Genomic DNA, 57,671 nt, shown 5'->3' on the forward strand with positions numbered 1-57,671 from the left:
TTGGCCGATAAAGCCGGCAGGAAAAAACGGGACGGAAATGGCCCCATGCGAACCGAAAGTCCCCGGGTAAAGACGAAAAAATGAAAATGGGAGGAAATGCACAGTGAAACAGTGCCGCCCCCCAAAAAAAGCGAAAAAGGAAATGCTCCAATAAGCCCTGGCCGGGTATAGTTCTTCCAATCCATTGAATTTTCATATAAAATAAATCGTGAACTTTCCAATCCTGATTAAGATTTGACAGGTGTAAAAAATCATATGGATCCGGGTAAAGCATAGCAGCCGAAAGCGGATAAAATGAGTTTGAAAAAAACAATGAATCTTGCATGTTCCTTGCCAAAATACGGAAAAACTGAAACAATAAGCCTCATGTAAATAAATTTCCAAGGTTGGGTGAATAGCAGCAGAAAACGCTGTTCTCAACTTAACGCAAAGCGGACTTGAAGAATGCGCCTGTCCTGGGGAAGAAAGCTGGTTTTAAAACTGAATGATTCCCTGCGAAGTGCCCATCATAAAAATGGGGTAAATACCAAATCTCAATCTTTTTGGCAAGCCCCCGCCCTATGCCCGAAAAATGGCAGTATCTAGGGTGAACTTTTTGCAAACAAAAGCGGTCGTTTTCATTGACGCCGTTTAAGAGAGGGATACAAATGTCGGTGACATCCTACGTCGATCAATATGGATATATTGTGCTGCTTTTGGCACTTCTGCTTGAAATGATTGCAGTTCCGCTTCCAGGCGAAGTGTTGATGAGCTACGCCGGTTATATGGTGCACCAGGGGCAGCTGAACTGGATTTTGAGCATCCTCATTGCCGCCACCGGGACATCTGCCGGCATGACAACGGCTTATTTTATCGGGCAGCGGCTCGGCGGCCCGTTTTTACATAAATACGGCCATTTTATCCATCTCGGCCCGGCACAGCTTGAAAAACAATCGCGCTGGTTTAATAAATACGGGAATAAATTGCTTCTCGTCGCGTATTTTATACCAGGTGTCCGCCACATCACCGGCTATTTTTCCGGAATTACGAAACTGCCATTCCGGTCATTTGCCATTTTTGCCTATTCCGGCGCTTTGATTTGGACAAGCACGTTTATCTCCCTCGGGAAGCTGCTTGGCCCGCAGTGGGAGCAGTTCCACGAAGCTGTGAAAAAATATCTCGTCATTGGAGGCATTGTAAGCGCCGGTTTAATCATCGCGTATTATGTGTTCCGCTATTTCCATAAGCAGATTTTCTGGGTAATGATGGCGGTGCTCCGGCGTCTTTTCCTGATTTTCCGCAGCCGGGTGCGCGCCGAGTTTGTGATCATCGGCACCACGCTGGCGACATTGTTTTTGATTGTGTTAATGATCACAATGATTCAAAACCTTTTTAGCGAAGATTTCAGCGATTTCAACGAGGTGACCACTTTAATCGTATCGCTTTTGTTCAAACACCATTGGACAGGCGTCATGCAAGGAATGCTGGCGCTCAGCTCGCGGCAAGCGCTCATTCTCGTCATGGTGTTGTCGGTACTTTGGATCACTTGGAAAGGCAAAGACCGCACGCACGAATTTTTGATTATGCTGCTTGTTACAATCGGCGGGGAACTCTATCAAAACGTGCTGCATGAAGTGTTCCACCGTATGACGGAAACGGAAATTCCGACGTTTTCCCACTTTGTCTTCTCTTTTCCGAGCGACCAGGCGATGATGATTCTGATCATTTACGGCTATTTTACATATCTCGTCGTCCGGCACGCTGAGATGTTTTGGGTCCATACGTTTATGGATGTGCTTCTTTTAGCTGTTTTGTTGTTCGCAGCTGTCAGCCATATTTATTTTGGCCTTGAAGTACCGAGCAACATTGCGGGCGGTTACGTTTTCGGCGGCGTCTGGCTTGGCTTAAATATTTTATTGCTGGAAATTTTCCGTATGATATGATGGATAAGAAAGCAAATGTTGGAGGGGAAACATGTTCTCAGACTTTGTCACACAAATTTTAACAGCACTCGCTGATCTGGGTTACTTTGGTGTTGCGATCGGGCTTGCGATTGAGATTATCCCGAGCGAGATTGTCCTTGCCTATGCCGGCTATTTAATTTCCCGGGGAGAGATCAATTATTTCGGCGCCATTGCAGCAGGCACGCTTGGCATTTTGATTGCCCAACTGATTTTATACTGGATCGGTGCATACGGCGGGCGCCCGTTCTTGCTAAAGTACGGCAAATATTTGCTGATTCACGAAAGGCATCTCGATCTCGCGGAAGAATGGTTCAACAAGTACGGCGCCGGCGTTATTTTTACGGGCCGATTCATCCCGGTCATCCGCCAGGCCATATCGATCCCGGCCGGCATTGCCAAAATGTCGTATTTCAAATTTATTTTTTTCACGCTGCTTGCGACCATTCCGTGGGCGGTGCTGTTTATCTTTCTCGGTGAACGTCTCGCATCAAACTGGGCACAAATTGATGACGTCGCGGCTCCTTATGTCAAGCCGGTTACCATTATCGCAATCATCATCATTGTGCTTTATATCGCTTACTCGATGTACCGCAAGAAAAAAAGAGCCTGACCCTCTGATTAGGGGGGCAGGCTTTTTCCATAGATGAGGGAAGAGTGGAAACGGTGGGGTTCGGATCCCAAGAACGGCTAACTCCCACTAAATCAAAGATACAGAGGGGATTAGCTGCTATAATTGTTCAAAATCCTTAACCAAAAAAACCGCCTGCACAAAGCAGACGGCCAAAAAAGGGGGTTAACATTGATGAAAAAGCAAGCCGGATTTGCATCTTGCCTGATCACAAGAAAAAGGATAACGCCGGAAGCTTAAAACAATCTTAACAGGCCGAAATTCCGAAAAGAGGCAGGCTTGCCCACTATGCCCAGAAAAAAACCGCCTGCACAAGGGCGGCGGCCTAAAAAGGGGGGCATATAAAAAAAGTAGGTTGTAAGCTCTCTTGCAAAGAAAAGGATACCTGCCGAAACTTAAAAAATGCTTAAAACCTCCGAATCTCTGGCCATAAAAAAACGCCTGCACAAAGCAGACGAACCAACAAAAGCTCTTACCTGATGACAAACATCAATATACCGCTGGAAAATAAAAAACACCTTAACTTTACATAAAGATTATGTGAAATTCCCCACAACTAATTATCTCGACAAAAATAACAAAATTTCATCAAAATCTTCGTGACAAATTGCCGCTTTTAGATAATAATAATGAAGACAGACTACTAAAACGAGGGATTCTATGGAGTCAAGAGTAGCGAAAAAAAAGAAAAAACGGTCGAGAGTCCGCTGGCGCAGAGTGTTCCTTATGCTCTTTTTACTGCTCATCGTCGCCGGCGCGGGGTACACAGCTTATCAATACTATGCCGGTATTCACCAGACAGACCCGGACGATGCATTAAATATGGACAATCTGGAATTTAACGGTAAAAAGGATGCAAATGGCCGCACCAATATTCTCCTTCTCGGAATTGATCGGCGCGGGCAAGAAGATTCAAGAACCGATACCATCATGATTGCCCAATATGACCCGAAGAATAACCAGGTGAAGCTCATTTCGATTATGCGTGACATTTATGCCGAAATTCCGGGGTATAGAAACTATAAAATTAACACAGCCTACTATCTTGGCAATCTGAAGAATCAAAAAAAGGGTGTTGAATTGCTGCGTCAAACACTCAAAACCAATTTTGACATTGATGTGCAATATTATGCACTTGTCGATTTCCAAGGTTTTGTTAAAATTGTCGATACCCTGGCGCCTCAAGGCATTGAAATGAACGTGGAACATAAAATGTCGGAAAACATCGGCTTGACGCTTTATCCTGGAAAACAGCTGATGCATGGGAAACAATTGCTCGCCTACGCACGATTCAGACATGACGCGCAAGGCGACTTTGGCCGGGTTGCCCGCCAGCAAAAAGTGCTTAAAGCGCTCCAATCTGAAGTTTTCAGCGTGAACGGTATCGCCAAAGCGCCGAAACTGCTTGGAACCATTCAGCCGTATATTGCCACCAATATGAGCAAAATGAACATTCTTGCGCTCGCCAAAGACGCCGTCGGAGGCAACCTCAAGGTAAAAACAATGACCGTACCGGTTGCCGGCACCTATACCAATGTCAGCTATCCGGGCGTCGGCGCCGCACTCGAAGTGGACAAAGAAAAAAATATAGAAGCCATCAAACAGTTTTTGGATGAATAACAGGGGCCGGTTCCGGCTCTTTTTTTTTGTAGCAGACAGAAAGCCGTACCAGGAGCAAATTGTCTTTTTGGAGGGTTCAAAAAGACAAAAGAGAGCCGGACCAAGAGCAAATTGTCCTTTTGAAAGGCTCAAAAAGACAAAAGAGAGTCGGACCAAGAGCAAATTGTCCTTTTGAAAGGCTCAAAAAGACAAAAGAGAGTCGGACCGGGAGCAAATTGTCCTTTTGGAGAGCTCAAAAAGACAAAAGAAAGCCGTACCGGGAGCAAATTGTCTTTTTGGAGAGCTCAAAAAGACAAAAGAAAGCCGTACCGGGAGCAAATTGTCTTTTTGGAGAGCTCAAAAAGACAAAAGAGAGCCGGACCAAGAGCAAATTGTCCTTTTGGAGAGCTCAAAAAGACAAAAGAGAGCCGTACCGGGAGCAAATTGTCCTTTTGGAGGGTTCAAAAAGACAAAAGAAAGCCGGACCAAGAGCAAATTGTCTTTTTGAATGGCTCAAAAAGACAAAAGAGAGTCGGATCAGGGGCGAATTGTCCTTTTGGAGGGCTCAAAAAGACAAAAGAGAGCCGGACCAAGAGCAAATTGTCCTTTTGGAGAGCTCAAAAAGACAAAAGAGAGCCGTACCAGGAGCAAATTGTCTTTTTGGAGGGTTCAAAAAGACAAAAGAGAGCCGGACCAAGAGCAAATTGTCTTTTTGGAGAGCTCAAAAAGACAAAAGAGAGCCGGACCAAGAGCAAATTGTCTTTTTGGAGAGCTCAAAAAGACAAAAGAGATCTGGACCAGGAGCAAATTGTCTTTTTGGAGAGCTCAAAAAGACAAAAGAGAGTCGGATCAGGGGCGAATTGTCCTTTTGGAGGGCTCAAAAAGACAAAAGAAAGCCGGACCAAGAGCAAATTGTCCTTTTGAAAGGCTCAAAAAGACAAAAGAGAGCCGTACCGGGAGCAAATTGTCCTTTTGGAGAGCTCAAAAAGACAAAAGAGAGCCGTACCGGGAGCAAATTGTCCTTTTGAAGGGTTCAAAAAGACAAAAGAAAGCCGTACCGGGAGCAAATTGTCCTTTTGGAGAGCTCAAAAAGACAAAAGAAAGCCAATTAGACAAAAGGGACGAAACCGCATCCAATATGAATTTCAATTTCCCCCTTGTCATGTCACCCGGCAAAGTGTAAAGTATAAATAAGTCAAAATTTTAAGTACGTTCAATCGAATAGCCTTATCAAGAGAGGCGGAGGGACTTGGCCCGATGAAACCTCAGCAACCAGCCATACGGCACGGTGCTAAATCCAACAGGTATACCTGAAAAGATAAGGAGCCATGTTATCATCTTGCCTCCTTTTCCGGGAGGCTTTTTTCATATCATGCAAAAGGAGTGTAAAAAGTTGGACTTTCTCGAAACGTTAAAAAACCGCATCCTTGTTGCGGACGGGGCAATGGGGACGCTGCTGTATGCATACGGCGCCGACACATGTTATGAGTCATTCAATCTGAGCCACCCGGAAGACATCCACGCGATCCACCGCGCCTATATCGAAGCAGGCGCATCGGTCATTCAAACCAACACGTACAGTGCCAACTATATCAAGCTTGCACAGTATGGACTGGAAGAAAAAGTAAAAGACATCAACAAAGCGGCCGTCCGGATTGCAAAAGAGGCGGCAAACCGCGATACATTCATACTCGGCACGGTCGGCGGCATCCGCGGCCAGCGCAAAACTGAGGCAACACTTGCCGAAATTAAGCGTACGTTCCGCGAGCAGATTTTTCACCTCCTGAACGAAGGAGTCGATGCCCTGCTTCTGGAAACGTATTTTGACGCTGAAGAACTGTATACGGTTGTTGACATTGCAAAAAAAGAAGCGGATGTCCCGGTCATCGCCCAGTTCTCGCTTATTGAGCCGGGCGTGCTCCAAAACGGAACCCCGGTCCGTGATGCATTCAAGGAACTTGAAAACCGCGGCGCCGATGTGACCGGCCTGAACTGCCGGCTCGGCCCGCACCACATGATCCAGGCGTTCGAAGAAATCCCGATACCGAAGCGTGCCTTTTTGTCCGCATACCCGAATGCAAGTCTTTTAGATTACGAGGAAGGCCGGTTCACATTTACGAATAACGCCGATTATTTTAAAACATGTGCCGAAAAACTTGTCGAACAGGGTGTGCGCCTGATCGGCGGCTGCTGCGGCACAACGCCGGCCCACATCAAAGCAATCGCAGAAGGGATCCAGGGGCTTGTGCCTGTCACAGAAAAAACGGTCCGCCCGCCGAAAATCGAAATCGCAGCCGCCCCGGCGCAGTACGAACCGCCGTTGCATGAAATTGTAAAAAAACGCCATTCCGTCATTGTCGAATTGGACACACCGAAAACGCTGAACACAGCCCGCTTTTTCGAAGGAGCAAAAGCGCTGCACGACGCCGGCATCGATGCCTTGACAATGGCCGACAACTCGCTTGCAAGCCCGCGCATCAGCAACACAGCGATTGCCGCGATTTTAAAAGAGAAACAGGGCATCCGGCCGCTCGTTCATATTACATGCCGTGATCGCAATTTGATCGGGCTGCAGTCGCACTTAATGGGCCTTGCCGCGCTCGGGATTGACCAGGTGCTTGCCGTCACGGGGGATCCGTCGAAAATCGGCGACTTCCCGGGGGCCACGAGCGTATACGATTTGTCGTCAATGGAACTGATCGCAATGATCAAGCAATTTAACGATGGCATTTCCCATTCCGGCAAATCGCTTCAGCGGAAAACAAATTTTTCCGTCGCAGCTGCATTTAACCCGAACGTCCGCAATCTCGATAAAACGGTCGGGAGGTTGGAACGCAAAATCCGCCACGGTGCTGATTATTTTATCACCCAGCCTGTCTTCAGCACGGAAAAAATCGAGCAAATCCATGAAGCCACGAAGCATTTGGACGCGCCGATCTATCTTGGCATTATGCCGCTTACCAGCTACCGGAACGCGGTCTTTCTGCACAATGAAGTGCCGGGCATCACACTGACGGATGATATTTTGCAAGCGATGGAAAAAACAAACGGCGACCCTGTGAAAGCGCGCGAAGAAAGCCTTGCGATCAGCCGTAACTTGATCGATGCGGCCCTCGCCTATTTCAACGGCATTTACCTGATTACGCCGCTCGAACGCTATGAACTCACAGTGGAATGCACGCGCTACATCCACGAAAAAACAGCAGTGCGCAGCGCGGGCATTTTCTAAAAGTATAGGAGATTCTTTGGCTACCCGGCAACCTGAATTTAACCGATCAAACGCACAACCAAAGGGGGCATTTTTCATGGGGAAAACGATATTTGAACAGCAGCTTGCGAACCGCATTCTCATTCTCGACGGGGCGATGGGCACGATGATCCAGCAGCAACACCTCACCGCGGCAGACTTTGGCGGCGAAGCATACGAAGGCTGCAATGAATACTTGAATCTCACAGCGCCCGATCTAATCCGCTCGATCCATGAAGCATATCTCGAAGCGGGGGCCGACATCATCGAAACGAACACATTTGGCGCAACGTCCATCGTCCTTAACGAGTACGGCCTTGGGCACTTTGCCGAAAAAATCAACATCGAAGCTGCGCGCATCGCCAAGCAGGCTGCCGGAAAATTTTCCACACCCGGCCGGCCGCGGTTTGTCGCCGGTTCAATGGGCCCGACAACAAAGACGCTCTCCGTCACAGGCGGCACCACTTTTGGCGCGCTCAAAACCGCCTACCAGGAACAGGCTTGCGGGCTCATAAAAGGCGGGGCCGACGTGCTCCTCCTCGAAACATCGCAGGACTTGCTGAACGTCAAAGCCGCTTTTCTTGGCATTACGGACGCATTCAACGAAACCGGAAAAAAACTGCCGCTTCTCATCTCCGGCACCATCGAACCGATGGGCACAACGCTTGCCGGCCAGAACATCGAAGCATTTTACATTTCCGTCGCGCATATGCAGCCGGCCGCCGTCGGGCTCAACTGCGCGACTGGCCCGGAGTTCATGGCCGACTCGATCCGCACACTCGCGGGGCTCGCCAAAACGGCAGTGAGCTGCTACCCGAACGCCGGGCTTCCCGACGAAGAAGGGCATTACCACGAAACACCGGAATCGCTCGCTGTAAAAATGAAAGGCTTCGCCGAAAAAGGCTGGCTTAACATCGCAGGCGGCTGCTGCGGCACAACACCTGCCCATATCAAAGCGCTGAATGAAGCACTAGCCGGGCTCCCGCCGCGCCAGCCTGCAAAAGAAGAGCACCACGCCGTCTCCGGCATCGAACCTTTTATTTACGATGACCCGTCCACCCGCCCGATTTTTGTCGGCGAACGCACAAACGTCATCGGTTCGCGCAAGTTCCGGCGCCTGATCGCAGAAGGCAAATGGGAAGAAGCAAGCGAAATTGCCCGCACCCAGGTCAAAAACGGCGCACAGATCATCGACATCTGCCTCGCCGACCCGGACCGCGATGAAATCAGCGACATGGAAAACTTTATTTCAATCGCCGTGAAAAAAGTGAAAGTGCCGTTTATGATCGATTCCACGGATGAAAACGTGATCGAAAAAGCTTTTACATACTGCCAAGGAAAAAGCATTGTCAATTCCATTAATCTTGAAAACGGGACGGAACGGTTTGAAAAAGTCGTGCCGCTCCTCAAAAAATACGGGGGTGCCGTTGTCGTCGGCACGATCGATGAAGAGGGGATGGCTGTCACTGCCGAACGGAAACTTGAGATTGCGCGCCGCTCTTATGACCTGCTCGTCCATACGTACGGGCTCAACCCGCGTGATCTCATTTTTGACCCGCTCGTGTTCCCTGCCGGCACCGGCGACAAGCAGTATTTTGGCGCAGCAAAAGAAACAGTCGAAGGCATCCGGCTCATTAAAGAAGCGATGCCGGAATGCCAGACGATCCTCGGCGTCAGCAATGTTTCATTCGGGCTGCCGCCTGCCGGGCGTGAAGTGCTCAACTCAGTGTTTCTCTACCACTGTACGAAAGCCGGGCTGGATTACGCCATCGTAAATACAGAAAAGCTTGAACGCTTTGCGTCCATCCCGGAAGAGAACGTGAAAATGGCCGAAAAACTGTTGTTTGAAACGAGTGACGAAGCCCTCGCCGCGTTCACCGAATATTACCGCGGCAAAGTGCAGGAGAAAAAAGCGCCAAAGAGCACGATGACGCTTGCCGAACGGCTTGCGAATGATGTTGTCGAAGGGACGAAAGAAGGACTCATCCCGGATTTAGAACAGGCCATGAAAGAATACCCGGATCCGCTCGCCATTATCAACGGCCCGCTTATGGACGGGATGGCGGAAGTCGGCCGCCTGTTTAATGACAACCAGCTCATCGTCGCAGAAGTCTTGCAAAGTGCGGAAGTTATGAAAGCATCTGTCGCATTCCTTGAGCCTTTTATGGAAAAAAATGAAACAAGCACAAAGGGGAAAGTGCTGCTCGCAACCGTGAAAGGCGACGTCCATGACATCGGCAAAAATCTGGTCGACATCATTTTGTCGAATAATGGCTATAAAGTGGTGGACCTTGGCATCAAAGTGGCACCGGCTGATCTTATCCACGCTGTGCGCAAAGAGAAACCGGATGTGATCGGGCTATCCGGCCTCCTTGTCAAATCCGCCCAGCAAATGGTTGTCACTGCCCAGGATTTGCGGGAAGCGGGCATCCGCCAGCCGATACTGGTCGGCGGTGCAGCCTTGTCGCGGAAATTCACGTTAAATAAAATCGCTCCGCAATATGAAGGGCTTGTGCTGTATGCAAAAGACGCAATGGAGGGCCTTACGCTTGCAAACAAATTACAGGATGAATCGGAACGCAGCTCGCTCGAAACGGAACTTGCCAACCAGCGCAGCGGCGGGACAAGGGTGGCGGCGGCGAATGCCGGCGGGGCGCCGGTTGCGACTTTACCGCGCCGCTCTTCGGTATCCCCGGATGCGCTCGTTTACCAGCCGGCGGATTTGAAGCGGCATGTGCTGCGCAATTATCCGCTTTCCCATATTGAGCCCTACGTGAACATGCAAATGCTCCTCGGCCACCATTTAGGATTGAAAGGCCGCGTCAAAAAGCTGCTTGCGGAGGGAGACGAACGCGCCATTAAGCTGAAGCAGCAGGTGGATGAACTGCGCGAGTGGGTGATGAAAGAAAAACTGCTTCAGCCATCCGCTGTATACCAATTTTTCCCGGCCCAGTCGGATGGTAATGATCTGATTGTTTACGAACCGGCTGGAGAGCCTGGAGCATTAAATCCGAAATCTTTATCCATTTTAGAGCGGTTCACATTCCCGCGCCAGGCAAAGCCGCCGTATTTGTGCCTTGCCGATTATGTCCGGAGCGTAGACAGCGGGGTCGTTGACTATGTCGGCATGTTCGCGGTCGTCGCCGGCAAAAACATCCGCCACCACGCACGCTATTTGAAAGAAGCAGGCGAATATTTCAAAAGCCATGCCCTCCAGGCACTTGCCCTCGAAACGGCAGAAGGCTTCGCCGAGCGGCTGCACGAACTGATGCGCGGCCAATGGGGCTTCCCGGACCCGGCCGGTTTCACAATGCAGCAACGCTTTGCCGCCAAATACCAGGGCCAGCGCTACTCTTTCGGCTACCCGGCCTGCCCGAACCTCGAAGACCAGGCCAAACTGTTTAAATTGCTGCAACCGCAAAAAATCGGTCTCCACTTGACCGAAGGCTACATGATGGAACCCGAAGCCGCCGTCACCGCGCTCGTGTTCTCCCATCCGGAGGCAAGATACTTTGCGGTATGACCCCCTAAAGCGGGCCCCGGCCCGCTTTGGGTTTTTTAAAGCAAGGAACGGCCATACATCAAGAAAACATGGACGTTTTCTACGTGAACAAGCGGCTGAAAATTCCATCGCTTTCCTAATCGTGTAACTGACAGGCAAAAATCTTACCGTAGAGCAGTCCATGTTAACAATCAGTCGAAAATTTTGTAGCTTAATACCCGCCACTTTCTTACCATAGGCGCCATGCTGCATTTTTGCGGCTTCGACAGAAGAATGCGGAACCCGGACCCATATACCATTCTGCAAAAAACCGTATTAATCGACAAAATTTGCACTGGCTTTTCTGTTCCGCCCCCAATGTTCCACGGGAAACATTCCAATGAAAATTGTGCAACCGTGCATGTTGAACAGGTTTTTTTGAACAAATACCACTTGCCAGCAAGCCCGAAAATGCTTGACCCCGTTTTCCTTCTATAAAATTACTCACCTGCCACGTTCCCTGTGGCATGAACGCCTACATTAAATCAGCTCCGGGTGCAACCTTTACATCTAAAATTCAGCCAGTGCTGTTACAACCCTTGCCAAGGCCAAGACATATGTTTCCTCATCCAGCCTAACATTCTCAAACGCTGCGAATATTGGCTTTTTTGCTGCCCTAACAAGATGACATGATAGGCTTAATTTCGACAAAACCAGCAATATTTCCACGGAAATACCCACATGAAAAAGCCCGGATATCGGAATCCGAGCTTAAAAATCTATCTGAAAATGTGCGGCAACTGTACCGGATTTTCATCCTTCCGCCCCTGCCGTATCCTTTGTGGCACGGGCGTCAAATCCCCATTGAACTGTTTTGTCCTGTTCTGATATTAGCCAATGGGAGTCCAAAAGCTCCATTACCTTTCAGTGTCTTATCAAAAGCAAAGTGCTTACTTACGGGAGAGGCGGTCTTTTGCATCGCCGACCGAGTCCTGGGCTTCGCCTTTCAATTTGTCCATTTTGCCTTCAGCTTTTTTCTTCGCATCGCCGGTAATGTCACCCCATGTATCTTTTGCTTCGCCTTTCAATTTGTTCCCTTTTCCTTTAAGCTTGTCCTTCATGGCGTCTTGATCCATTTTCATTCCTCCCATTCATATTGTTCATCTTTCCTATTCCCTGATCACAGGCCGATAAACGAAAAATGCAAAAGAAATCGATGGAGAGGATCAACATCCAAAATGGCGCAAATTGAGGAAAAACCAAACCAAAGCCGTGCACAAAATTTGGACAGCCGCGCCAAAATACAGGATCGGCACTTCACAATCCTGGCCAAATCAGATAGGAAAAACTGCCATAACCCAAAATATGTAGATTCGCAACAAGAGTAGGGGACAGGTAAATTCAAAATTCATAGAGTGGAACATGGGTAAAGGGAACGCATGCGCATCATTTCTCCGTCCGGCAAAATTGGAAGGAAACGCATGCGTACATTGGTTGGATGGTTTTGCAGAGTGGATGAATGTTCGTTTCGTTTATTCCTGTATCGCCCAACTTCAGGAATTGCACGCCCGTTCTCAAAACCCCCGGAATGCCCCTAGATCATTTTCTTCCATGGTATGTATTTGCCGAGGCCATGGTAATAGCCGGCACAAATCATTGTGCGGCTGAATTGCTTTTGAAATGTATGCATGGAGCAGTTCAGCTTTAGCTTTTGCTGGTTGGAAAAAGTCACATAAAGGCCGTCCGCTGTGGCGTTAAAGTCTACCACATTCGCAAGGAAAATGAACTGGCAGTCATACGATTTCGGGGATTTTGTCGGCGTTGCAATCAAACCATCCCCCAACACAACCGGTGCCTTATTAAAGTTAAAAATTTGTTTTGTGCCTTTGAGAACGCCTTCAAAATCGCACATCCGGTAATGAATGCAAGCTTCCCGCAACAATTCAAGCTTGCTCTTCCGTGAGTGAAAAACGCCGTCCTGATCATAAATGATTGTCTGATATTCCGGGTCAAATGCGGTATCCAGCGCCATCGTTTCTTCTCTAATGAGGTAATCTGTTTTATTCATCTAAAAAACTCCCCCCTGTTGTCAATTGTGCATTCCCTCTCTTCTGTATGAAGGGCAGGAGGCCAGGGGTGCCGTGTCTTGCTGCTGCCAAAATATCCTTCCCCTGAAAGAGAGGGATATCATTTGTTCCCTGGTCCTATTATACTATAAATCCCAAAAAAATAAAGTATGAATTTACAATTTTGTTATTATTTATAATCCGTGTAAATTTTGGGCAAAATTTCACGTTTCCCCTTAAAAAAACATTAAATTTTCGCGCGGAAAACTGGATGTTTTGGAAACGAAAAGATGCACATTGCCGGTTCGCCCTCTCCCTTTGAACCTGTTATTTTACAATCAACCCGGGAATTCAAGGAAAGCGCGCTTTCCAAAAGGGGAAGCAAAATGGAAAGTTTTGAAGAAGTGCTCCGGCAATACCGGCCGATGATTTTTCATATGATCCGCAAACTCCGCATTTACAAAAACATCGATGAATTTGAGCAGATCGGCATGATTGCACTGTGGGAAGCGTATCAAAACAGGCAGGATGACAAAGGGTCATTCACAAGTTACGCATACAACACGATCCGCGGGAAAATGCTGACCGAACTTACGAAAAAGCGGAGGGAGGAAGAAATGTTTGCGTGCCCGAAAGAGGAATTTTGGAATGTGAAAGTGGACGAGTCGCTTCGTCCCCCGCTTGAGCTTGAAACATTGCTGTCGTATTGCGACGGCCTTACGGAAAAAGAGAAAAAATGGGTAGTGGCTACTTTTTATGAACAATTGAAACAAGGTGAAATCGCATTTCGCGAAGGCAAATCCGTCGAGGCGGTAAAAAAATGGCGGAGACAAGCCCTTGAGAAAATCAGAAAGAATATGGAACAAAAAGAGAGGAAGCGTTGATGCTTCCTCACTCTGCGATGAAAAACTTGCGCAAGTAGTCATACCATGCTTTTGTGCCTTTGTTGCTTGGGGCGGTTTGTTCGCCATTTTGAAAGGTGACATACGATTTGAATGCGTCACTGTCCGGGTCTGGCCAGTTTTTCCAATGATCCAGGTATGTGTAACCTTCTTTTTTTGCGTACGACGCAAGCTCTTTCACCTGTGCCGGATAATTCGCTGCCTTATAGAGCGGGTATGAAGGCTGAATCATCAGCACGGCATCATCCCAAGCAGCAGCGGCCGTTTTGATATCATCAAGCTGATTGTCCATCGCCACAGCCCCGTTGTTGATTAAAATAAACGGCTCAAACAAAATGAGATCCGGTTTGAAATGGGCGACGTCTTTATACTTGCCTTCACGGATAAACTCGTCGGAATTTAAATGATAGGAAAAAAGGGAAACCGTCACATGGCTACCGTACGTATCATTCAACGCTTGCTTCAACTGCGGCCCCCAGCCGTTCGTATCCGCCCCCATCGCATCCGAACCGACAATCGCAATTTTGTAGGCACGCTCTTTGGAAAGCGCGGTTTTAAAATCCGACCGGGCTTTTTTCGGCCAGTTTTTCGTATAATCAGCCAGGGAAGAAGCCGGCTTGTCTGTTTTGTTTGCCTCATGCTTTTTCCCGGCAGCCGGCTCCGCCTTTGCCTTTACCGCTTTCACTTCCCGAGAAGCCGGCTTGAAACGGCTTGGATCCGTTTTATACTCCCAGTACAGGTGCCCGGCTACAAATACGGCAATGGCGGCAATAACCGACAAAATCGCCGTAAACATTTTCATCTCTCATACCTCCGCTCATTCTCATGTGTAACGTCCCTACGAACCTACAAAAATTATGACAAAAAAAGACAAATTGCACAACCAAAATTGAAAGGAAATCCGCCAAAGGTAAATACAGGAAGATTTTTTAACCAGTTTCTTTTTGCAAAATATTGTGGTTTAATACAAAGTGTATCAAATTGTTTAAATTTATTTCAGTTTCCCGCACATTTCGGGAGGATCTATGATATAATGTATGATAGTTTTCTATCTATTTCGCATTTGTGCTGCAGATCTAAAGGGAGGAACTTATGGAAGAGACAATTAGTTTAAAAGAATTGATGCAGGTGCTGCGCAAACGGCTTTCCATGATCGCGCTGATTACACTGGGGGCGATGATTGTGACGGCCATTGTGACCTATTTTGTGATGACGCCTGTCTATGAATCTTCGACACAAATCCTTGTCAATAAAGCAAGCGATGACCAAACGATGTATACCACTAATGCCGTGCAAACAAATGTTCAGCTGGTCAATACATATAATGTGATTATTAAAAGCCCATCCATTCTCGATAAAGTGATTGACGAACTGAAACTCAACATGACAACAGACGAACTGAACAGCAAAATTGAAGTCAGCACGGAGCAAAATTCACAAGTCTTTACCTTGACAGTAAAAGATACAAACCCGTATATGGCAACCAAAATTGCCAACAAAATCGGGGAAGTGTTCAAAAAAGAAGTCAAAAACATTATGAAAGTCGACAATGTGACTGTCATTTCAAAAGCACAAGTGCCCGGGGGACCTGTCAGCCCGAAACCGCTTTTAAATATTACAATTGCGCTTGTGGTCGGCCTGATGGTGGGTGTCGGGATTGCCTTTCTGCTTGAATACCTCGACAATACGATTAAAGATGAGCAAGATGTTGAACAAATTTTGCAATTGCCTGTCCTCGGCGTGATCGGGCAGGTTGATGATCAGGAACTGAATGGTTTGCACCGTGCAGGAAAAAAAACAAAAGGAAAGGTTGAGACGGTTGGCGCCTAAAAAAACAAAGCTGTTGAACACGAGAAGAAAATTAATCGCAAAGCTAAATCCAAAGTCACCGATTTCCGAACAGTTCCGGACAATCCGTACAAATATCAGTTTTTCTTCCGTTGACAATGACCTGCAGATTCTGATGGTTACCTCAAGCGGGCCTGGAGAAGGGAAATCGACGATTGTCAGCAACCTCGCTGTCGTTTTTGCCCAGCAAGGAAAAAAGGTGCTGCTCGCCGATGCCGATTTGCGGCGTCCGACCGTCCATTATACGTTCGGCATGACCAATACATTCGGACTGACAACGGTTTTGACCAAGCAGGGGACATTGCTGGAGACTGTTTCAAAATGTGATGTGAAAAATCTGCATCTCCTGCCGAGCGGCTCAATTCCGCCAAACCCGGCAGAACTGTTAAGCTCACGGGCAATGAAGGAATTTTTAAAAGAAGCAAAAGAACAGTACGACATTATTTTACTGGATACCCCGCCGGTTTTGGCTGTGACCGATGCGCAGGTGCTGGCCAACCAGTGTGATGGCACGATTCTTGTCGTCTCAAGCGGGAAAGCGGAAGTGGAAGCTGTCAAAAAGGCAAAAGAATTGCTGGAATCTGCCAATGCCAATCTGCTTGGCGTTGTCCTGAACAACAAGAAAACCCAAAACACGCATTATTATTACTATTACGGAAAAGATTGACACCATTTGCACATAAATTTTCCGATAACTATTGAAAAATGGTAAAAATGCACTATAATTTTGTATAGGGTTTCATTTTAATTGAAACGAAATTTCATTTCTTGACAGGTTTGGAGGGGTTCGGGATGATGGATATCCATTGCCATATTTTACCAGGCATTGACGACGGTGCGCAAACGATATACGACAGCCTTGATATGGCAAAACAAGCCGTCTCCCAGGGGATCAAGCAGATTATTGCTACCCCTCATCATATGAATGGAAAATATGAAAACCGCAAAACTGGAATCATTCAAAAAGTAAATGAGTTAAATAAAAGATTGAAAGAAGAACAGATTGATCTGGAAATTCTGCCGGGGCAGGAAAACCGGATTTACGGCGAAATTTTGCAAGACTATGAAAAAGGCGAAATCCAAACGTTGGCCGGCACTTCTTACCTCTTTATCGAGTTCCCTTCAAGCCATGTGCCACGTTATGCGGAAACGCTTTTATATGAAATACAAGTGAAGGGCTTAATGCCGATTATCGTGCATCCGGAGCGGAACGCAGAGCTGATCCAGCATCCGGAACGGCTGTATGAAATGGTGAATAATGGTGTGGCGACCCAAATTACGGCTGCAAGCTTAACAGGCGCTTTCGGGAAAAAGATTAAAAAATTCACCGAACAGCTGATTGAAGCAAATCTCGCCCATTTTCTTGCATCAGACGCCCATAATGTGAAAACCCGTGCTTTTAAAATGGATGAAGCAGCGGACGAAATTGAAAAGAAATACGGTGCGGATATGCTCTATTTCTTTACGGAAAACGCCGAACTGCTTGCCAAAGACCAAGCCATCTACAGAGAAATTCCGCAGCCGGTAAAACAAAAGAAATTGTTTGGTTTGTTTTAATTGGCCTTCTTCCTTAGTATTTTTGGAGAAGCATCAAGCGTATAGGTTTGAAACGATGGAGTTGCTCTGCTTTTTTTAGCTAGCAATTTTGTCCAGCGTTGCTTGATTTTGGAATAGCTATTTGGGTATGTCTCTCATCCGTTATCGTGCGAGGCACTCGGCCATGCTGTGGGTGTGTGTGCACCTTAGACGCCTGTCGTCAAGAGTGTGGTGTGAGGGCGGGTTAGATGCCCGACATTTACTTTTATACCCGAATGCTGGAAGAACAAACATCGATTGTTTTTATCGTACTGCGCAAATCTTAAAAATGAATTAAAATAAGGGGGAATTTACGTGAAAAAAGTGAGAAAGGCGATCATCCCGGCAGCCGGCCTCGGAACACGGTTTTTGCCTGCAACAAAAGCGATGCCGAAAGAAATGTTGCCAATTGTGGACAAGCCTACGATCCAATACATAGTAGAAGAAGCCGTTGAATCCGGCATCGAAGACATCATCATTGTAACCGGAAAAGGAAAACGCGCGATCGAAGACCATTTCGATAACGCTTGGGAACTCGAACAAAACCTTGCTGAAAAAGGAAAATTCGACCTCTTAGATAAAGTCCGCTATTCTTCAAATTTAGCCAACATCCACTATATCCGACAGAAAGAGCCTCTTGGGCTGGGACATGCCGTCTGGTGCGCGCGCAACTTTATCGGCGACGAACCATTTGCGGTCCTTTTGGGTGACGACATCGTCCAAAACGACCCGCCATGCTTAAAACAACTCATTGATCAGTACGAAGAAACCCATTCTTCCGTAATCGGCGTCCAGCAAGTCCCGGAAGAAGAAACACATCGGTATGGCATTATCGCACCCGCTTCCAAAGAAGGCCGCCGATATCAAGTTGACAAATTTGTCGAAAAGCCAAAACAAGGCACTGCACCATCCAATCTGGCCATCATCGGACGCTATTTACTGACACCAGAAATCTTTATGTTCCTGGACAAACAGGAAAAAGGGGCCGGTGGCGAGATCCAATTAACAGATGCCATCCAGCAGCTGAATCAGATTCAAAGAGTATTTGCTTACCAGTTTGAGGGCAAGCGGTATGATGTAGGGGAAAAATTGGGGTTTGTGAAATCAACGATTGAATTTGCTCTGCAGGATGAAAATTTGAAAGAAGAATTGCAGGCATTTTTAAAAGAAGTTATGACCGAATCGCTCATTAAGTAGAGCTATACGTTTAAAACAGGGGGATGACAATAGATGTCATTAAAAAAACGGCTGCCGATCTTGATGCTGCTGGACTCAGCAATTGTACTTTGTGCTGTTTTTGCTGGGTACTTTATTTTAAATCCTTATATGAATGTTTATACACACCCAATGCTTTGGGTTAGTTCTCTAACATTATTAATCAGCTATCATATTTTTGCTTTTAGATATCGTTTATATCAAAAGGCCTGGGAATACGCAAGCATAGGTGAATTAACTGCAATTATAAAAGCAGTTACCTTTGCCGCAGTAATTACAGCGGTTGTCCAATTCATTGCTATTCATAATATTTATTTGCGAGTACTGGCCATAACATGGATGATCCATATTTTGTTAATTGGAAGCTCACGGTTTTCATGGAGAGTGTACAGGGATCGCTTTATGGATAGCAAAGTTCAAAAAAAGAGGACACTAATTATCGGAGCTGGTTCTGCTGGCACAATGGTTGCTCATCAGTTATTAAAAAGCAAGGATGCAGATTTAGAGCCGATTGCCTTTGTAGATGATGATCCGAACAAATGGAAGCTTGAAATTTACGGTGTTCCAGTAGTCGGAATGGTTAGTGAAATTCCTTGGGCTGTTGAGCAATATAATATTGACAATATTGTCATTGCTATTCCTTCCTTAAAAAGAGCGGAAATGCAACGAATTTACGAAGAATGTGTAAAAACGAAAGCAAAGACAAAAGTATTACCAATGCTTGAAGATTTGATAACCGGCAAGGTCTCTGTTAACCAAATCCGGGATGTACAGGTTGAAGACTTACTTGGAAGGGAACCAATTGAACTTGACATGTCCATGATTTCAGAAAAATTAACGGGAAAGACAGTATTGGTAACCGGTGCGGGCGGTTCCATTGGTTCTGAAATTTGCCGCCAGGTAGCACAATTCTTGCCTAAAAAACTGTTGCTTTTAGGGCATGGAGAAAATAGTATTTACACCATTGATATGGAATTAAAAAATAAATACAATAATGATATTGAAATTGTCCCCCTTATTGCAGATGTACAAGACCGTGTTCGCATCTTTGACATTATGAATGAATATAAACCAGATGTCGTTTACCACGCTGCTGCCCATAAGCATGTGCCATTAATGGAATATAATCCAACAGAAGCAGTAAAAAATAATATTTTTGGAACAAGAAATGTAGCAGAAGCCGCCGATACTTTTGGCGTGAAGAGTTTTGTAATGATCTCAACAGATAAGGCGGTCAACCCACCAAACGTAATGGGGGCGACAAAGCGATTTGCTGAGATGATTATTCAAAACTTAGCCAAGGAAAGCAAGACCAATTTTGTTGCGGTACGGTTTGGTAATGTTTTAGGAAGTAGAGGGAGCGTTATTCCATTATTTAAAAAGCAAATTCAGGCTGGTGGGCCGGTTACGGTCACACATCCTGATATGACGAGGTATTTTATGACGATACCGGAAGCTTCTCGGCTTGTGATCCAAGCAGGTGCGCTTGCACGGGGAGGAGAAGTATTTGTGTTAGACATGGGAGAACCAGTAAAAATTGTTGATTTGGCCAAAAATCTTATCACGTTATCCGGCTTTTCAGTTGACGAGATTGGAATAAAATTTACTGGAAAACGACCGGGAGAAAAGTTGTATGAAGAACTGTTAAACGAAAATGAAGTTCAGAAAGAGTCTATTTATCCCAAAATTCATATTGGCAAAGCAGAGCCTATGCAAAAGGAAAATCTATACGCTGTTATTGACACACTATTACAAAAGAATCCAATTGAATTGAAAAAAACACTTTTAGAGATTGCAAACACAAAATTTAGTAAGGGCAATTTAGTAGCAAAATAAAATATCAAAGATCTAAATATGTGAGGCTAAATATAATGAAGATACAATTTTCACCACCAGACATAAGTGAAGTTGAGATTAACGAAGTTGTTGATACATTAAGGTCAGGATGGATAACAACTGGTCCAAAAACAAAGCTTTTAGAAAAAAAAATAGAGGAGTTTACAAATGCTGCCAGAGCGGTTTGTTTGAATTCTGCAACAGCAGCATTAGAGTTGACACTAAGAATATTAGGAATAGGTAAAGGCGATGAAGTTATAACCACAGCATACACTTATACTGCCTCAGCCAGTGTAATTAATCATGTGGGTGCAAAAATAGTGCTTGTTGACACCGCAAAAGATTCCTTTCAAATGGATTATAATCAGTTGCAAAAAGCAATAACTTCAAAAACAAAAGCGATAATACCCGTTGACCTGGCCGGTGTAATGTGTGATTACGACCGGATATTTGAAATTGTAAAAAATAATCGTCATTTGTTTCGGCCGTCAAATACTATTCAGGAAGCAATTGGCCATGTTATTGTTTTAGCTGACGCTGCTCATTCATTTGGTGCTACATATAAGGGGAAGAAAAGTGGAGAAGTTGCCGACTTTTCTTTCTTTTCTTTTCATGCTGTAAAAAACTTTACAACGGCAGAAGGTGGGGCAGTTACATGGAGAGATATTCCAGGTATAGATAATGAAAAATTGTACAATCAGTTTATGCTTCTCTCTTTACATGGACAATCAAAAGATGCTTTAGCAAAGACTCAACTTGGTTCTTGGGAATATGATATAGTATATCCTGCATATAAGTGCAATATGACGGATATTATGGCTGCAATTGGTTTGGGACAATTTCAAAGGTATACAAATCTTTTAGATAAAAGAAAACAAATTATAAAGTTATATAACAAAAATTTGGATAGTAATCTTTTTGAAGTTTTAAGCCACTATGGTGAAAATTTCTCATCAAGCGGTCATCTATATCTTGTTAGAATAAAAGGGAAAGACGAAGCATATCGGAATAATATTATATTAAAAATGGCAGAAAAGGGTATTGCAACAAATGTACACTATAAGCCACTACCAATGCATACAGCTTACAAAAAATTAGGATTTGACATTAATAATTTTCCTAATGCATTTAATATGTATAAAAATGAGATAACTCTACCACTTCATACATTATTAAGTGATGAACAAGTAGAGTATGTCTGCAATACTTTAATGGAAATGGTGAAATAAAATGAAAAATAACAGAGTATTAATACTAGGTGTGGCTTCAGTGCAAATGGATGCAATTTTAGAACTTAAAAAAATGGGGTTTGAAACTTATGCATGCGCAATGGCAAAAGATGGACCAGGTGCAGAAGCAGCAGATCATTTTGCAGAAATAAATATTCTAGACATTGATAAAATAATTAGGTTTATTAAGGATAATGATATATCATTAGTATATTCGGTAGGCTCCGATATCGCTATGCCAATAGTAAACTTAATTAGTGAGCGTCTTCATCTGCCTCATTTTGTAACGAACGATACTGCTAGAATATGTAATAATAAAGACTCAATGAGAAAAATACTGGGAAATGATTTCAGAGGAAATGTTAAATTTCAAGTGGTAAAAAGTAGGAAGGATAAACTTGAACTTGATTTTCCATTTATTTTAAAACCAACTGATTCCCAAGGACAAAGAGGCGTTAAGTTAGTAAATAACTATGAAGAATATTTAGAAGGATATGAGATTGCCAAAAGTTATTCGAGATCTGGTTTAGTAATAATAGAACAGTATATTTCAGGCCCGGAAATTTCAGTTAATGGATACCTTGTAAATGGAGAAATACAATTCATGGTAGCTTCTGATAGAGATACATGGCCGCAATTTACAGGACTGATTCATAAACACATTGTGCCTTCTAAAAATCTAAGTTCTAGTCAAGAACGTGATTTGAAGACGATGTTGGAGTTAGCGTGTAAAAAGCTAAAAATAAATAATGGGCCAGTATATGCACAAATGAAGTTAGAAAAAGGTGTCCCATATATTATTGAAATTACACCACGATTAGATGGGTGTCATATGTGGAATATCTTGAAACTGTACACAGGAGTTAATTTAATAAAATTAACGTTCCAACATTTAATTAATAACAACATATCCGAATTAAATAATGGTATAGAGGAATTCAAAGATAATTATGTGTTAGAATTTATATGTCAAGAACCAAATTCACGAGCGGATTATTCTAAATATGATGGTGAGCTGTTAAATTGCTTGTATAGCTTCAAATACTATAATCAAGATGACCTTATAAGGCCTGTAAATGGCAAATATGAAAAAATTGGTTATTTCATAATGAAAATATAAAATACGTTGTATTATAAAATTTATTTATAAGAGGAGTATGTTATGAAAATTGCTATAACAGGAGGCACTGGATTTCTTGGAAGGTATTTAGTAGATAAACTTTTGAAATATAAACATGAACCGGTTATTTTAACCAGAAAAGTTATAATAGATGGTAACGTAGAATACCGTTTTACAGACTATTCAATTACTGATTTAATAGATAACCTATCTGACATTGATGCAGTTGTTCACCTTGCTGCAAAACGAGGAAGTCAGGGGAGAATATCAGAGTTTCATGATAATGAGGTCCTTACCCAAAATTTATACGAAGCATGTTTAAAGAATGAAATTAGAAATATTATATATGCATCTTCTATCTCTGTGTATTCTGATGAAACTTTATTACCATGGACAGAGGAACACCCGCCTATGCCTAAACTAATGTACGGGGTAAGTAAAATGGCATGTGAGTATATAGGGAATATTTATTCACAAAGATATGAACTTGATATTAAAAACCTGAGATTTGCTCACATATACGGATTTAACGAGAAGAACAATTATATGATAAACAAGTTTTTTAGACAGGCTTTTAATAAAAAAACTTTAGTTCTAGATTCAAAAAGCATATCTAAAAGAGAGTTCTTATATGCAAAAGATGCAGCTAAGGCCATATTATGTGCTTTAAATACATCCGAAGCATCAGGAAATTATAATATTGGTAGTGGAGAATCCTTGACTAATCTGGAGGTAGCTGAAAAAATTAATTTAGCATTTAAAAATGAAGGCAATTTACTTATAAAAGATCCAAGCGCAAGCGAAAATATTGAATCTTCTTATATGAAAAGTAGCAAAGCACTGGATGTTTTGAACTTTAAAGCGGATTATAGTTTTTTTAGTTCTCTACAAGAAATCTATGATTTAATGAAGGAGTTAGATCATGTACCAATACTTTATTAAGCGTTTTTTAGATATTTTGTTATCATTAATAGTTCTTCCATTTTTTTTAATTATAACAGTTCCGGTTTCTATTTTAATTAAGTTAGAAGATAGGGGGCCTATCTTCTACAATGCTTCTAGATTAGGGAAAAATATGAAAGAATTTAAAATGTATAAATTTAGATCTATGAAAGTTGATGCACCAGACATTCGTAATGAAGATGGTAGTACATTTAATTCCAATAATGATCCTAGGGTTACAAGAATAGGAAAAATTTTAAGAAAGACTAGTATAGATGAATTGCCGCAAATTTTAAATGTGCTGAAAGGAAATATGAGTTTTATTGGGCCTAGGCCGAGTCCATTAGGGAATAAAGACCACTACCCAAAGGAATATTTTAAAAAATTTGATGTCTTGCCTGGAATAACTGGTTATAATCAGGCAACGCTTAGGAATAAGTCAACAATGGAACAACGAATTCAAAATGATTTATTTTATGTTGAAAATGTCTCATTTATATTAGATATGAAGATAATTTTCAAAACAGTCATTTCTGTAATTACTTCAAAAAACATTAACAGAAATAATTCAACATATATGTCTGAAAGCAGTAAAAGGGAGAGCCATATTTAATGAATAACTGTCTAATTTTATTGACAAATTATTATCCTTATTATAAAGGGGAAGAATATTTAGAAACGGAAATTAAATATTTATCAAAAAAATTTAAGGAAATTTATATTATAGCTACCATGGTGTCCAAAGAGATGGTACAAACAAGGCCATTACCAGAGAATGTTTATCCATTAGTAGTAGGATTAAAACATTCGGTATTTGGAAAATTAAAGATGCTCCTCCATCAATTTAATTCAATTTCTAGAAAGAAAAACATAACATTTTTAGAAACAAAAAAAACACTTAATAAGCTTTACAGTTATTATTTTGAGAGTAGAGCTATGGAGATATATAACGTTACTAAAAGTTTATTGGATGAGAATTGTAATTTTAAAAACTATAATTCTATTACCATATATAGTTATTGGTTGTATGTTACAGCAAGAGTTGCCGTTGAGTTAAAAAATAATTATTTTAATGGCAGGAAGGTATACGCAATTTCTAGAGCACATAGATATGATTTATATGTAAACGAGTCACCTTTAAAGTTTTTACCCGAAAGAAAATTTTTAATTAATAATTTGGATTTTGTTTTTCCATGCTCCCAAGATGGAGTAGACTATTTAATAAATAACTTTCCTGAACAGAAAAACAAAATAAAATTATCCAGATTAGGTACATTAGCTCCAGCTATGACAGGAAAAACTACTAATGAAAAATTGTATATTGTCAGCTGTTCTGTTATTCGGAAGGTAAAAAGGCTTGACTTATTAATAGATGCTTTAGTTGAATTAGAAAAAAGAGATATACCTTTTTATTGGACTCATATAGGTGACGGACCAGAATTTAAAAATATAAAACGGTTAGCTAAAAAAAAATTAAGACAAGAAAATTATCACTTTACTGGATTCAAAAAAAATCAAGATGTTATTAAATGGTATAATGAAAATAGTATAACCTTTTTTATAAACGTTTCATCCTCTGAGGGCGTGCCGGTTTCAATCATGGAAGCACTCTCTATGGGTGTACCCGTTATTGCAACAGATGTGGGAGGAACAAAAGAAATAGTTGATAATGAGAAAAACGGTTTTTTATTGGAGAGAGATTGTAATTCGGATCAAATTTTTAATTATATATTAAAATTTAAAAAAATGTCTTCTTGTTGTTACAGTACAATGTGCAAAAATGCATTTGAAATTTGGAAATTAAGGTGTAATGCAGAAATTATATATTCAAATTTTGCATGCGACCTAACAAGCTTAAATTTAGAAATTGAAGATAGGTGATATTTTGTTAAAAAGGTATCGAATTATCATATTTGTGTTTTCATTCTTGTTTTTTCTAATTGGCCTATGTTTTAACAATACTAATATTATGCTGGTTTCAATTTGTATGTTATTTACTAACAATATTTGGTATGCTTGTGAACGAATAAACGATAGAATTATATTTTTCGCCTTTAATTGTACTTTTTTTGTTTTTTTATTAGCAAGATTAATAGTAAAGCCTCTTACTGGATACTATGATCCATATAATAATAATTACTATGGATTAGATTTTGATAATCAGAAGATCGTGTTAATTATTTTTACAACACTATTCTTGAGCTTATTATTTCTTTATATTGGTTATTTTCTGTTTCAAGGATTTTTATTAAAACAACAAAATGTGGGAAAACCAAAAAAACCAAATAGATCAAAAGCTTCAAATGGGGTCTTTGTTAAAAATGTGGCTATAGTAAGTGAATTACTTTTTTACTTTACTTATCTTTTTAATATTTTAGTAATGATAGATAAAGCAAGGTTTACTAGTAATTTAGGGTATTCTCAGCTGTATTCTTCTTACGATTCTTCCTTTCCATCATGGGTAATAAAAATAAGTGAAATGTGTCCAAGCGCTCTGTTTGTTTTTTTAGCTACTTTACCAAAAAAGAAGAGAAGTTTTTTTCCAATATTATTATTTGTTATGTCAGGTGTTCTATCTTTAATAGTAGGACAGAGGAATAACTTTGTATTAAATATATTAATCATATTGGTGTATTTTGTCCTAAGGAATAGGGAGGATAAGAAGGAAAAATGGTTTGGAAAAAAAGAATTTGTTACTGCTGTCATCTCATTTCCGTTTTTAATTTTGATATTAAATGCAGTAGCTTATATAAGGGTTGATTCCAAATACGAGTTTTCTTTTCTTAATAGTATTTATGAATTTTTTTATTCACAAGGGGTTAGCGTAAACTTAATAGGATATGCTTATTCTTTGTCTGATCAATTACCCTTAGGGAAAATTTATTCTATTGGAAGAATAATAGACTTTTTAAGAAATAATGCAATTTCTCATTTTTTATTTAGTACTCAGGTCTTTCAACCCCAAACCATAGATTCAGCTTTATATGGAAATAGTTTTGCTGATTCTGTTTCCTATCTGTTAAGCCCACAAAGATATATAAAAGGTTGGGGATATGGTTCATGTTATATTGCTGAAGCTTATAAAGATCTTGGATATTTTGGCGTAATACTAGGAAACTTTGTAATGGGAAGTATTTTAGCTTTACAGGTATATTTATTTAGAAAGAAGGGAATTATCGGAAAATGGGTTTGCCTATCTATGACTAGACTACTTATGTATGCTCCTAGAGATACCTTTACCTCATTTTTTGTAACCACTTTTAGCATAATTAATATAGTAACATTATTTGCTATATTATTAGCAGCATTAATATTAAGCAAACAGTATTACAAATTACCGATTAAAAGAATAAAACTAACTAGTTATGAGGAGAAGAAAATGTAAAATGTTAGTAACAATTGTTGTACCAATATATAATTCCGAGAAATTTTTAAGTAGATGTTTAAAAAGTATTCAAAATCAAACTTACAAAAATATAGAAGTTATAATGGTTAATGACGGCTCTCAAGATAATAGTTTAAAAATTTGTTTGGAATTTGCAAACAAGGATAGTAGATTTACTGTTATAAATAAAGAAAACGGTGGTGTTTCTTCGGCGAGAAATGTAGGTATAGAAAAAGCGAATGGAGAATATATAAATTTTATAGATCCGGATGACTGGATTGATAATGCTATGATAGAAAGATTATATAGTACTATCAAAAAATACAATTCAGATATTTCTATATGTAATTATGTTAAAGAATATGTTTATAACGATGAGCAAAAGCAATTAATCAATGTTGATAGACTTATAAAAACTTACGATAGAATTCAAGCTTTAAACGAGATGCTAAAACCAAACAGTTTTAAAGGATTTGTGTGTAATAAACTATTTTCATTAAATCTAATAAAAGAAAACAAAATTAAATTTGATGAAAATATAAATTTTTGTGAGGATTTGTTATTTTGCTGTGAAACTATGTTGAAAGCAAAAAAAATAGTGTACGATAATTCCCCGTTTTATCACTATTTTATTCATTCTAACAATATTACTTCTGGATTTAATATAAAAAAAATAAGCTCATTAGATGCAATAGAAAAGATAATAAATTTATTAGATAAATCTGGCGTTTCAATACTGAAAAAAACATACATTACTTATTATATGCATATGAACATAAGTCTTCTTTTAAATAGTATAAAAATAAACGCTAATAAAAATGTAATTAATCAGTTAAAAATGAATCTCTTTAAATACAGACTCACCGAAGTTAGAAGTAAAAAGATATTTTTATCTTGTTTGTTGTCAAGACTTAGCACAAAACTCACTTATTTTTTATGGGCTGGTCGAGGTATATAAATGAAAAATCTGTTGCGTAATTTTTCCTACACTTTTATTTCTAATTCTGTTTCCATTTTAATTTCTACTATTCTTATTGTAATTGTTCCAAGATTCATCAGTATAGAGAGTTACGGTTATTGGCAGCTTTATATTTTTTTTAACTCCTATATTTCTTATATGTCACTTGGACTAACAGATGGGGCATACCTAAGATATGGTGGATATAAATATGACAAATTACCAAAAAAATTATTTATTTCACAGTTTTGGTTTCTAGTATTATTTGATATTATTTGTGATTTTACAATTGCTTATATGTATGCATTTTCAAACAACAATTCAGATAAAATTAGTGTGGTATTTTTTACTTGTTTTTCTGGAGTTTTGGTTGTTCCACGTTCTTTGTTAACTTTTATTCTTCAAGCAACAAACAGAATTAAAGAATATGCGGTTGTTACTTTGTTGGAAAGAGTATTTTATTTTTCTCTAGTTATTATTTTCTTGCTAATTGGCATTACTGATTTTGATTTTTTAATTTTGGCTGACATTCTGGGGAAGATAGTTTCAACATTATATGCAATCCTAGTTTGCAAAGATATAGTATTTGGGAAAATTGATTACCTTAAAAATACCCTTCGAGAAATAAAATTAAATATTTCTGCGGGTAGTAAATTATTGTTTGCAAATTTTGCAAGTATGTTTATTGTTGGTGTAGTAAGGTACTTTGTAGAAAAAAATTGGAGTGTGCGAACATTTGGCAAAATTTCTTTAACTCTAAGCATATCTAATATGTTAATTATGTTTATAAATGCTTTAGGTATAGTTTTGTTTCCAGTTTTAAGACGAACATCATATGATAATTTGCCAGACATATATAAAAAAATTAGATCAATTATTACTGTACCTTTGGTTGGTATTCTTGTTATTTATTATCCAGTTAAAGAGATACTTTTATTGTGGTTACCGCAATATTCTGATAGCATTATGTATATGGCTATATTATTTCCTATGAGCTTGTTTGAAAGTAAAATGCAGTTGTTAATTAACACTTATTTAAAGACTTTAAGAAAAGAAAATTTATTGTTGAAAATAAATTTAATTACTGCATTGCTAAGTGTTCTATTAAGCTTTTTGTCAGTATTTATATTGAACAATTTAAATTTAACGGTGATTTCTATTTTGGCAATACTGGCAATTCGTTATATTATTTCGGAGACTATTGTATCTAAAATTTTAAAAATAAATTTTAAAAAAGATTTAACTATTGAGGTTGGTATTTCTATTATATTTATTTTGTGTTCTTGGTTTTTGTGCACTTATCTCGCATTTATTATATATATAATTATTTACATGCTCTATTTACTATTGAAGAAAAAAGAAGTTATACTTATTTTTAATATTGTTAAGGATATTAAGTTTTAGAGGTTCTTTTTTGAGAGTGAATTAGTATAATAACGGTGTTAATAATATGAGTGACAAAGGGGTGTGAGAATATCTTATTCAAGTTATTAAATTTATTTGGATTTATAAGTACCATTTTATTGTGGTTCAGGGGAATGATTTTAAGTTAAATGGTGATTGTTTTTAAAAATATGAATTTTTTATTACTCTTTGTTTTTGTAAAGTATGGTAGTTAAATATAGATATTCCGGTATGTCGAATTTACAGGATGATCCTTTATACATTGATTTTTCTAGTTGGATAATGCTGGTTTTATTTTTCTTTTTATGTGAGGGCCTGTTAGGACTGAAATAGAACGAGAGAATATCGAATTTTAAAGTTGCGCTCTGGATTTGTGGTTAAGTAGAGGAGTTTTTGGTTTGTGAGTGAAATTGGTCAATAGAAATCAGGAAGGGGGAAACCCCAGAATATTTAGGAGGAGTATAAATTGAATAGGAAAGAAATACAAAATGATTTTAAACATGTGCTTGAATACGGCTATAAAAAGGCAATTGAAGATCCAGATATCTCGATAAATCAGTTACTTCAGGAAATAACGGATAGACTAAGGGATATTTATGCTAATATAAGATCTAAATAGAGCTTGCTGAATAAGAAAAAATTCCAGGTTTGAAAAGAGTTTCGACTACTTTAAATATAAAGTATAAGGATTTTATGGGAAACACGTAAAATACCTTTCACATGTAGGCAATTGTTATGTACAAAAAGACTGATCATCATTAAATTATGTAGAAGATTTTTTCTACCATTTGTGGAATATGAATTAAAAAATCAATACAGACCTTGAGGCGTTGAACGAAGCTCGCGAGAAACTGGAACATATCATTGATGTCTTGCATGAACCACACAAAAGGAAATTACGTAAGCCACGGACCTACAAGAAAAGAGCCCGCAAGGACTATCTTTCTGTCGCTAAGCAACGCAAAGCTGGCGCCCGGAAAATCCGGAAAGCTGTCGGCAAGCAGCTTGGGTATGTGAAACGGGATCTGAAAATCATTGAAAATCTTCTTACCCAAAGCTCCCTGTCTCTTTTGAGCAAAGATGAATATCGGCAACTTCTCGTGATTCATGAACTTTACCGCCAACAGGCAGAAATGTACAAAAAGAAAACACACCGGGTTGACCACCGGATTGTAAGCATTTCCCAGCCACATGTCCGTCCAATTGTGCGCGGCAAGGCAAAAGCGAACGTGGAGTTCGGTTCAAAAGTCGCCATCAGTGTCGTAGATGGTTATGCCTTGATTGAGCACCTCGACTGGGAAAATTATAATGAAGGGACCACTCTTAGGGAATCTGTTGAGCTCTTCTACAACCGGTTCGGATTTTATCCGGAAGCGATTTTGGCAGATAAAATCTACCGAAACTGTGATAAACTGAACGCCGCAATTCTCTTGGTATTCGCCTAAGTGGACCGAGATTGGAAAGCCCATCAAAAATCGGAAGACAAAACCTTGGAACCCTTGGCAAGGCAGGGTGCCTCTGGACGTAATGCCTATGAAGGAAAAATTTAGTGAAGGCAAGCGCAAGTATGAGACTAGGCTTCGAACACGCTTTTAAGAGATCAGTGAAAAAACAGTAGTAGCTAAGGTGGACCCCATCGTCAAGACACAAATTTAAAATTTTTAAGGTGGGTCAGAATCTGAAAAACAGATACTGACTAATAGAGCGTGAGGATGCTCATTGGAGGCAGTTAGTGGACAGTTCACTTTTTTTGGAGTGATTCATCCTGCTTTATTTTTCCTTCTCCGGGGGTGTTGTGTCAAGGGCGAGTGTAGCGAGGGCTTTGCCGAACCCTTGACACAACACCCCCGGAGAAGTATCCTCTACCCGAAGGATGAATCACTCAAAGGCCATAAACGGAGGCAGGAGTCTTATAGCCCAGGGCCTGATGGAGTCTTTCGTGATTATAGAATTGTATAAAGTTACCAATCTCTTTCCTTGCTTCTCTAGGGGAATTGTATTCTTTTAAATATACTTCCTCATACTTGATGGTTCGCCAAAGCCTTTCGGTAATGATATTGTCAAGGGCTCTTTTTTTGCCGTCCATGCTGATTTTAATCGTGTTCTCAAGCACCAGATCCGTGTATTTGGGACTGGTAAAATGGCTGCCCTGATCACTGTTTAAGATCTCTGGCCTGGCGACTAAGAATGCCCGTTTCACTGCTTCCAGCACAAAGTCGATCTCAAGGGTTTGGTCTATCTCCCAGCTAACGACATAGCGGGAATACCAGTCAATGAGCGCCACCAGGTACATCCAACTTTTTTGAAGCCGGATATAAGTAATGTCAATACCCCACACGTGATTAGGGTGTGTAATCTTCAAGTTTCTAAGAAGGTACGGGTATATTCGGTGTTCAAGACTGCGCTTACTCAGGTTTGGACCAGGTGTGATCCCGGCGATTCCCATTTCCCTCATGTGGCGCTGTACAGCCTTTCGGTTGATGACCAAACCTTCGGCATTCAGTAAAGCAGCAATGCGCCTGGAGCCGTAATAGGGATGTTTGGTGTAGATTTCATCAATCCGATGTTTGATAAACAATTCTTCAGGAGACGGCCCGACTGGCTTGTAGTACAGGCTTGAACGGTTCAGGCTCAAAAGATCGGCCTGGATGGAAATTGGCAGTTTTGCTTCGTCATCCCAGTCGACCATTTCAACTCGTTCTGCTCTACTCCTTAATTCCAGATTTTTTTTTAAGCCACGACAACTGCGTGGTTAGGCGGCCGACTTCCGCATAGAGACTTTCAATGGTCTGTTCATACTCGGCTTTCATTTTTTCAACTTTTTTGTTGCCTTTTTCAAAGACTTTTGGCATCTGTTCAAGAAAAGCATTTCTCCATTGGCGAATTTGATTCACATGGATTCCATGAGCAGAAGCAATTTCGTTCATCGTTTTTTCTTCTTTTAAGACCTCTAGCACGACTTGAGTTTTAAATTCAGGCGTATAACTTTTTCTCATAAACCTACTTTAACAGCTCCTCATTTTGTGTCTAGTTTTATGGGTCCATTATATTTTTTTTCAAAAAAAATCATCCTTTTCCGTTTTACAATATTTACCACAGGAATGAGTAGCTTAATCTATTGAAACCCGCCTAAAACCGACCAAAGCGGAAAAATTTAGACACTTATAATAAATAAATTTACCCCATTAAAATCAAAAACTCACAATTTCTTTTTACATTTGTCATAATGTTCCTACAAACGTCTTTTTTCTTTAGTGGAATAAATCAACGACCTTTAATTGTCTGACTGCTTACAGTTTCAGGGGATATAGCATTTTGGCAAGGGCTCTAAAGTAAAAAATGAGTCATGTAAACAGGAAAGTTGTTCTGTTTTATCGAAGTGTTACTGACGACCCAAAATGGCAGGAAATTGACGGTGTTATTTGTCCAAAAATTGACGGAATTGTTGTCAATTAAGGGGGGAAGCCAGTTTGCGCTTTATTGTGGCTTCCCCTATGAGTTTAATACTTAAATTTAAATCATTGTCATTTCACGAAAGTTCCCCTTCAATCACACGTTTTACCATATGATCGTCAATGATTCGATGCCTGTTTTGTGCTCCGTAAAGTAGACAGTGGGTACAAATCTTGTTGATGATCCTTGCGGATCCCCCGGAAAAACGATGGATTTCATCTAAAGCTACATCTGTGAAAATTTGCTCAGTTACTCCTGAATATTGTAAATGCATGGCAATATATTCTGCAGATTGAGCTCTGTCGTAATGCCCCAGTTTGAATTGAATATCAATCCTTTGGCGGATTGCTGTGAAGGATTGGAGGCGCAGGCGGTCCCATAATTCACTTTGTCCGACAAGAATCAGGCTCATAGGGCTTTGGGCATCCATTTTGAAGTTCAGCAGGAATCTGACTTCCTCCAACATTTCCCGATCAAGAAGATGGGCCTCGTCCACGACCACTACCGGCTGAACGCCATGAATTCCTCTCATAAGCTCAATTTCCCGATGAAGCTGCCGTTTTGCATCGCCTCTATAAAATTTAGACTCACACCCGAGTTGTTCCAACAACCCTTTGTAAAAATGTCGAGGCGTTAATTTGGAATCAGACAAGTACAGTACTTTATATTGTCCATCATCAAGCCGGTCAACAAATTTACGGATAGTCGTCGTTTTCCCAGTCCCACAATCGCCTGTTAAAACCGCGAATAACTGCCTTTCAGCCGTATATTTTAACCGCCCCAGTATTTCCTGCATCATAGGAGAATCATAAAGCTTTTCAGTCGGAATATCCCGTGAAAAAGGCGTATGAGTCATACCGTAGAAGGCTTCAAACATTCTCACCGTCCTCCTTCCATACAGCCCGGAAGGAGACGGCTGGTGTTTGTTCCATCTGTCGTTCCTGATACTTTTGTTCCGCAGCTTTTAATAATCTTGATGAATCGGCTTTCTGTGGCTGAAGATGATCAGGAAGGGGTGGCCTTTTCCCTGATCTTTCACCAATTTCAAGTTTATGAGCTTTCCATGGCGAATAGCCTTCAAACTCAATGGTGAGTTCCTCCAGATCCGCAGGATCATAGATAACTTCGACTTTCTGCCCAATAAATGCCAGGCCTACTTCGTATTTTTGATCCATGAAACTGATACAGCCGGATTTATCCACCTTGCGTGTTTCGCAATGCAGGAATGCATCCGCCAATGTATTTGGCTCAATGAAACGAAGTGCTTTTCTGTCACTTCTAAATGCCGATCTTGGGCTTATTTTTTCCCCAAGCGCAGAATGCGGCTTCTCCTGATAACACTCTGTCAGCCAGACTTGAAACAGTTCATTTAACCGTTCTAATGTCTTCGGCTTTTCTAGTGAGACTTCCCCCAGAAAAGAATCAATGAGCCGGTTGAATTTTTCAACCTTGCCTTTGCTTTCTGGCGAAAATGGCTTCGCGTAAACCAGCCTGGTTCCAAGTTTTGAACAGGTTCTCCCCATCCATTTCGTCCTGTATTGTTTGCCATTATCAAAGTAAACGGCTTCGGGAGCACCATATTTTTGCACTGCTTGTCGAAAAGCATCCTCCACAATCCGGGAATCAAGTGTCGGATAAAATTCACCGTGTAAAACATACCTCGTCGCATCATCAATAATGGCGACCAAGTATACCTGCTTCTTGGCACCATTTGGGCCAATCGGTAAATACGGGCCATATTTGATATCAGACTGCCAAAGCTGATTCCGATGTCTTTTTTGAAACCTTCTGGCGGCCACTCCTGATTGCGAATAAAGCCTCATCTGCCTGGAACTGTATCCTCTCTCTGATAGCTTTTCCTGAAGGGTTGAACGTTTGATTTGCCCGGGTTCTGCAAGACCTTCCCATTCAAGTATCTGTATGATTTGTGAAACACTTCGGCTGGGGGCCTCTCTTCTAAGTAGAATGGCCTGTTCTATGATATGCGGCGGGACTGCCTCAGGCTTGGTTTGGGACTGCTTTCCTTTGGGCTTCAATCCTGAAAATCCTTCTTTTCGAAACTGCGTTAAATAACGCCTGATAGTCCTTTCAGAAAGGCCGGAGGCCTTACAAATTTGTTCCTTTAATTCCTTCGCTTTTCCGGCATCCAATCCATCCGCCAATAATGGAGAAATGAGTTGAAACCTTTGGGCTGCCATTTCATCTGCTTTCTTGTGATCCATTCATGATAGACTCCTTTCCTATTTATCTACCATGAGTGTAAATCAACCCCCGCCGGACAAGAATGCAGAACGGGTATGTACCCATAAATAAAAATTTACAACGGGTCGGACAACACGCGCCAGCCATCCGGAGGCATTGCCCACCAATCGCCCTAATCTTTGGAGTGCGGTCCCCGAAGTTTCGGGCAAAACTTTCAGGTCGTCCCCATCTTGTTTGGTCTGATGTTTAATGGAAACAAGGCAATGGATCCAGTATTCTACATAAAAATAAAACCAGTCTTTCCAACGATAAAGTGTTGATTCATCTGCCGGAATATCATGATTGGAACGATTAGTCAAAACCGTTTCAATACATTCCGATTTATATCTTTTATAAGGCACCAGAAATTCTGGAAGTTCATGATGAATCTTTCCGCATTGTTCACATTGTAAACGCCTGATATTATAAATATGCTTCTTTCCAGATCTATCAATGGCTTTTCGATCTCTTGTCCCAATAACCTTCATATGTTTACCACAACAAGGGGAAGGTACTTTTTCCGCACCCCTAACCAAAAACACCAAGTTGAGTATTTTCAATTAGCTTATAATCTGATACAATAACCATAATCGTTATTTTTGGTGGGACATTCCCCGTATAGCTGATGGTACAGTTATACATCATGGGGGATGTCCTTTTCCTTTCTCAAGAATAAATACGAGGACATTATACTCGTCAAATTCCGGACAGGCAATACCGTCAACTTTCGGTTATTTTTGGATGTCAGAAACATCGAAGAAAATGCGTAAAAGAAGTGTGCAAATGGACCAGTTCTTCAATTTGTATGATGCCGTGATTGGGAAAAAGCCCTAGTTTATCCGGTATAAAAAAAGAGCAAAATGATTTGAAAAATTTGCACAGCTCTGAGGAGTAAAAATTTTTCGTGATAATTTAACTATTCCCCCCCAAAAATGCGGCTAAATATGTAATAATTTAAATAATTAGAGCTTGCTGGACGAATATTTTGGCATGGCTTAGTGACAAGTCGAATACAAGCTAAAATTTGATTCGTTCAGCAAGCCCTAATTAAACTTGGCTGTTTTGAGGGGGTTTTTATTTTGGTTACTAGAAAAGAAAAAAGAAATCGTGAAAAAGAAGCAAATTATTTTTTCGAGTTCCTTAAAATTCAGAAGCATTTTTTCAAAGACCTGATGAATAACCTAAAAAAGGTAGCAGACCACCGACATCAAAGCTATATCACTTATGGTCCAGAGGTCCTTTTATTTACGATGATGTTGAAAAATATGACCGGCCTAAAATCCATGAGAAACATGAGTGAGAGTTTTAATAAAGAAGAATGTATTAAAAATGTAGGGAAGGTGTTAGGCTTAGATTCTCTTGAAGAACTTCCACATTATGATACAATTAACGACTTTTTATCTGGCTTAGATGTAAATGAATTAGAAAAAATTAGAACGTATATGATTAAAGAATTATTGAAAAAAAGGTCTCTCGAGTCTTATCGAATTGAAGGAAAGTACTGGGGTGTCATCATTGATGGAACTGGATTACACACCTTTCATGAGAAACATTGTAAACACTGCCTGAGACGGGCATATACAAATAAAGAAACAGGAGAAACGAACGTACTTTATATGCACCATGTACTTGAAGCCAAGCTTGTCGTGGGGGATATGGTCTTCAGTATTGCCTCCGAATTTATCGAAAATGAATCAGAAAATGTTTCTAAGCAAGATTGTGAATTAAAAGCCTTCGACAGGCTGGCAAAGAAAATAAAAAAAATATTTAAAAGACTACCGATTTGTATCTTGGGAGATAGTCTCTATGCATGTGAAACGGTATTTAATCTGTGCAGGGCGCACAAATGGAAATATATATGCAGATTTAAGGAAGGGAGAATTAAAAGTATCTCGACGGAGTTTAAGGCAATAAAAGAGCTGGAACAAAGTAAGGATCAGAATTCATTAGTTTGGGTGAATGATATTGCCTACAAAGACAGAACGGTCAATCTGATGGAGGCCACAATGAAAACAGAGGATGGGAAATCGAAAGAGTATGTATTTATAACGGATATTAAAATCACGAAAAAGAACGTGGAACGACTCATCGCTGCAGGAAGAAGCCGCTGGAAGATTGAAAATCAAGGATTTAACGAACAAAAAAATAATCGTTACAATATAGAACATGCCAATAGCCAAAACTACACAGCCATGAAAAATCATTATTTATTAGTTCAAATAACAGATATTATTAGACAGCTGTTTGAAAAAGGTTCGTCAATCTTAAAAGCACTCAAAAAAACGGCAAAAGAAAAATCCTCAAATCTGTTGGAATCGTTTCGGACACGCATTTTAACAGACGAGGATTTCACCCATTTAAGTAAGCCAATACAAGTAAGGTTTACTTAATGGTTATATTATAGCAAAGGATGTGATGTAAAAAAAGGTTTTTTTGAAGTTATCCAGTTCTGAAGAGTAAATTCATCAATTTTTAGATGTTTTATGATAAAATGACTTATCCACATTTAGAAAATTTTTCCATCTATTTTTTCTGCTTTCAAAGTCAAAAAGAGCCGAATTTGCAAATTTCTTTTTTAAAATTGTGGATAACTTCAAAAAAACCTTTTTTTACATCACATCCTTTGCTATAATATAACCATTAAGTAAACCTTACTTGTATTGGCTTACTTAAATGGGTGAAATCCTCGTCTGTTAAAATACGTGTCCGAAACGATTCCAACAGATTTGAGGATTTTTCTTTTGCCGTTTTTTTGAGTGCTTTTAAGATTGACGAACCTTTTTCAAACAGCTGTCTAATAATATCTGTTATTTGAACTAATAAATAATGATTTTTCATGGCTGTGTAGTTTTGGCTATTGGCATGTTCTATATTGTAACGATTATTTTTTTGTTCGTTAAATCCTTGATTTTCAATCTTCCAGCGGCTTCTTCCTGCAGCGATGAGTCGTTCCACGTTCTTTTTCGTGATTTTAATATCCGTTATAAATACATACTCTTTCGATTTCCCATCCTCTGTTTTCATTGTGGCCTCCATCAGATTGACCGTTCTGTCTTTGTAGGCAATATCATTCACCCAAACTAATGAATTCTGATCCTTACTTTGTTCCAGCTCTTTTATTGCCTTAAACTCCGTCGAGATACTTTTAATTCTCCCTTCCTTAAATCTGCATATATATTTCCATTTGTGCGCCCTGCACAGATTAAATACCGTTTCACATGCATAGAGACTATCTCCCAAGATACAAATCGGTAGTCTTTTAAATATTTTTTTTATTTTCTTTGCCAGCCTGTCGAAGGCTTTTAATTCACAATCTTGCTTAGAAACATTTTCTGATTCATTTTCGATAAATTCGGAGGCAATACTGAAGACCATATCCCCCACGACAAGCTTGGCTTCAAGTACATGGTGCATATAAAGTACGTTCGTTTCTCCTGTTTCTTTATTTGTATATGCCCGTCTCAGGCAGTGTTTACAATGTTTCTCATGAAAGGTGTGTAATCCAGTTCCATCAATGATGACACCCCAGTACTTTCCTTCAATTCGATAAGACTCGAGAGACCTTTTTTTCAATAATTCTTTAATCATATACGTTCTAATTTTTTCTAATTCATTTACATCTAAGCCAGATAAAAAGTCGTTAATTGTATCATAATGTGGAAGTTCTTCAAGAGAATCTAAGCCTAACACCTTCCCTACATTTTTAATACATTCTTCTTTATTAAAACTCTCACTCATGTTTCTCATGGATTTTAGGCCGGTCATATTTTTCAACATCATCGTAAATAAAAGGACCTCTGGACCATAAGTGATATAGCTTTGATGTCGGTGGTCTGCTACCTTTTTTAGGTTATTCATCAGGTCTTTGAAAAAATGCTTCTGAATTTTAAGGAACTCGAAAAAATAATTTGCTTCTTTTTCACGATTTCTTTTTTCTTTTCTAGTAACCAAAATAAAAACCCCCTCAAAACAGCCAAGTTTAATTAGGGCTTGCTGAACGAATCAAATTTTAGCTTGTATTCGACTTGTCACTAAGCCATGCCAAAATATTCGTCCAGCAAGCTCTAATTATTTAAATTATTACATATTTAGCCGCATTTTTGGGGGGGAATAGTTAAATTATCACGAAAAATTTTTACTCCTCAGAGCTGGAAGTTATCCACAATTTTAAAAAAGAAATTTGCAAATTCGGCTCTTTTTGACTTTGAAAGCAGAAAAAATAGATGGAAAAATTTTCTAAATGTGGATAAGTCATTTTATCATAAAACATCTAAAAATTGATGAATTTACTCTTCAGAACTGAAATTTGCATATCCAGCTAGACAATATTTAGAAGATATTGTAAACTTGGAATAAAGCGTTTTTACCTCCGTTTTTATAAGGAATTCTGATAAGACGTTTGAAAGAAATCATCATACTGTATATTCCCATAGAAAAGCAGTTGGGGAAGCTGAAAAAAAGATGAATACATACTTGGGGGTGATCATAATTATTTATTCGGGATTTTTCCTTGCGCCATCCAAATTTTCAACATGGCTACTTGAGAGAGTTTCTATTTGGATGCAATTTATACCGTATGCAGAATGGGAGTAAAATCCTTACTGCACCGATTGCTACTGGTTGCCTATAAAGGATGTCTTCTTTTGTCTTAATGGTTTGGATACTTTTTATCCTTCAAAATGGGGGAAAAGCACCGCATTTGTTTGGTAAAAGATTAGGGGGGGGAATCAAATGAAAAAAATGAAAATAGTACTCTATGTGTTGTTGGCGTTTTCTTTGATCGCTGGGTTGCCGACAGGTGCCCAGGCAAGCAGTAAGGCTGACCAGCAAAATAAGGTGGGATCCGCTGATGTTGGCCTGAATCAGAATACCAAGCCTCATCTGGATAAAAAAGGACAGCAAAACTACAAAAATCCGGACGATTATCCATTGGTTGGAGAGGGAGAATATGCCGGTGCTTTGAAAGACACCTATGGCAGCTATCATTATCTTACCTATATCTCTACAGCGGAATACTCAGACACCAAAATGCAGCTGCTCATTCGCCATGCTTGCAATAGCAGTAGCACGGACCCTTATTTGTATGCTGAATTCTATACCAACCGAAATGGAGTAATGGATTATTTGGGGAGTGCCTATCACAATATAGGTGGGTTTACAGAAAATGTTTTGGGTTACACCATTGATAAATCACTCTATGAAAATGATCCCTATATTTATATAAGGATAGGCACACTAAGAAGCTTTTCGGATCAATACTTCAGCGGTGTGACTTACTTTAAGGTGGCAAACCCGTTTTATAAAGGCAGCGGTTCAAATGCCGGGGATACCAAGTACTATGAACTCATCAGCAATGAATCTACTGATGGCTCGGTTTCTGAATATACCGGTTCTTTCCGTATTAATAATGATGCCTATGCCGACAGCAAAAATCTCAGCCCGTCTGCATATCGTATGGATTATGTGGCACCGTTTGACACAGAGAAAAACCAAAATAAAGCTTTGAAAAAAGAGACAAAGTCGATTAAAAAAGACTATGTGAAAGGGGATAGCAAATCATTCTACGTCCAAAACATGGAAACCAACGAATTTTCATCCATTTCTGCAACGCTCCTTTATAGTGGTGCTCATGCCAACGTTTGGGTGAACAACAATGATATTACAGAGGACGAAGCAACGTTACTTGGAAAAGAATTCGATAATAAAATCTATCGATTAGATGTCGATAATTTCGGATTGCCATCTGATGTTGACCAAAACGGGAAGGTCAATATACTATGCTATGACATTCAAGATGGATTTAGTGGAAGCGGCGGTTACGTGGCTGGGTATTTTTCTCCGCGCGACCTGTATCATTACAGCTATTCCAATGAGTCGGAAATTTTCTATATTGATACCTATCCATTGATGGGCATGTCTGCTACGAAAGATGTTTCGCAAGCTTATTCTACGCTGGCGCATGAATTTCAACATATGATTAATTTTAACCAGAAAGTATTTGTGCAAGGATTGACCGATATGGATACTTGGATGAATGAGGGCCTCTCGATGGCGGCTGAACAAATTTACACCGGTGCGCCGTTGAATGACCGCATTGATTACTACAATGAAGATGCGGACATTACAAAAGGCCATTCGCTCCTGTATTGGGATTATGAGGGTGACACATTGGCAAACTATTCTTTATCATACCTGTTTATGGAATATTTAAAGGCCCAGTGTGGACAAGGAAACACGATTTATAAAGAATTGATTAGTGATCCACATACTGATTATCAAGCAGTGCAGAATATCATCCACAAATACATTGATCCGAACCTTAGCTTTGGCCAGTTTATGACAGATTTCCGTGCTGCACTTGTCTTGAAAGAAGACACCGGCCTTTACGGATTTAAAGGGGATACCGCTTTTGACGGGCTGAAAGTAAAAACCTACAGCGGCTCCTCAATCCATATAAAAGGCGGCGGATCCATCGTCAAAGCTTTAAGTTCCAAGGATGATTTTCAAGTTCCTTCTGACAAAGGAGACGATGTTACCTATACGCTTCTTGAAAAAGGTGATGCAGGCGCTGTAACGTCTCTTTCAAAACCGTCCGTTCAAACGGTGGGGGATAATGACACAGTGGTTACCGGTACGGCCGACCCGAATGTGACTGTGAAAGTAGCGGTGAGCGGAAAGGAAATTGGTTCCAATTCTACTGATTCAAATGGAAATTTTTCGGTCAGCATTCCTAAGCAAAAGGCTGGAACAGAACTGCATGTATATACAGAAGATGGCAAGGGCAATCAGAGTGAAGAAACCGTCGTCACTGTTCAAGACAAAACGGCTCCGGCAGCGCCAAAAGTGAATGAAGTAAGTGATGCAAGCACTGCGGTTACAGGAACCACGGAAGCGGGCGCGAAAGTAACAGTAACATCTGGCTCGAACATTTTAGGCACGGCAACAGCCGATAGTACTGGTGCATTTAATGTAACCATCGCAAAACAAAAAGCAGGAACGAAGCTTGTCGTTTATGCAGAGGATGCAGCAGGGAATAAAAGCGCTGAAACAACGGTAACGGTCATTGACAAAACGGCTCCGGCAGCGCCGAAAGTGAATGAAGTAAGTGATGCAAGTACTACGGTTACAGGAACCACGGAAGCGGGCGCGAAAGTAACAGTAACATCTGGCTCGAACATTTTAGGCACGGCAACAGCCGATAGTACTGGTGTATTTAATGTAACCATCGCAAAACAAAAAGCAGGAACGAAGCTTGTCGTTTATGCAGAGGATGCAGCAGGGAATAAAAGCGCTGAAACAACGGTAACGGTCATTGACAAAACGGCTCCGGCAGCGCCGAAAGTGAATGAAGTAAGTGATGCAAGTACTACGGTTACAGGAACCACGGAAGCGGGCGCGAAAGTAACAGTAAAATCTGGCTCGAACATTTTAGGCACGGCAACAGCCGATAGTACTGGTGCATTTAATGTAACCATCGCAAAACAAAAAGCAGGAACGAAGCTTGTCGTTTATGCAGAGGATGCAGCAGGGAACAAGAGCGGTGAAACAACGGTAACGGTCATTGACAAAACGGCTCCGGCAGCGCCGAAAGTGAATGAAGTAAGTGATGCAAGCACTGCGGTTACAGGAACCACGGAAGCGGGGGCAAAAGTTACTGTGAAATCCGGCTCAAACATTTTGGGTACGGCAACGGCTGATCATACCGGTGCATTTAAGGTAACCATTGCAAAACAAAAAGCAGGAACGAAGCTTGTCGTTTATGCGGAAGATGCAGCAGGGAATAAGAGCGGTGAAACAACGGTAACGGTCATTGACAAAACGGCTCCGGCAGCGCCAACGGTTCAACCATTTGGCGATAACCAAACAGTGATTACAGGTAAAGCCGAGGCTGGGTCAACCGTAACGATTAAATCCGGAAAAACGATTTTGGGTACAGCCACAGCAAGTAGTAAGGGTAGCTTTTCAGTCAGAATTAAATCGAAGCAAAAAGCAGGAACGGTTCTAACAGCCTATGCGACAGATAAAGCGGGAAATACGGGTGCAGGCAAATCCTTCAAAGTGGAAGACAAAACAGCACCATCGGCCCCGTCCGTCAATCGGTTTGGTGATAATCAAACAACGATTACAGGTAAAGCAGAAGCCGGTGCCAAAGTGACGATTAGACGTGGTAAAACGGTGCTGGGGACAGGGACAGCAAACAGTAAAGGCACCTTCTCAATCAGGATCAAATCGAAGCAAAAGGCAGGAACGACTCTGACAGCCTACGCGACGGATAAATCGAGAAATACAAGTGCAGGAAAATCGTTTAAGGTTGTAGATAAAACCGCCCCTGGCATTCCAACAGCCGGAAAGGTCACTTACAAATCAACAACGGTTTTCGGTAAGGCGGAAAAATACGCGACGGTTTATGTTTACAACGGTAGCCATTACGTCGGAAAAGCAACGGCAAATTCAAAAGGAACCTACTCGGTGCATATGAAGAAACAAAAAAGAGGATCCACGCTGAAGATTTATGCAAAAGACAAGGCAGGGAATAAAAGCAAATACAGATATGTAAAAGTGAAGTAAGATGAAACGGCCTCCAGGTAGGGGGCCGTTTCTCCATATTCTGGAATGATAGATCGTTTTAGGTGAAAATTCCATCGCCTTCAGCTGGTGTTTTAAGCTGGGGATATTGGTCAATTATTACCAAATGCAATGAATAGTGTATTCGTATAAGGTATCCCAAACAAGGGAGATACTATGCTGCAACTTTTGTAGACGTCTACACTTTTTGCGTGGTTTTGTATATAATAAAGATATAGGAATAATTGAGGGAGTGTAATTCATGAATAAAGCCAATGAAGCGGCAATCAAAAAAGTGAGAGATTGGCTTGACACAGAAGGAAAATCCATTCAAGATCTTGCTGAGGAAGTAGGAATCAGTAAATCCTTAATGGGACATATTTTAACAGGAAAACGGCAATTTCTTCCAAACAGAATGGCTCAAGTCGCAAAAGTTATGGGGATTACCGTTGAAGAATTGTTAGCTGAAGATCGTTCAGAAAAACCTTATGTACTTTCTTTACGCGGGAAAGCCAATTCGAGGGCTGCCAAACGCCAGTTGGAAAATATGTTATTTGCAATTGAAGATTGTTTACGGATTGAGGAGATCAATCGTGCTACTGGGGAGAAACCATATGAGTAAGCTGAAGTTACAGTCGGAACAAGTTGGTGAAGCTTTCGCCGGGCAATTTTTAACGGCTTTCCGAAAGAAGTCTCCCATCCTCAAGGAATGTGAAGGTGCGAATCGCACCAATGAGTAGGTGGGAGATGAATTTCGGTTGGCTTTAGCCAAAGTTATTTTTCCAATCCTTTTCTCAACAATTCTAAGATTGCGGCTGTTCTAGTTGGAATCCCATTTTCTTTTTGATATTGCTCCAATTTTTCTAATATCGTCTTAGGCATACGAATTTCTACACGTTCTTTCTCTTCTCTCATGATTATCACCTCATATTGATTGTACGGATTTTTTACGATATAATCAATATATACGAAATTTTTCCGCACAAAGTGAGGTGAATTGATATGGCCAAGCAAAACAAAGCTTTCAAGTTTCGTTTGTTACCAAACAAAGAACAATCCGCATTATTAGCTAAGACATTTGGTTGTGTTCGCTTTGTCTACAATAAGATGTTAGCTGAACGCAAAGAAACGTATGAAAAGTTCAAGGATGATAAAGAATTGCTTAAAAAGCAAAAGTTTCCGACTCCTGCAAAATATAAAAGTGAATTTCCATTCCTAAAAGAAGTGGATTCTTTCGCTTTGGCAAATGCACAAATGAACTTACAGACTGCTTATAAGAATTTCTTTGAAGGAAATGCGGATTTTCCAAAGTTCAAAAATCGTAAAGCAAAACAATCCTATACAACTAATATGGTCAACGGAAATATTAAGCTAGAAAATGGTCATATCAAACTGCCAAAAATCAAAAAGCCAATAAAAATGAAACAGCATAGAGAGATACCTGCTGATTATAAAATCAAATCTTGCACTATTTCTAAAACAAAGACAGGCAAATACTACATTTCAATTTTGACAGAATATGAGAAAGATATTCGTCCAGTTAACATACAGAAAGTTGTTGGTTTGGATTTTGCTATGGATGGTCTATATGTCGAGAGTGAACAGGGTAAGAAAGCCAATTACCCACGTTACTATCGGCAAGCCTTAGATAAATTAGCAAAAGCACAACGAATTCTTTCTCGAAGAAAGAAAGGTTCTGCACGTTGGAACAAGCAACGACTAGTAGTGGCTAAGTTACATGAGAAAGTGGCGAACCAACGCATGAATTTTCTTCATCATAAGTCAAAAGAATTAGCTTCTAACTTTGATGCTGTCGTGATTGAGGACTTGAACATGAAAGGGATGTCTCAAGCCCTTCACTTTGGGAAAAGCGTTCACGATAACGGCTGGGGGATGTTCACTACTTTCTTAGCGTATAAGCTAAAAGAACAGGGGAAACAACTTGTGAAAATTGATAAGTGGTTTCCCTCCACTAAGAAGTGTTCATGTTGCGGCAAGGAAAAAGAAATGCCATTATCTGAACGTGTATATAAATGTTCTTGCGGCTTTGTATTAGATCGCGATCACAATTCAGCAATCAATATCAAAAATGAGGGATTACGCTTATTAGCGTTATCATAAGTAACAAAACTCTTGGAACAAGAGGGTTAGCTCGGTCAGTTTTCGTTGGCTAGTAAAAGCAACGATAAGTCGAGAAGCCCCCACTTCAATCAAACCGTAAGGTTGATAAGTGGTGGGTAGTTCACTGTCAGTTCTGTGCCCATATATCCCGGGCTGATACAGTTGACCCGCACATTTTTGTCCGCCCATTCAACAGCCAATGATTTCGTCAATTGGATAACGCCTGCTTTAGAAGCATTGTAGGAGCATTGCGGCTGCGGTACGTTGACAATATGTCCGGACATGGATGCTGTATTGATAATTGAACCGCCGCCTTGTTGAATCATTACTTTGCCGGCTGCCTGCGCAGTTAAAAAGATCCCCGTAAGGTTCACATCGATGACTTTTTTCCATTGTTCGAAGGTCATTTCTTCAGCCGGGACATTCAGGCAAATTCCCGCATTGCAAAACGCAACATCAATCCGCCCGAATGCATCCAATATTTTTGTGATCATTGCCTTTACATCCTCTGGTTTTGTCACATCGGCTTGTACTGCAATGGCCTGAACCGGATGATTTTCTTGCAGTTCTCTGGCGGTTTTTTCTGCTTCTTTTAAATCCACGTCAACAATTGCGATGTCTGCACCCGCTTCAGCAAAAGCAGTGGCAACGCTTTTACCAATCCCTCTTGCGCCGCCTGTTACGAAAATCTTTTTTCCATGTATTTAAAAGATGAAGATTTATACATTCTTCATGAAAAGGTAAACGAGAAGACAGCTTTTCCAAGCGAAGAACCGTTTATCTTTATTAGCCGTTCCAATGAAGACGGTGTGCCGGTCGGTGCTGCCATCCCGTTTATCCAATCGTTTCTGGACAGTATCTAACACAGGCGGAAAATCAAAAACCATGTTGAAAATGCAAGACGAAACGGCCTCCGGATATGGGAGGCCGTTTCAGTATGGAAGGAATATGCTTGTGCCCCCTATACAAAAAACTTAGGCCCTGCACAGATTCAAGGATGTCAAATGTTGTCCCGAAAAAGCCGTATTTCCAAGACCGGTTAGATAATCAAGAATCCGTTTCCAAATTGATAAAAATCTCTTTATATACATAAGAATGAAAAAACATGGGTATAGGTCTGTATATAAGGGAGGTTATGGCAGTGAAGGCAGTTACATTTCAAGGTGCGAAAGACATACAGGTCAAAGAAGTTGATGATCCGTCATTAAAAAAGCGGGATGATATTTTAATCAGGATTACCTCAACGGCCATTTGTGGATCTGATTTGCATATTTATAACGGAGCTATGCCGGCGCGCCCGGGATTTGTGATCGGGCATGAGCCGATGGGAATCGTTGAAGAGGTTGGCTCGGAAGTGACAAAAGTGAAAAAAGGCGACCGGGTTGTGCTGCCGTTTACGGTTTCGTGCGGGCATTGCTATTACTGCCAGCACGGGATGGAGTCCCAGTGTGACAACTCGAATCCGAATGAAGAGGTCGACACAGGCGGTTTATTTGGTTACACAGAGCGGTACGGAGATATTCCGGGCGGGCAGGCTGAGTACCTGCGTGTACCGTTCGGCAATCAAATGCCGTTTGTGATTCCTGAATCTTGTGAGCTGGAGGACGAGGCGTTGCTGTTCTTGTCGGATGTGCTTCCAACGGCATATTGGAGTGTTGAAAATGCCGGTGTGAAACAGGGAGACACGGTCGTTGTGCTCGGCTGCGGGCCGATCGGCTTGATGACCCAGAAATTTGCATGGCTGAACGGGGCCAGCAGGGTAATTGCAGTTGACCATGTGCCATACCGGTTAAAGCATGCCAAAAAAATGAATAGAGTCGAAGTGTATAATTTTAAAGAATACAATGAAATGGGAAAGTATTTACGTGAGATTACCAATGGCGGGGCTGATGTGGTGATCGATTGCGTCGGCATGGACGGAAAAAAATCCGCGGTTGAAAAGATCGAGCAAAAACTCAAGTTGCAGGGCGGCACAATCAGCGCGATTCAAATTGCGATGGAAGCGGTCAGGAAGTTTGGCACTATCCAGCTGACAGGGGTATACGGTTCGGTTTACAATGCATTCCCGCTTGGCAGGCTGTTCGAACGCAATATCACCCTGAAAATGGGACAGGCGCCGGCTGTACATCTGATGCCGAAACTCTTTAAAGACATCACAGAGAAAAAGTTTGACCCAACTGAAATCATTACCCATAAAATATCGCTGGATAAAGCAAGCGAGGCCTATCAATTGTTTCATGATCATAAGGATGGCTGCATTAAAGTCGTATTAAAACCTTAAAAAGATTCTGGCTCCGTATATTTTTTAAAAGCGGGGCCGGCATTTTTGGGGATGTCTGTCAGCGCCCGATTTTGCCGGCAGTTGCCAACAGAACAAGGATTCAATTGGAAAAGGCATTTATGTCGTCCTCCGTGTGAGTGCGTGGATGAAATAAATAAATTGATTGAATTTGAAGGCGATTACTCATAAAATAATAGTAAAACATGTAAAGGAGCCTCAAAAATGTCGAAAGTATTGGTCGTAAAAGCCCATCCGTTTTCAGAAGAATACTCGCGTACAATGAAAGTAACAAATGCTTTTTTTGAAATCTTACCGGGAGCATCATCCAGACGATGAAATAGAAGAAATCAATTTGTATGATATCACCATTCCTGAAATTGACAGGGACCTGTTGGAAGCGTGGAATAAATTAAAACAAAAGGTTCCTTTTTACTCATTATCAATTGAACAGCAACACAAAGTGACGCTGTTTGATTCTTTTACTGCAAGTTTTTTGGAAAAGGATAAAGTAGTTATTGCAAATCCTTTGTGGAATTTAAGCGTGCCCACTCGTTTAAAAGCTTGGATTGATACCATTACAGTGGCAGGGAAAACCTTCAAGTACACAGACCAGGGATCTGTTGGGTTAGTGGAAGGAAAAAAAGCACTGCACATTCAATCAAGCGGAAGTGTCTACAACGGCAGTGACCCTGCAAGCCAATATGTAAAAACGTTATTCACTTTCTTGGGCTTTAAAGATTTTCAACAATTATTTGTTGAGGGAATGGACCACTTTCCTGAACGTGCTGAAGAAATTATGGAGGAAGCGATCAAAAAGGCAGTTGAAATAGGGAAAACATTTTAATGAAGGGCTCGGTCATTTGGCTAAATACCTGGATTTGGCAAGGATTCTGATCACTCTTCCTGAAAGCTGAACCAATATATAGAGCAGCTGAATCATGCATTTTCATAAGTGCATGATTCTGTAAAGGTGGGGCAGGTTATGCTGGAAAATCGGATTCGTTCAGCAACCCGGTAAAAGTACGGGAAAGAAGAATTTTTATGTTTTTTTCAATTATGCCAGAGGCTCGGGGGTATCCTTTCATTTTGAGCAAATATTAATTTTTATAAGCACGATTGAAGATTGTTTAAATGGAAATGATTTTTTTGAAGCAAAAGACATAAAGGTTTTATTAGATGTCCATGTCGTAGTGAACGCGCTGCATCAACAGAAAAATGAAAATCAGCCGGTGTATATTATTAGAGTTAGGAAAATGGAAATTTAGACCAAAAAATTTTGCAAGTCAAACCCAGTATTATGTTGCTAATATTTTTAAAGCTTGATAAAAAGAAATTTAATGAGATGAGCAAAGGAGGGGTTGGTTTGGCTTTTCAAGAGTTGAGTTTTCAATCATTTAACGGAAAAGACAACGTAAAAGCTTGGATTTACACACCGATCCGTAAACCGCGCGGGATTGTCCAGGTCGTCCACGGTTTTGGTGAACATTCACGGCGGTATTTACATATGATTTTAAAGTTTAATGAGGCTGGTTTTGTCGTTGCTGCAGATGATCATGTCGGCCATGGAAAGACAGCGTATGATTCCGGCAACTGGGGAGACTGGGGAGATAAAGGTTATATGACGATGGCGGAGGACGAGCATACGCTTCGAAAGATTGTACAGGAACAATATCCTGATTTGCCTTATTTCATGTTTGGGCACAGTATGGGGTCCATGATTGCCAGGGGTTATGCTGCTACTCACGGTGCTGGCTTGTCCGGTTTAATTCTGTGCGGGACTTCAGGCAGGTTCCCGAATGCAAGCAAACTGCTCCCTGTTTTGAAGAACCTGATCGATGAAGGCAAGGGGCAAGAAACCGATCCTTCTTATTTGGAAGAGCTGATGGGCTGGATGACAGAACGGATTGAGCAACCGAAAACGCCAAACGACTGGATAAGTTCCGACCCGGATATTGTGGCAGACCACGCAAACGATCCGTTTAATAATTTTACAACTCCGCCAAATATACGATCACTCTACTATTTTGTCCAGATGATGGAGATGATTGTCGGAACGGAGTGGGCAGAAAAGGTGCCGGTATCGATTCCTGTTTATAACATTGCCGGTGACCAGGATCCGGTCGGTCAATATGGGGAAGGGGTATATGCTGTATCGAACTGGCTTGTTCAAACCGGACATCACGTAAAAACAAAAGTTTATCCCGGACACCGGCATGAAATTCACAATGACCGGGATATCCGGGATGAAGTGGAAGAGGGCATCATCAGCTTTATCAACGGGACCATCGTAAAATGACGAGAACGGCGGTATAGAAAATAAAAATCGTTTTCTGTACCGCTTTTTTATTTCCGATTTGTTTCCGCCAGAGGTCAGGGTGAAAATGCTTTGTTGGAGGTGGGAAAAAGAGGGGCCCAGGCCCGGCATCCAATAAATGTGCGCAATGAGAAAACAACGGCCGACAATGAATGATAAATGAATTGTGGTAGGAGAAGATCACATGACCTAATTAAATAGAAAATGAGGTGAATAAGAGCCAGGTCGTATTTTTTATCCTTTGGAAATAGATTGAATTTTTCATGACTTCCATAAGGAGGAGTGCTGATTGGATGAAGATAGGAAAGAACTCTTAAAGCAATTAGACAATTTAAAAAAACAAATAAAAGAAGCAGAAGAAACCATAGATATTCTTCAGCGAGAGAACGATGAACTTAGGGGAGAAATTATGGCTCGAGATGAGCGTAATGATTTGGTTGTTGAAGAAATAGGATCAAAAATTGATAAACTTTTAGATTTTTTAATAGAGAGAAACAAAAATGAAAAATAAACGGGTATGTTTTATTTGAAGGAAAACCCATCATAGGCCGTTGACGGCAATGCTGGAAAAGGGCACTGAAAAAGTGATGTTTTATTTTTATCTATACAAGATATAGGCCAAAAAAAACGGTGAGACACTATGAATGCTGGTGTCTCGCCGTTTTTATGTTTTCTTTTGAACTTTTTCAGCGGCTTCCCAAAAAGGGAGAAGCTTTTACCATTTGTCATGCTCTTTACAAGGTCCTGAATAGCCTTCGTTCGTAAAACCTTATGAACGGCTTAGTGGCTGCAGGCAGTTACTGATAACTTGGAACTTCCAATGTAATATTGTAATTGTCTAATAGGTTGTATAAGTTATAGATTTCATCCACTTGTTTGTAAGCCCAGCCAATGTCTGTTGCATATTGGTTGGAGGCATAGCCATATGTTGCAGCGAAATCTGGATTCCATCTCATTTTATACAAGGTATCTTGACCGGCGCCAAGGTAATTGCTGCTGATAAATTTAGCTCCGCCAATGATGGCCGTTTCCGGGGTCGTCCAACCATGTTGATAGGCATACCTGGCTCCATCTTGGACAGCATTGCCATCATTCGCACCTGTCCCATACATATTATAAACAGTCTTGCCATTATACTTGACGCCATTTGCAAGCTGGGATGTGCCATTTCCTGTTTCAAGTAAGGCATGGGCAATCAAGTAAATTTCATTGATTCCATTTTGTTTTGCAGCGGTTAAAAATGCAGATGCTTTCCCGGCTAAAATGCCTTTACCCGCAAGAATTTTTTGGTTCACTTCTGTTGCATTCAAATTGGCAGTCGAAGTTAATTTCAAAAATTGAAGTGAGCGGACTGGATCCGAAACAAAGTTATTCGGATTTAAATAGTATTTCACTTCATTTTTCGTGGCATTTTTCCATGCTTTGTTGTAACTGATTTGATACCATGTATAGCCGTCATCCCCTTTTACGGTGGATAGGATGGTGACCTTTGTGCCTTCTTTAAGCGTTTCGCCGACTTCATGATTCTTTGTACCCGCACCATCTCTGATATGCCAGCTTCCGTTTTGGACAACACCTGTTGTATGGCTTGTCAGCTTAATGGCATCACTTCTGATATATCGTTCATTTGTATCTGTTTGAGGCGAAACTTTCATTTGAATATTTGCAAGTTCATCCAGTGAAAGATCATATTTTTTTACAATCGATGTCACCTTGCCATTGGATTGTTGCGCAGCGGATGTTAAATAATTTGTGCTGACATAACCAATTTTTCCACCGATTTCTACCTTTGCCCAGCCATCCTCTTCGGAGTAGACCTTTACAGCTGTTCCTTTATCAAGGACTTCAATCACACTTGCTGACTTAGAAGGCCCTTTACGTAAATTTAAATCTGCTGTCGTGTATTTGGTTACCGTAGAATCTGGTGTTGGTTCGGAACTGTTATTGCTGTCATCTGCTGTGCTTGCATCAGGGTCTGCATTTGACAGATAGGATGCGAGCACATAACCGGTTATACCTCTCGCTTTCACTTTTACCCACGGGCCGGAAGCTGTATAAACCGTCACTTTTTCGCCTCTTTGCAGACTTGCTAATATTTTGCCACTTCTGGAGGCTTTGGAACGCAAAACCAGATGGGAACCTTTGTCCACATTGACATATTTCGTGGTTGTTTGGACTGGGGTTGAAGTGCCTGCATTGCTATCGGGATTTGAGTTCGTCAAAAAAGATGCATGAACATAGCCCGTTTTGCTCCCGGCCTTTACTTTTGCCCAGTCCCCGGAAATAGAGTACACCGTCACCTTTTCGCCTCTTGGCAAGCTGTCCAAAATGCTGGACGTTTCGGAGGCTTTTGAACGTAAGATTAGATGTGAACCCTTATCCACGTTGACATACTTCGTCGTTGTTTTGGCCGGAGTAGAAGTGTCTGCACTGCTATCGGGATTTGAGTTCGCCAAGAAAGATGCGTGGACATACCCTGTTTTGCTCCCGGCTTTTACTTTCGCCCAGTCCCCGGAAATAGAGTACACCGTCACTTTTTCTCCTCTTGCCAGGCTTGCTAAAATGCTGGACGAAGTGGAGGCTTTGGAGCGCAATATTAAATGGGAGCCCTTGTCCACATTGACATATTTCGTCGTTGTTTGGACTGGGGTTGAAGTGCCTGCATTGCTATCGGGATTTGAGTTCGTCAAAAAAGATGCGTGCACATACCCCGTCTTGCTCCCAGCTTTTACTTTTGCCCAAGCCCCGGAGATTGAGTACACCGTCACTTTTTCGCCTCTCGGCAAGCTGTCCAAAATGCTGGACGTTTCGGAGGCTTTTGAACGTAAGATTAGATGTGAACCCTTATCCACATTGACATACTTCGTCGTTGTTTTGGCTGGAGTAGAAGTATCTGCACTGCTATCGGGATTTGAGTTCGTCAAAAAAGATGCATGAACATAGCCCGTTTTGCTGCCGGCTTTTACTTTCGCCCACTCCCCGGAAATGGAGTAAACCGTCACTTTTTCGCCTCTTGCCAGGCTTGCTAAAATGCTGGACGAAGTGGAGGCTTTCGAATGTAAGATTAAATGAGAGCCTTTGTCCACGTTGACATACTTCGTCGTTGTTTTGGCTGTGCTCGTTGTTGTTGCGGTACTGCCGGGTTTTGTGCTGGTTAAATATTCCGCACGAACATACCCCGTTTTTGTCCCGGCTTTTACTTCTGCCCAACCATCAGACACATTGTATACCAATACAGCTGTGCCTTTTTTTAGGCTGTCTAATTTGGCGGCACTTTTTGAAGGCTTTGCTCTTAATGTCAAGCTTGAATTCGAATCAACATTGACATATTTTGTCTCTGTTTTTGCTGCGGCTTGTACACTTGAACTATGTAGGATTTTTGTCAGTGAAACGCCCTGTACCGTTTTATCAAAAGCAGGAGTGGATAATACTGCAAAACAAAGTGGTATGACTAAGCCTTTTTTCATTTCAATCTCCTTTCCAATTGGATCTTTCGCCAGCTCCAGGGTTCCTGAAATTTAAAATTTCATTCTTTTGGCCCTTGTTCTATCAAAATACCCTAAATCCTGACAAATCCGTCTAGTAAAATTATCGTCTTTTTTTGGTATTTTTTAAGGGGGACAGGCCAATTTCATTGAAAAAATAAACCGAAAGTCGCAAAGTGTGAAAAAATCTCTTTTGGCAAATGCCGGGAATCATCCTCCCAGCGTTGAATTGGAAGAAACCCCATTAAGAAAAACAAGAATGCATCAGTGATCATTAGCCAGTCATTAGACTAAAAGACGGTGAACGCAATAAATGACAGCGTTCACCGTCTGTAACTTTTTGGATAGTCTTCACGATAGAGCTTACTTCGATTTTGGCTATGTCAAATCATAAAGGGTAACGCCATCAACTGTTTTTGATTTAAAGTTCTTTTGAACCCAACTGGTGATCGATGAGCTTGTATTGAAACCTCTGCCCATGGTGCCATTTGGGGCATTGTTTTCAACCTTTTTGCCATTTGTATTGCCATCTTGCAAGGTTTTGCCCATTTGTTTCATATTTTAGAAGGAGCCTCTTCCATTACTGATAAAGTAGTGGATCTTCCCTTGGCGTACATATTTTTTAAACGCGGAAAGGGTCGGGGTCGGGTCACTTCCTGTAAAACCGCCGATGTCCATCACGAGTTGATCTGTTGCAAGCTGATAAGTAGCCGAAGATTGCGCACTTACCGTTGCAGCGACCCAAGTGTATGTTGAAGCACCTTTTTGTAACAACTTCACAATCTTTTTACTTTTGGATTCAGACCTTCCAGGAAATCCCCCCTGTGTCTTTGGGGTTTATTACAGAAACTTAGTCTAGAGGGCTTCTTTTAAATTTTTCTTAATTTCGCCTGAATGTTTCGGTAGGGGGGGACAGACCGAATTTTGCCGCAAGATTTATAGATTGGTGTGGAGGCGAAAAAGCGATCCTTAACTCCTGATCATGCTAAGCATGGCGTTATCGCAATTTGATTTGGATGTCCAGCGGATGCCGGCTTCGTGATTAGATAGCTGAATCGTTGATGAATCTGTATTAATGGAAACAGGGACAGCGGGGATTGCAAAAACGGCCGGCTTGTCCACCCAATCATTTAATGGGCATTTTAATGATAAGAAAACCCTAAAAACAAAACCGGGAGCACAATGCGTACCCCCGGTTTTGTTCCGGCTCTCATGATAAAGCTGTATAAGGCAGCATTCCCTTTTTCCGTGCAACTTTCGAGCATGTGAGGGGGGCATGGAAAACGGACTTTAAATGCCGGAGATGTTTTTTGCAAGAAAAAAAGTGCAGAGTATTGCAGTATATAAATTCGTTTATACCGCATAAAAATTCAATCTGAATTCTCGCTATTAAGGGCTTGACATGGAGCCTCTGCAGCCATGATTCTTTTGCCAAGCGGCCAGCTGTAACAGATTTGGCAAACCCAAACAGGTTATCATGGCTACCCCTCCATGTAAAGCCCCTCTGCATAACCATTTGCATAGAAATTTTGCACATCTCTGCACTTTAATTTTGCAATAAACACCCCCATATGCCTTCCTCCATTGCTTTTTCTTAACCAAAGTATGTTTTTAAACGATAAAGGTTACCGATTTCTGCAATGGTACATACGGTATATCAACGAGCCAACTGTTTGGATGGCAAGGGAGGGGTTAGAGTGGATCAGGAATATACTTACCTGAATGGTTTGGCAGAACTGGGAGTCGGCGGAGTGCATCCAGGCGGTTTCAAGCTGACACAGGATATATTATCGGCTGAACATATAGGGAAAAAACAACGGTGCTTGATGCGGGCTGCGGCACCGGCCATACTGCTGCATACGTTGCGTAGCAGTATGGGTGCCAAGTGACAGGGCTGGATCATCATCAATTGATGGTGGAAAAAGCCAGGAAAAGAGTCCGGACATTAGGTTTGCCGGTACAAATTGTGCATGGGAATACAGAGGCTCTCCCGTTTGCAGACAGGCAATTTGATTTGGTATTGTCAGAGTCGGTGATCGTTTTTACCGATATGCCCACAACGGTTCAGGAATTTCGGCGGGTGCTGAAGCCCGGCGGATGTTTAATTGCAATTGAAATGGTTTTGGAACAACCTGTTTCGCAGCAAAAACTGGCACACATCAAAGATTTTTATGGCGTATCCCAAATTTTAACCGAGGAACAGTGGGTACAGCTTTTTCAGAAAGCAGGGTTTCCATCCATCCATTCTGAAAAATATGATTTGCAATTTGGAGTCCAAAATGTTCCTGATTTTTCATTGTCGGAGGATGTGGATGTTAAGTATTTTGAGATGCTTGAGCATCATATGATCATGTTTGAATCAACCAAAGAGATCCTCGGCTTCCGAGTTTTCAGATGCAAAACGTTTTAGGGTGCCGGTCTGGAATGGCAAGTTTTGCGGTACAAAATAAGGCTTTTTTGCACCTTTTTCTATCCTGGAAAATATGCGCCGGCTAGTTTGCATCTTACCGCTGGCGCCGCACACTGTGGCATGGCGTCTCATATTTGCAGGTTTGTGTCTTTTTTAAGGGGCCGGAGAATAGCGCATGCTTGCCGGCTCTTTAATTTTTCGGTATTTAGTTCATCGTCTGTACACTTTTTATTGGGCATTTTTAAATTCATAGGGAAAATATTTTATGGGGGATGGAGGCGGGCCGAAAGACATTCCATGAGGGTGCCGGATTGAATTGAAAAAAATGATTGACATCGAAAAAAGATTTCAAATAATATCAAATTAATAGTTTTATTCTATTAACCCTCGCATAACAACCCCGAAAGGAAGGATCTTCATGACAAAAGAATACCAAAGGCACCGCACCCGAAACGATCGCAGATATGCTCGATTATCCGCTTGAAGAAATCAAAAAAATCCAGTGGGAAATAACCCGGAGACATTAATGTTTCCCTAAACTGGAGGAATGGGCGTGAATGAGCAGGAAGTACTTGATGCGATCAAAGAAACCCCCGAATTTAAATGAGCCCAATCTTGAAGGTGCCCTTCTTTCTGATTTGCAGTGAGCAGAAAAAAGCATCCCCACCCCGTTGCCGGTTATGGGGACGCTTTTTGTTTAAAGAAATTTATTTGCTTTTAACCGCCTTGGCATTGATGTAACCTATCCATTTGCCTTTGTTGTCATAAAGGGACAGGTAGCTTAACCCATTTATGTGGTAAAAAATGTACTTCGCCAAGTATGTTTTGTTTACGGCCCGGATATTTTTCTTCTGCCAGTTGAAGTTTTGATATACGGCGTAGTTCTTGCTGGTGACTTTGACATGTTTGCCGTATTGTATGGCAGCGCCTTGCTTGCCGCTTCCTGTTTTCACAGCTTTGGCGTTGATATAGCCTGCCCATTTGCCTTTGCCGTCATAAAGCGACAGGTAAGTGGATCCGTTGCTGTGATGGTATTGGACCTTGGCAAGATACGTTTTATTCACTGCAGTGACATTCTTCTTTTTCCAGTTGAAGTCTTGATATACGGCATAGTGCTTGTTTGTTACCGTTACATACTTACCGTATTGAAGTGCAGGGCCTTGTTTCGGCGTTGCCGCTTTTTTTGAGGGGATCCAGACGCCAAGATACCCTTTTACCCGGGGATTTTGCGTCCCTTTTACATGAACGGTTAAAATGCCTTTGCTATCTGTGGACAGCTTTTCGTTATGAAATCCGGTTGCATCCTCAAATAGCTGGTTGGCATGCCGGGTACCCATGTCCACTTTAATAGTCGTATCGGTTTTCGGGTTATTTCCGATTACGGTTGCCACGCCGGTATTCCGGTCTTTTCCATAGCGGACGC

The 57,671-nt window shown here is 41.1% G+C and carries 45 protein-coding genes, 2 pseudogenes and 1 riboswitch (1 of these 48 cut by a window edge); of the genes and pseudogenes, 33 read left to right on the top strand and 14 right to left on the bottom strand.

Annotated features, from left to right (window positions below; all coding sequences use genetic code 11):
* Positions 1–647: 647 nt before the first annotated feature.
* From NST20_RS02000 to metH, 6 genes are all read left to right on the top strand, one after another.
* Positions 648–1,922 carry a VTT domain-containing protein gene (locus NST20_RS02000; protein ID WP_342399953.1) on the top strand — a complete coding sequence of 425 codons (1,275 nt, stop codon included), beginning with the start codon at positions 648–650 and terminating at the stop codon, positions 1,920–1,922.
* Between the two features lie 31 nt (positions 1,923–1,953).
* The gene (locus tag NST20_RS02005; RefSeq protein WP_118499661.1) at positions 1,954–2,553 is read left to right on the top strand and encodes a DedA family protein; all 600 of its coding nucleotides are present in this window, start codon (positions 1,954–1,956) and stop codon (positions 2,551–2,553) included.
* A 678-nt stretch (positions 2,554–3,231) separates the two neighbouring features.
* A complete protein-coding gene (locus tag NST20_RS02010; protein ID WP_342399954.1) occupies positions 3,232–4,191 on the top strand; it encodes an LCP family protein in 960 nt (319 codons plus the stop codon).
* 59 nt (positions 4,192–4,250) lie between these two features.
* Positions 4,251–5,198: a hypothetical protein gene (locus NST20_RS02015; RefSeq protein WP_342399955.1), complete on the top strand. Its 948-nt coding sequence runs from the start codon at positions 4,251–4,253 to the stop codon at positions 5,196–5,198.
* A gap of 196 nt (positions 5,199–5,394) precedes the next feature.
* A riboswitch (SAM riboswitch) is annotated at positions 5,395–5,495 on the top strand.
* Between the two features lie 68 nt (positions 5,496–5,563).
* Complete coding sequence (locus NST20_RS02020; protein ID WP_342399956.1) at positions 5,564–7,399, top strand: bifunctional homocysteine S-methyltransferase/methylenetetrahydrofolate reductase; 1,836 nt, start codon at positions 5,564–5,566, stop codon at positions 7,397–7,399.
* Between the two features lie 76 nt (positions 7,400–7,475).
* Positions 7,476–10,940 carry a methionine synthase gene (metH, locus tag NST20_RS02025; protein WP_342399957.1) on the top strand — a complete coding sequence of 1,155 codons (3,465 nt, stop codon included), beginning with the start codon at positions 7,476–7,478 and terminating at the stop codon, positions 10,938–10,940.
* Between the two features lie 908 nt (positions 10,941–11,848).
* On the opposite strand, the gene NST20_RS02030 is transcribed toward metH, so the two are convergent.
* Both NST20_RS02030 and NST20_RS02035 read right to left on the bottom strand, forming a co-directional pair.
* Positions 11,849–12,034: a CsbD family protein gene (locus tag NST20_RS02030; RefSeq protein ID WP_013858290.1), complete on the bottom strand. Its 186-nt coding sequence runs from the start codon at positions 12,032–12,034 to the stop codon at positions 11,849–11,851.
* Between the two features lie 458 nt (positions 12,035–12,492).
* Positions 12,493–12,966, bottom strand: a complete 474-nt coding sequence (locus NST20_RS02035; RefSeq protein ID WP_029142494.1) for a competence protein ComK — start codon at positions 12,964–12,966, stop codon at positions 12,493–12,495.
* A gap of 288 nt (positions 12,967–13,254) precedes the next feature.
* Here NST20_RS02035 and NST20_RS02040 point away from each other — a divergent pair, with 288 nt between their 5' ends.
* Positions 13,255–13,848 carry a sigma-70 family RNA polymerase sigma factor gene (locus NST20_RS02040; RefSeq protein ID WP_342399958.1) on the top strand — a complete coding sequence of 198 codons (594 nt, stop codon included), beginning with the start codon at positions 13,255–13,257 and terminating at the stop codon, positions 13,846–13,848.
* Between the two features lie 7 nt (positions 13,849–13,855).
* On the opposite strand, the gene NST20_RS02045 is transcribed toward NST20_RS02040, so the two are convergent.
* Positions 13,856–14,668 carry a hypothetical protein gene (locus tag NST20_RS02045; protein ID WP_342399959.1) on the bottom strand — a complete coding sequence of 271 codons (813 nt, stop codon included), beginning with the start codon at positions 14,666–14,668 and terminating at the stop codon, positions 13,856–13,858.
* 290 nt (positions 14,669–14,958) lie between these two features.
* Between NST20_RS02045 and NST20_RS02050 the strand changes: the two genes are divergently transcribed.
* From NST20_RS02050 to NST20_RS02120, 15 genes and pseudogenes are all read left to right on the top strand, one after another.
* Entirely contained in the window at positions 14,959–15,696 is a 738-nt protein-coding gene (locus tag NST20_RS02050; RefSeq protein WP_342399960.1) for a Wzz/FepE/Etk N-terminal domain-containing protein, read from the top strand.
* Positions 15,686–16,381, top strand: coding sequence for a CpsD/CapB family tyrosine-protein kinase (locus NST20_RS02055; RefSeq protein ID WP_342399961.1), 696 nt, complete (start codon positions 15,686–15,688; stop codon positions 16,379–16,381). Before NST20_RS02050 ends, NST20_RS02055 begins: the two co-directional genes overlap by 11 nt.
* A 125-nt stretch (positions 16,382–16,506) precedes the next feature.
* Positions 16,507–17,271, top strand: a complete 765-nt coding sequence (locus tag NST20_RS02060) for a CpsB/CapC family capsule biosynthesis tyrosine phosphatase (protein ID WP_342399962.1) — start codon at positions 16,507–16,509, stop codon at positions 17,269–17,271.
* 333 nt (positions 17,272–17,604) lie between these two features.
* Complete coding sequence (gene galU, locus NST20_RS02065) at positions 17,605–18,486, top strand: UTP--glucose-1-phosphate uridylyltransferase GalU (RefSeq protein WP_342399963.1); 882 nt, start codon at positions 17,605–17,607, stop codon at positions 18,484–18,486.
* Positions 18,487–18,519: 33 nt separating this feature from the next.
* The gene (locus tag NST20_RS02070) at positions 18,520–20,340 is read left to right on the top strand and encodes a nucleoside-diphosphate sugar epimerase/dehydratase (RefSeq protein ID WP_342399964.1); all 1,821 of its coding nucleotides are present in this window, start codon (positions 18,520–18,522) and stop codon (positions 20,338–20,340) included.
* A gap of 35 nt (positions 20,341–20,375) precedes the next feature.
* Positions 20,376–21,569 carry a DegT/DnrJ/EryC1/StrS family aminotransferase gene (locus NST20_RS02075; RefSeq protein WP_342399965.1) on the top strand — a complete coding sequence of 398 codons (1,194 nt, stop codon included), beginning with the start codon at positions 20,376–20,378 and terminating at the stop codon, positions 21,567–21,569.
* Position 21,570: 1 nt separating this feature from the next.
* Positions 21,571–22,689 (top strand): ATP-grasp domain-containing protein, encoded by a 1,119-nt coding sequence (locus tag NST20_RS02080; RefSeq protein WP_342399966.1) that lies wholly within the window; start codon positions 21,571–21,573, stop codon positions 22,687–22,689.
* A gap of 42 nt (positions 22,690–22,731) precedes the next feature.
* Positions 22,732–23,631, top strand: a complete 900-nt coding sequence (locus NST20_RS02085) for an SDR family oxidoreductase (RefSeq protein WP_342399967.1) — start codon at positions 22,732–22,734, stop codon at positions 23,629–23,631.
* Positions 23,612–24,244 (top strand): sugar transferase, encoded by a 633-nt coding sequence (locus NST20_RS02090; RefSeq protein WP_342399968.1) that lies wholly within the window; start codon positions 23,612–23,614, stop codon positions 24,242–24,244. Before NST20_RS02085 ends, NST20_RS02090 begins: the two co-directional genes overlap by 20 nt.
* Positions 24,244–25,512 carry a glycosyltransferase gene (locus tag NST20_RS02095; RefSeq protein WP_342399969.1) on the top strand — a complete coding sequence of 423 codons (1,269 nt, stop codon included), beginning with the start codon at positions 24,244–24,246 and terminating at the stop codon, positions 25,510–25,512. The genes NST20_RS02090 and NST20_RS02095 overlap by 1 nt, the downstream gene beginning before the upstream one ends.
* A gap of 4 nt (positions 25,513–25,516) precedes the next feature.
* Positions 25,517–27,016: an O-antigen polysaccharide polymerase Wzy family protein gene (locus NST20_RS02100; protein WP_110133785.1), complete on the top strand. Its 1,500-nt coding sequence runs from the start codon at positions 25,517–25,519 to the stop codon at positions 27,014–27,016.
* Between the two features lies 1 nt (position 27,017).
* Positions 27,018–27,974: a glycosyltransferase gene (locus tag NST20_RS02105; RefSeq protein ID WP_110133786.1), complete on the top strand. Its 957-nt coding sequence runs from the start codon at positions 27,018–27,020 to the stop codon at positions 27,972–27,974.
* A complete protein-coding gene (locus NST20_RS02110) occupies positions 27,975–29,378 on the top strand; it encodes a hypothetical protein (RefSeq protein WP_342399970.1) in 1,404 nt (467 codons plus the stop codon). It abuts the gene before it with no gap.
* Between the two features lie 466 nt (positions 29,379–29,844).
* Positions 29,845–29,997 carry a hypothetical protein gene (locus NST20_RS02115; protein ID WP_162533417.1) on the top strand — a complete coding sequence of 51 codons (153 nt, stop codon included), beginning with the start codon at positions 29,845–29,847 and terminating at the stop codon, positions 29,995–29,997.
* A gap of 196 nt (positions 29,998–30,193) precedes the next feature.
* Positions 30,194–30,971, top strand: a pseudogene (locus tag NST20_RS02120) (IS5/IS1182 family transposase); the annotation flags it as partial.
* 289 nt (positions 30,972–31,260) lie between these two features.
* Here the strand turns inward: NST20_RS02120 and NST20_RS02125 are convergent.
* The 4 genes from NST20_RS02125 to NST20_RS02140 form a co-directional block, all read right to left on the bottom strand.
* Positions 31,261–32,374, bottom strand: a protein-coding gene (locus NST20_RS02125; RefSeq protein ID WP_179234616.1) for an IS3 family transposase whose coding sequence is annotated in 2 segments (ribosomal slippage) — positions 31,261–32,110 and positions 32,109–32,374 — 1,116 coding nt in all. Because the reading frame shifts where the segments join, the coding sequence is not laid out codon by codon here.
* Positions 32,375–32,907: 533 nt separating this feature from the next.
* Positions 32,908–33,708, bottom strand: coding sequence for an AAA family ATPase (locus tag NST20_RS02130; protein WP_342399971.1), 801 nt, complete (start codon positions 33,706–33,708; stop codon positions 32,908–32,910).
* Positions 33,701–35,053, bottom strand: coding sequence for a DDE-type integrase/transposase/recombinase (locus NST20_RS02135; RefSeq protein ID WP_342399972.1), 1,353 nt, complete (start codon positions 35,051–35,053; stop codon positions 33,701–33,703). Before NST20_RS02135 ends, NST20_RS02130 begins: the two co-directional genes overlap by 8 nt.
* Positions 35,054–35,095: 42 nt before the next feature.
* Positions 35,096–35,614 carry a DUF6431 domain-containing protein gene (locus tag NST20_RS02140; RefSeq protein ID WP_340703907.1) on the bottom strand — a complete coding sequence of 173 codons (519 nt, stop codon included), beginning with the start codon at positions 35,612–35,614 and terminating at the stop codon, positions 35,096–35,098.
* A gap of 537 nt (positions 35,615–36,151) precedes the next feature.
* Here NST20_RS02140 and NST20_RS02145 point away from each other — a divergent pair.
* Positions 36,152–37,462 carry a transposase family protein gene (locus NST20_RS02145; protein WP_013858128.1) on the top strand — a complete coding sequence of 437 codons (1,311 nt, stop codon included), beginning with the start codon at positions 36,152–36,154 and terminating at the stop codon, positions 37,460–37,462.
* Between the two features lie 250 nt (positions 37,463–37,712).
* Here the strand turns inward: NST20_RS02145 and NST20_RS02150 are convergent, their stop codons facing one another.
* Complete coding sequence (locus NST20_RS02150) at positions 37,713–39,023, bottom strand: transposase family protein (RefSeq protein ID WP_013858128.1); 1,311 nt, start codon at positions 39,021–39,023, stop codon at positions 37,713–37,715.
* A gap of 780 nt (positions 39,024–39,803) precedes the next feature.
* Between NST20_RS02150 and NST20_RS02155 the strand changes: the two genes are divergently transcribed.
* Both NST20_RS02155 and NST20_RS02160 read left to right on the top strand, forming a co-directional pair.
* The gene (locus NST20_RS02155) at positions 39,804–43,640 is read left to right on the top strand and encodes an Ig-like domain-containing protein (protein ID WP_342399973.1); all 3,837 of its coding nucleotides are present in this window, start codon (positions 39,804–39,806) and stop codon (positions 43,638–43,640) included.
* A gap of 259 nt (positions 43,641–43,899) precedes the next feature.
* Positions 43,900–44,259 (top strand): helix-turn-helix transcriptional regulator, encoded by a 360-nt coding sequence (locus NST20_RS02160; RefSeq protein WP_013858322.1) that lies wholly within the window; start codon positions 43,900–43,902, stop codon positions 44,257–44,259.
* Positions 44,260–44,411: 152 nt separating this feature from the next.
* On the opposite strand, the gene NST20_RS02165 is transcribed toward NST20_RS02160, so the two are convergent.
* A complete protein-coding gene (locus tag NST20_RS02165; protein WP_003352379.1) occupies positions 44,412–44,552 on the bottom strand; it encodes a ribbon-helix-helix protein, CopG family in 141 nt (46 codons plus the stop codon).
* An 87-nt stretch (positions 44,553–44,639) separates the two neighbouring features.
* On the opposite strand from NST20_RS02165, the gene NST20_RS02170 reads away from it, so the two are divergent.
* On the top strand, positions 44,640–45,758 hold the full coding sequence (locus NST20_RS02170; protein ID WP_342399974.1) for an RNA-guided endonuclease TnpB family protein: 1,119 nt from the start codon (positions 44,640–44,642) through the stop codon (positions 45,756–45,758).
* 89 nt (positions 45,759–45,847) lie between these two features.
* On the opposite strand, the gene NST20_RS02175 is transcribed toward NST20_RS02170, so the two are convergent.
* On the bottom strand, positions 45,848–46,462 hold the full coding sequence (locus tag NST20_RS02175; protein ID WP_342400395.1) for an SDR family NAD(P)-dependent oxidoreductase: 615 nt from the start codon (positions 46,460–46,462) through the stop codon (positions 45,848–45,850).
* On the opposite strand from NST20_RS02175, the gene NST20_RS02180 reads away from it, so the two are divergent.
* From NST20_RS02180 to NST20_RS02200, 5 genes are all read left to right on the top strand, one after another.
* Positions 46,457–46,621: a hypothetical protein gene (locus NST20_RS02180; RefSeq protein ID WP_233896643.1), complete on the top strand. Its 165-nt coding sequence runs from the start codon at positions 46,457–46,459 to the stop codon at positions 46,619–46,621. The genes NST20_RS02175 and NST20_RS02180 overlap by 6 nt on opposite strands.
* A 278-nt stretch (positions 46,622–46,899) precedes the next feature.
* The gene (locus NST20_RS02185; protein WP_328192466.1) at positions 46,900–48,039 is read left to right on the top strand and encodes a zinc-dependent alcohol dehydrogenase; all 1,140 of its coding nucleotides are present in this window, start codon (positions 46,900–46,902) and stop codon (positions 48,037–48,039) included.
* Positions 48,040–48,331: 292 nt separating this feature from the next.
* Entirely contained in the window at positions 48,332–48,883 is a 552-nt protein-coding gene (locus NST20_RS02190; RefSeq protein ID WP_342399975.1) for an NAD(P)H-dependent oxidoreductase, read from the top strand.
* Positions 48,884–49,402: 519 nt separating this feature from the next.
* Positions 49,403–50,335: an alpha/beta fold hydrolase gene (locus tag NST20_RS02195; protein WP_328229127.1), complete on the top strand. Its 933-nt coding sequence runs from the start codon at positions 49,403–49,405 to the stop codon at positions 50,333–50,335.
* 307 nt (positions 50,336–50,642) lie between these two features.
* The gene (locus NST20_RS02200; RefSeq protein WP_017552069.1) at positions 50,643–50,864 is read left to right on the top strand and encodes a hypothetical protein; all 222 of its coding nucleotides are present in this window, start codon (positions 50,643–50,645) and stop codon (positions 50,862–50,864) included.
* A gap of 286 nt (positions 50,865–51,150) precedes the next feature.
* Here the strand turns inward: NST20_RS02200 and NST20_RS02205 are convergent, their stop codons facing one another.
* From NST20_RS02205 to NST20_RS02215, 3 genes and pseudogenes are all read right to left on the bottom strand, one after another.
* Positions 51,151–52,737 carry an SH3 domain-containing protein gene (locus tag NST20_RS02205; protein ID WP_342400396.1) on the bottom strand — a complete coding sequence of 529 codons (1,587 nt, stop codon included), beginning with the start codon at positions 52,735–52,737 and terminating at the stop codon, positions 51,151–51,153.
* A 129-nt stretch (positions 52,738–52,866) separates the two neighbouring features.
* Positions 52,867–53,820 (bottom strand): annotated as a pseudogene (locus NST20_RS02210) (SH3 domain-containing protein); the annotation flags it as partial.
* A gap of 396 nt (positions 53,821–54,216) precedes the next feature.
* Positions 54,217–54,396 carry a hypothetical protein gene (locus tag NST20_RS02215; RefSeq protein ID WP_342399976.1) on the bottom strand — a complete coding sequence of 60 codons (180 nt, stop codon included), beginning with the start codon at positions 54,394–54,396 and terminating at the stop codon, positions 54,217–54,219.
* A gap of 1,139 nt (positions 54,397–55,535) precedes the next feature.
* On the opposite strand from NST20_RS02215, the gene NST20_RS02220 reads away from it, so the two are divergent.
* A complete protein-coding gene (locus tag NST20_RS02220) occupies positions 55,536–55,727 on the top strand; it encodes a hypothetical protein (RefSeq protein WP_342399977.1) in 192 nt (63 codons plus the stop codon).
* A complete protein-coding gene (locus tag NST20_RS02225; protein WP_342399978.1) occupies positions 55,724–56,248 on the top strand; it encodes a methyltransferase domain-containing protein in 525 nt (174 codons plus the stop codon). The genes NST20_RS02220 and NST20_RS02225 overlap by 4 nt, the downstream gene beginning before the upstream one ends.
* 707 nt (positions 56,249–56,955) lie before the next feature.
* Here the strand turns inward: NST20_RS02225 and NST20_RS02230 are convergent.
* On the bottom strand, positions 56,956–57,671 hold the 3' end of the coding sequence (locus NST20_RS02230; protein WP_342399979.1) for a glycoside hydrolase family 70 protein. The gene runs 1,954 nt beyond the window's last position; the window shows 716 of its 2,670 coding nt (coding positions 1,955–2,670); its start codon lies beyond the right edge, outside the window; the stop codon is at positions 56,956–56,958.

The organism is Weizmannia sp. FSL W8-0676 (assembly GCF_038593015.1).
Classification (GTDB): domain Bacteria; phylum Bacillota; class Bacilli; order Bacillales; family Bacillaceae_C; genus Weizmannia; species Weizmannia coagulans.

Excerpts from the sequence above, each read along its gene's own strand:
- NST20_RS02000 (WP_342399953.1), top strand. The coding sequence starts at position 648 with ATGTCGGTGACATCCTACGTCGATCAATATGGATATATTGTGCTGCTT.
- NST20_RS02005 (WP_118499661.1), top strand. The coding sequence starts at position 1,954 with ATGTTCTCAGACTTTGTCACACAAATTTTAACAGCACTCGCTGATCTG.
- NST20_RS02010 (WP_342399954.1), top strand. The coding sequence starts at position 3,232 with ATGGAGTCAAGAGTAGCGAAAAAAAAGAAAAAACGGTCGAGAGTCCGC.
- metH (WP_342399957.1), top strand. The coding sequence starts at position 7,476 with ATGGGGAAAACGATATTTGAACAGCAGCTTGCGAACCGCATTCTCATT.
- NST20_RS02030 (WP_013858290.1), bottom strand. The coding sequence starts at position 12,034 with ATGGATCAAGACGCCATGAAGGACAAGCTTAAAGGAAAAGGGAACAAA.
- NST20_RS02035 (WP_029142494.1), bottom strand. The coding sequence starts at position 12,966 with ATGAATAAAACAGATTACCTCATTAGAGAAGAAACGATGGCGCTGGAT.
- NST20_RS02040 (WP_342399958.1), top strand. The coding sequence starts at position 13,255 with ATGCACATTGCCGGTTCGCCCTCTCCCTTTGAACCTGTTATTTTACAA.
- NST20_RS02045 (WP_342399959.1), bottom strand. The coding sequence starts at position 14,668 with ATGAAAATGTTTACGGCGATTTTGTCGGTTATTGCCGCCATTGCCGTA.
- NST20_RS02050 (WP_342399960.1), top strand. The coding sequence starts at position 14,959 with ATGGAAGAGACAATTAGTTTAAAAGAATTGATGCAGGTGCTGCGCAAA.
- NST20_RS02060 (WP_342399962.1), top strand. The coding sequence starts at position 16,507 with ATGATGGATATCCATTGCCATATTTTACCAGGCATTGACGACGGTGCG.
- NST20_RS02070 (WP_342399964.1), top strand. The coding sequence starts at position 18,520 with ATGTCATTAAAAAAACGGCTGCCGATCTTGATGCTGCTGGACTCAGCA.
- NST20_RS02075 (WP_342399965.1), top strand. The coding sequence starts at position 20,376 with ATGAAGATACAATTTTCACCACCAGACATAAGTGAAGTTGAGATTAAC.
- NST20_RS02080 (WP_342399966.1), top strand. The coding sequence starts at position 21,571 with ATGAAAAATAACAGAGTATTAATACTAGGTGTGGCTTCAGTGCAAATG.
- NST20_RS02085 (WP_342399967.1), top strand. The coding sequence starts at position 22,732 with ATGAAAATTGCTATAACAGGAGGCACTGGATTTCTTGGAAGGTATTTA.
- NST20_RS02090 (WP_342399968.1), top strand. The coding sequence starts at position 23,612 with ATGTACCAATACTTTATTAAGCGTTTTTTAGATATTTTGTTATCATTA.
- NST20_RS02095 (WP_342399969.1), top strand. The coding sequence starts at position 24,244 with ATGAATAACTGTCTAATTTTATTGACAAATTATTATCCTTATTATAAA.
- NST20_RS02105 (WP_110133786.1), top strand. The coding sequence starts at position 27,018 with ATGTTAGTAACAATTGTTGTACCAATATATAATTCCGAGAAATTTTTA.
- NST20_RS02110 (WP_342399970.1), top strand. The coding sequence starts at position 27,975 with ATGAAAAATCTGTTGCGTAATTTTTCCTACACTTTTATTTCTAATTCT.
- NST20_RS02130 (WP_342399971.1), bottom strand. The coding sequence starts at position 33,708 with ATGTTTGAAGCCTTCTACGGTATGACTCATACGCCTTTTTCACGGGAT.
- NST20_RS02135 (WP_342399972.1), bottom strand. The coding sequence starts at position 35,053 with ATGGATCACAAGAAAGCAGATGAAATGGCAGCCCAAAGGTTTCAACTC.
- NST20_RS02155 (WP_342399973.1), top strand. The coding sequence starts at position 39,804 with ATGAAAAAAATGAAAATAGTACTCTATGTGTTGTTGGCGTTTTCTTTG.
- NST20_RS02160 (WP_013858322.1), top strand. The coding sequence starts at position 43,900 with ATGAATAAAGCCAATGAAGCGGCAATCAAAAAAGTGAGAGATTGGCTT.
- NST20_RS02165 (WP_003352379.1), bottom strand. The coding sequence starts at position 44,552 with ATGAGAGAAGAGAAAGAACGTGTAGAAATTCGTATGCCTAAGACGATA.
- NST20_RS02170 (WP_342399974.1), top strand. The coding sequence starts at position 44,640 with ATGGCCAAGCAAAACAAAGCTTTCAAGTTTCGTTTGTTACCAAACAAA.
- NST20_RS02180 (WP_233896643.1), top strand. The coding sequence starts at position 46,457 with ATGTATTTAAAAGATGAAGATTTATACATTCTTCATGAAAAGGTAAAC.
- NST20_RS02190 (WP_342399975.1), top strand. The coding sequence starts at position 48,332 with ATGCTTTTTTTGAAATCTTACCGGGAGCATCATCCAGACGATGAAATA.
- NST20_RS02215 (WP_342399976.1), bottom strand. The coding sequence starts at position 54,396 with ATGAAACAAATGGGCAAAACCTTGCAAGATGGCAATACAAATGGCAAA.